We start from the raw sequence: 57,671 nt of genomic DNA on the forward strand, positions 1-57,671 counted from the left end.
ATGGTGTCGCGATCCTCCCGCATCTCGCACAGGGGCGTCAACTGGCCGATGATATACTTCGCGTCGAGGGTGCACTGCCGCGCGACAATGCCCTCCACGTCAAGCCAGTCGCGCGCGCGGCCCGCGAAGGCCTTCATGATGAGCAGGTCTTCCGCGGTGCAGCAGCGCAGCGTGTACTTCGGCGCAAAAGGCGCGGTCACGGCCCGCGCCACCATCGCTTCCTCAAACGGCAACGCGCCAAGGGCGATATCCACCGGGTAGCCCTGCGCCGATCGCAGCAGCAGCACCCGATTCGCCAGCGCAAACGCGTGGGCGTCTTCAATGCGCGATTCGAACGATGCCAGCAGTTCGATTACGTAGGGTTCCTCGTCGCCCCACCCCGTAAGCAGCGCAAAATCCGCGTCCAGCGTGGTTCGGGGTTCGCCCCAGTGCTGCACGGCGAGGCCGCCAATAATGCAAAACGCCCATCCGCGCGCCTCCATGAACGCGCAAACTTCCGCCGCGGCCTCAAGCACGCCGTTCATGGCTTCTCCTTCGGCGCGTAGGGCGCGCGGTAGTGGTAGTACACCTCCAGCAGGCTCGGCGCCCCTTCGAGGCCCAGCGTGTTCCGCACGCGCATTTCGAGCCGGTTCAGCCCCGACGGAAACAACGGCCACGTGAACACCGCGGGGCTCTCGCGCCAGCCGCTCCCGTTGATGTTGATTTCGAACGCCGCCAGGTTCGGCGTCTGCGTGAACATGCGGACGCGCACCTCCCCTTCCGTATCGCCCCACGACGCCGCGTAGTGCGCGCGGTTGATCGCAGGGTAAAAGTCCGCCACGCGATCGCTGTGCAGGGCGTGCTGCAACTTGCGCGGCGTCGCTTCGTCGTACCAGCACAGATAGCCGCTCCACGGCCACCACGTCGACCCGTGCGCCACCGGGCGCGGCGTCGGGCGGGTCAGAAAGTCGTTGCGCGGGATCAGCCGGAAGAAACCGGCAAGGTTGTGCTGCGGCGGGCGCTTCATCGGGTCCGGATCGTTGATCCACGGGGTGAACGTGGAGATCTCCAGCGGCTGCGGCGTCTCGGGTACGGCATTCCCCGCGCGGTTCTCCCACGGCGCCGGGCTCGCCCAGGGAATCGGGTTCTCCGCGGTAAAACCGTAGCGCCGAAGGAAATGCTGGTGCTGCTCCAGCACGCTCAACGGCTCTCCGCTGCCGGTGTGGAATTCGTAGGAGTCGAATACGCTCTCCGGATCGATGACGGCCCATTTCTCGAGTTCGTCGATATACACTTCCGGTATTTCGTGGTTGAACACGTTGACATGCCGCGCCTGGTAGCCCAGCGACTGCAACGCCTGGATGAACACGATGGTGAACTGGATGCACATCCCGCCGTGGCCGTACTGCTGCTTCCGCTTGAGGATATCGAGCGCGTTCCACTCGGGATATTCCGGGTGCGGCAGCGCGTGATACCAGAGTTGGGATACGTAGTGCCGGATCTGGTTGATCTCCGCGAATTGCCCGTGCGTCGCGCGCACAAGCAGTTCCTCCGGAAGCGTCGCCCGCAGCCGCGCCAACTCCGGCGCATCGCCCGACTCGAAATACATCGGATACGACGGGTAGCGCGGCGCGGGATTCACCGCGCGGCGCGTATAGAAGGTGTTCTCCGGCGGCGGCGTGAAATGCAGCGTCCGGGACAGCGCAATCTCCCGCAGCACCGGCGTCGATAGCGGGTCCTCGGTGCGCAGGGTCGCGCGCACCTGCGCGTAGCGGCGCCCGGTGTCCGGCAGCGGCGCATCCAACGCCGCCCCTGTCCCGACCGGCGTAAACGCGTCCCATGACGCATCCGTCGGGTCCGGCGTATCCGAAAAGCGCACGGCCCAATCGATAACCGTGCCCGATGGCGTTTCGCCCAGGCCCGTGAGGCGCAGCTCCGTCGCGCGGCATGCCGGCGCGATGCCGCTGGCCCCCGGCGCCTCCGCCCATAGGTCAATTGGCGGGCTGACCAGCGATCCGCTTGGGTGGTGCTGCTCCAGGCTGATGCGTATCACGTACTCGCCCCGGGTGTCCGCCTCGGGGCCCAGCAACCCTGTCTGATACGTCGCGCCCCCGTCCACCGACCGCGCGGACATCGCGCCGACCTCAAACGGGGTCAGGCCCGGAAGGTTCCCGCTGTCCGGTATCTCCACGAAACCCGAGGTCAACAGCCCCGTGTGCCCGCGGTACGTGTAGGCCCCGCCACCGCGCGCATACTCATCCTCGCGCGCGAACAACACATCATAGCCCCGCTCCGGCGGCCCCTCGCAAACCAGTTCAATGACATTCTCGCCCGTCCGCAGCGCGTCCACCGGCACGGGAACCCACCACCACATCAGCTCATGCCACGACCGCGGAACACCTTCGACGCGGCACCCGTTCACCAGCATATGCCATGGCGCCGGATCCGACGCGTCCCGCGGCGTCATGTACACCAGCACATGCGCCGCGCGCGCCGCCGCCGATTCCAGCCGCAACACCTTGCGGATGCGAACCCCCGCATGCAACGGCTCCGTGTGCGCCCCCTTGTCGCTCCGCCCCGCCCCCGGCGCATCGTTCTCGATCAACACGAGGTCATTCAACATGACCCCCGCCCCGCCCCCGGCCCGCATCACATCATACGCCTGGCCCGCCTCATACAACTCCAGCGCCGGCCATACCGTCCGCACCGGCATCGCCACCGCCTCCGCCCACGCGCCCGGCGCCAGCACGCCAGACACGGCAAGCCAGAGCCAAGACACCCCGCCCAGCACACGAAGCAAACCCATACAATCCACCTCGCCCTCCCAAAAGAAATCACCAAAAATCCACGGCCCCGACGCCGATCAACACCATACGGCAGCGCCCGGTTGAAATCAACGTGAGGCCGGCACATACGACGCATGGCCACTGGGATTCATCGAACTACAAGGGCGCGCGAATTCGCAGGACCAATGCCCCAAACCAGGCCGGCCCAAAAAACAAAACGCCCCGCGCGGTCACTATTGTGACCGTGCGGGGCTGGTGTGGTAAAGATGGTGCCCGAGGCGAGAATCGAACTCGCACGCCATTGCTGGCACAAGATCCTTAGTCTTGCGTGTCTGCCAATTCCACCACCCGGGCGGGGAAGCAGAAGGATACAAAAAAAACGCCGCGCGCTGCAACTTTTGTGCGGGCGCGCGGCGTGATTCCCGGGTTTACTCGCCGCCGAGCCCGTTGGCGATGAAGGCGTCGAGCCGCGCCCGCACCAGGCTCGCGATCTGATCAATGCTGGATTCGGTCTCGGGATTGAGCGCGGCGAGCGCGTTCAGGATGCCTCGGGCCTCCTCGATGCCCTTCGCGATGGCCCCACCGATGAAATCGGCGAATCGCGCGCGCCCTTCTTCGTTGTCGTCGAGGCCGTTGTTCCTGGCGTATGCGGAAAAGAAATTCAGCGCGAAATCCGCGATGCGGTTGGCGGTCGCTTCGGGAGAGGTGTCGACCGCTTCGCCTTCCGGTATGCCGAGGGCTTCGCGCGCCTCGGCCACCACCGCGCGCAGCTTCTCGAAAGCGCGGTTGAGGACGATTTCCTGCGCCTCGGTATTGGAAACGGCATTCGTGCCGAAGGTCACCACGTCAATGCGCGCTTCAAACTGGAAGGAGAAGGACTGGTACGTTGCCTGCCTCGCCGACTGCGGATAGGCGCGGCCTGCGGCAAGCTCTACGGGAGGCGTCTGAACCGTCTGTATCATGAATATCACCCTCGCTGTTGGCCCGTTGGGGCCCCGGGATTCCGTCGCTGAGGGATTTATCGGCGGATGCCGCCGTGGGCTTTAGCCAACCCCGGGGACGGCCTCCGGCTGCCAGCCCGGGGACTGCATCCGGCTGGCCAGCCCGGGGACTGCTTCCGGCTGGCCAGTGCGCTCAATACTGGAACCCAGGCCCCAACCCAACCGGTGGCTGTACCCGCACCAAGCCAACCCCGTCATCCATGCCCCGGGTTGGCGCGGAGGCGCCAAGGGGACTGCATCCGGCTGGCCAGTGCGCTCAATACTGGAACCCAGGCCCCTACCCAGCCGGTGGCTGTACCCGCAAACCACCCCTCCTCATCCATGCCCCGGGTTGGCGCGGAGGCGCCAAGGGGACTGCATCCGGCTGGCCAGTGCGCTCAATACTGGAACCCAGGCCCCTACCCAGCCGGTGGCTGTACCCGCACCAAGCCCAAGGGGACTGCATCCGGCTGGCCAGTGCGCTCAATACTGGAACCCAGGCCCCTACCCAGCCGGTGGCTGTACCCGCACCAAGCCAACCCCGTCATCCATGCCCCGGGTTGGCGCGAAGGGCCCTAAAAACACCAAAACCCACAAGAAGCGCAAAACACACACAAACCCACACCCCGGCCCGAAAACCACGCGGATCGTACCGAAGCTCAACGGTATGTTCGCCCGCTACGATTTCCACCCCCTGCATGGCCCCGTCGACCGGGTACACCAGCGTCTCCTTACCGTCGACCCACGCACGCCACTCGGGATACCAGGCCGTTGTGATGACCAATATGCCCGGCTGGTTGGTTTCCACGCGCAGCCGCACCTGATGCGGGCCGGGCCGATCAAGCACTTCAATCTCGTTGTCGAAGGGGCCTTCGCGCGGAGGCATCGCAAAGCCCTCCACCCGGGGCGCGCTCCCGGCCGTCATGGGCCCCAGGTCCGGCGCATCCGACGGGCGCGTGTCATATGCCATCCGGTATGGCGGCGCGCTCGAAAGATCCCGAAAAAGCACCACACCGGCGTCGAACACCTCCACGATATTCAGATCGGGCCGCACCGGCGCGTAGGGCCCCTGGATGTCCTCCCGCCGCAGCAGCAGCGCGCCCACCCCCGCGCGGCGCTGGAGGAGCGGGTCCGCCTCGATCTGCGCGAGGAAGCGCTCGGTGCGGTTCAAGCTCACGGTCGCCCGGACCTGAAGCCCCGGGATTCGGTTCCCGTGAAGCGGCCACGCGGACAGCCCGGTCGTACCGCCCACGCGCGCATCAACCGCGCGGAGGGCCTGGACGAGCGGGGTCTCGGGATAAACGAGTCTGGCGTCGGTTCGAGGCAGTTCCGGCGCGCGCACGAGGGCAATCAGGATCATGAGCAGGGCCGCCATACCGACCGCCATGATCCGGGGATTCGGCTTGAGGAGCGTCACGCCGAATATTGACACTATGCATATGATAACAAATACAAAAAGATAAAAAAGATTCCATTCCGAGTATGTGCCGCTTCCCGAAAAAAACACATAAACCAGTAACAAACCGCCCCAATACAGGGGCAGGATCAGCGCCATCCGCGCCAGAACCCGCTTGCATTGATCCGCGTTAAGGTGGAGCCACGTCTCCGCCACGGCCGCCGTCATCAACGCGAAGGGCAGCGCCAGCGCGGCCACGTAGCAGGCCGGATGCAGGAGCCGGAGCAGGGGCAACGACACGAGCCGGTCGCCGGTCAACAGCGGCACGGCCGCGAGGAGGAGCGCCGCCAAACCCAGGCATTCGACGCGGTGGCGGAGCGCCTTGTCCACGAAGCGGCGCAACGAGAACCAGACGCCCGCCAGAAGCAGCGGAATATGGCCCACGTAGAAGAGCGCCGCCAGCGGATTGGCCGCACCTGTCGCCGCCTGGTGGTAGGCGCTTCCAAAACCACCCAGAAGAGCCCCGGCTTCCATCGGCCACGGGTAGGCCCCCGGGGCCGTCGCGCCTTCCCGAAGGAGGGTAAAGTACGGGATCAACTGCGGGGCCGCCAGACCGAGTCCCGCCGCGACGCCGAGCGCAAAACCGGGCAGCGCCGCGCCCAGATGGACGTGGTGGCTGTCGCGCGCGCGCCGCAGCACCATGTAAAGCACGAGCGCGCCGATCAGTCCGGCGAGGATCCGCACGTCGCCGCCGAGGGCCATGAGCGCCACGGCGATGGCGGCCTTGGGCCAGGCGCGGAACTGCCCGATGAGCAGGCGGTCCACCGCCAGTAGCAGGAGCGGAAACCAGGGCAGGATATCCCCCATCGGCTCGGCGACCCAGTGGAATACGGGCCCGCTCCATTGGTACACAAGCGCCACGATGAGCGCGAAGCCCGCCGTGAAGCCGTAGCGCCGCGCGCCGTAATACGCGGCCCAGCCCGCGACCGCCAGTTTCAGCCACAGGCTGAGCGCCCAGGCCAGCGGCAAATCGAAAAGGTAAAACGGGATCGTGAAGAACGACAGGCACCGGTTGCGCACATCCGCCAGAAAGGGCTGGCCCAGGCCCGTGTCGGGGTTCCACCAGAGCGCGGCGGGTTGGGTCCGGTTCTCGTTGATGTACTGGTAGGCGGGCCAGGCGGTGGCCAGTTGCCAGGCGGAAAGCGGGTCGTGCTCGGACAATGCCCCGGCCGGCGCCGCGCTCTCCCACGGGGGCAGGGCCAGAATGGAATCGGGCGCAATGGGCGCCGCCCCCTGGAAGAGGCTGGGCGCCAGGGCCAGCACGGGCAACAACAGAAGCAGCACCACGCACCCCGCATGCTCGCGCACGCGATATCCCCAGCTCGGTCTCATGATGCCACGGTCCCTGTTCGCCGGCCCGCCCGGCGGCTCCCGGGCGCCCTGGATTGCCAGGGCGCCCGCGAACCGATCACTATACCAAATGCCGCTACCGTTTTGCCGGGCGGGTGTGGATGCCCAGGCCGTAGTAATCCTCCGCCGCCTCCAGTATCGCCTCCGAAAGCGTCGGATGCGTGTGTATCGTATGCGCGATCTCCTCCACCGTCGCCTCCAGTTGCATCGCCATCGCGCCCGCCGCGATCAGCTCGCCGGCCTCCGCGCCCATGATGTGCATCCCGAGCAACTGGTCCGTCGCGGCGTCGCCCACGATCTTCACCAGCCCCTCCGTCTCGCCCATCGCGTGCGCGCGGCCATTCCCGGCGAACAGGAAGCTCCCGGTCTTCACCGTATATCCCGCCGCCTTCGCCTGGGTTTCCGTCAGCCCCACGCTCGCCACCTCGGGCGACGTGAAATTGCACGACGGCACCACCCGGTAGTCGATGCGCCGGTTCCCGCCCGTGGCGTTGGTCGCGGCCACAATCCCCTCGGTCGACGCGCCGTGCGCCAGCCAGGTCTTGTTGGTCACGTCGCCGATGGCGTAGATCCCGGGAATGTTGCTCTCCATACGATCGTCCACCACGATGCTGCCCCGTGCGCCAATTGCCACCCCGAGATCCGGCGTGCGTGTGACCACCTCGGAATTGCACTGGAGCCCGATCCCCACCAGCACCAGATCCACCTCCAGTTCCCCGGCCCCCTTGCCCTCCAACGTCAGGTGCACGCTGTCCTTCCGGTGCTTGAGCGTCTGGACCTTGGTGTCCGTGCGCACATCCATCCCCTTCCGCTTGAGCCCCGCCGCCAGGCGCTTGCTCAGGTCTTCGTCTTCCCGGGGAAGCACATACGGCATCGCCTCAATCAGGGTCACCTTCGCGCCAAGCGCGTTCCAGATGCACGCAAACTCCGATCCCAGCGCCCCCGCGCCAATCACCGCGATGCGCTCCGGCAGTTCGGTCAACTCCAGTGCGTCCGTGCTGCCAATCACTGTCGTGCCGTTGAATTCCAGCCCGGGCAGCTGCGCGGGGCGACCGCCCGTCGCAATAATGATGCTGCCCGCGCGCACCCGGGTGTCCCCGACCGCGATCTCGCCGGGCGTCACCACCGTGCCCTCGCCCCGGATGACCTCAATGCCGTGCGCCTTGAACAGCGCATCGATTCCGCCGGTGTTGGTTCCGATAACCTTGTTCTTCCGCGCGACCATAGCCTTCATGTCGAAGGCCGCCCCGGAAACCTTCAGCCCGAAGTCCTCGGCATGTTGCATTTTTCGGTAGAGTTCGGCGGTGTATATGAGTGTTTTTGTCGGTATACACCCAACATTCAAACACACGCCACCCAGAGCCTCCCGCTCCACCACCGCCACCGAAGCCCCGCGCTGCGCCACGCGAATCGCCGCCACATAGCCACCAGGCCCCGATCCAACCACCACCACGTCAAATTTTTGCATCTTTTTATCCTGATTGCTGTTGTTTTGTATTGATTATTATTTGTTTTGGTTCGGCAACCCAAAGCGTGCTTATGAGGCCAGTGACGCCTCGACCAACGCCCGTAGGGGTTCTTCCGGCGCCAACTGGCATATCGTGTCGAGCACCGCGCCGACGCCCCGTTCCCGGCGCATCGTCTGGATTTCTACCGCCCCCGGGTCCGACGGCTCGTCAAACTGCAGCGCCGCGGCGATGACCTTGACGTGGGCCACCGGGTCAACATCCTGCTCGAGGCACATCCGGGCCGAGGCGATCAGGCGGTCGTCCGGGCCGAGCTTCCGGACCGGGTCCGCACCCACGCGCGCCACCTGATCGGCGAGGGCCTTGTTCTGATACCGGTGGATGAGGTCCGCCGCGAAGGCCTCAAGAGCGGCCTGATCCATGCCGTGCTTCCGGGCCAGTCCCAGGCAGCTCTCCCGCTGCGCCGCCTCGACCACCGGGCGGATTTCCGGATCCGCAATCACCTCGTATATATAGGTATGGCCCCTGAGGTGGCCCAGATAGGCCGCCGCCGCGTGGCTCATGTTATGCACAAAGAGCTTGCGTTCCACGTAGGCGCCGAAATTGGGATACGGCTTGGCGTGGGCGATCGGCGGAATCGGCCCCACGAAGCCCTCGGCGGCCAGGGGCAGCTCACAATAGGGTTCCACGCAGACCAGCAGCGGATCCTCGGCATGCTGGGTCTCGGTCATCCGCGGCACCATCCGGCCAATGGAAGCCTCCACAAACCCCACCTGCGTATCCAATACCGTGTGCCATTCCGGCGCAAGGCATTCCCGAACCGCTTCGCGCAGGATCCGGTCCCCGCGAAGCACGTTTTCGCAGATAATGACGTTCAACGGCGTGGCGTCCGGCGTGGCGAAGCGCTTCTCAATGCCTCGCGCCAGCGCCGGCGCAATGCGGGGCAGGATCGGCGAGCCGACCGCCGTCGAGGCGATCACACACTCGGCCAGGGCGTCCGCAATGGCCTCGATGTCGCCCCCATGAATTGCGTCCACCCGGGTAATCCGGAGTTTCTCCGTCGTCTCGGACACCAGGTGAAGCGGGTATGCGTTCCGCTCCCGGAGCAGACGGACCACGGTCTCGTTGACGTCCACGAAGGTGGTGTTATAGCCCGACTCCCAGTACAACTGGCCGAGGAAGCCGCGGCCGATGTTGCCCGCGCCAAAATGCACTGTTTTTCCGCCCAAGAACCGGATCCTTCGCTGGTTGTGCTGACGCCCCGCATACGTTCCCGGGATTATAGCAAGTGGGCGGCATGCGGCGCGAGAGCGATCCGGCGTAGCGGCGCGACGTGCTTCTCGCGCTCCCCGCGTGTTCCAGAACAATACCGCGCGGTCATGGGTTAACGTAATGCAGGAAACGGCGTGATTCCGAACCTCGACCACCAGAGGCGCGCGCGATTTCATTGTGTATTTGGTAAAAAATGTGTAATTCAATACCAAAATATGTGAAATTCAATTGCAACAACTCCGATCCGGAAACTTTCTTGTGTACATTCGGCATATATGGTGTATAATCACGCTGTGGAAGGCGAGTTGAAATCGAAGTAGTGTGCAGTCGGTCGGGGTGTTCCGTCAGTTTGAATGGATGAGACCGAAACGCGTCTGGTCAGGTGCGAATGGTCTGATGTTTGATCCATGGGCTTCGGTACGCTCGGGAGGACGACTCAGCCTGGTACCGCCAGTCGTTCATAATAGGAACGCATTGCGGCAGGAGGTTAGTTTATGTGGAATAAAATGACAGGTAAAGGCGAGCAGCTACCCGATCTGCTCGTGGTGCTGGCGATTACGGTGGTCATGGCGGCCATCTTGTTGCCGGCGGTTTCGAATTACAATGGCGGAGCGGTGAACGCGGAGAGCGGCTTGAATTCCGTGGCCCCGATTATGGATGGTCACGTGCGGTCGGCCCCCCGGAGCGCCAGTTCGCGCGAGGCCCGCGATGTGCGTATGACGCCGGTGGATGCGGACGCGGATACGGTGGTGGCGGAACGCGATCTTTCGGTGCTGGAAGACGAGTATACTCCGATGGATATGGTCGTGGAGCGCGACGGGCTGGAGAAGCTTCGTACGACGGACATCAGTTACGTGATTCCCTGACCGCGGTCGGATCGCGTGATCGTTTTAATCACTTAATTCACGGCGGCGCCGGCCCGGTATCCTGCGCCGCCGGTTCTGTTTTTCATGAGGTGCGCCCGCGCCCGATTTCATAGGAGTTCCCGTCTATGCGCCGCCGCCCGACTGCTGTTCTCACGCTTCTGCTTGCCACAATTGCGGGTTGCGCGGCCACGCCGGCGGGTCCCGATCACGGTCCGGGCGCCGGCGCCGCCACGGCAAAGGATGCCTCGGACCCGATGTCTATTCAGGATATTGCGTGGGAACTCGCCGGAATCGGCGAGGCCAGCGCCCCGGAAGCCCCGGTCCCCGACACCTCGGTAACGCTTCTGCTCGATGCGGCGAGCGGCGAGGCGTCGGGCTCGGCCGGCTGCAACCGGTACGTCGGGAAATACACCCTGGATGGCAACGGGCTGACCTTCGGCCCTATCGCCGCAACCAAGCGCTACTGCGGCGCCCCGGAAGGCGTGATGGCGCAAGAGTCGGCTGTGCTGGCCGCCTTGCAGGCCACAAGCCATTTCACGCTGGAAGACGATGTGCTGACACTGCATCAGGACGGGGACCGGGTTTTGCGTTTCGCACGCTCCGGCGCGAAAGGCGGGCCAGACGCATCCCCGCTCGCGGCGCTCAATGATCACGTGGGCGCCTATCCGCGCGAAATCAACCTGTGGGAGCACCCGGCGGTTTCAAAGCGGCTCCAGGCCCTCCTGGGCGGCGCGCTTCCCGCCTTTCTCGAAAACATGGGCGTCCAGGGCCCGCTATCCGCCGAAGATGGTCTGCTCTACGTCACCGGAAACAAGCCCCACGAGGGCGGCATCGAAACGGCGGCATTCGTCGCGGATCCCGCCCGGGACCAGATCCAGGTGTGGTTGATTACCGGCGGCGAGGCGCGCCTGTACGCCGAAAAAGACCCGCCGCTCCCCGATCCGGCCGATGTGCAAACATGGAAGGCCAATCTGGACGCGCGCCCGTAAATAAACGCCCCCGGCCGCGGCCCGCTGTTCTCGCCTGACGCGGCGCGGCACTATTCTCTGTTTTCGCTTGCACCCCCGCCGGGCCGTGGTGCATACTGAGGCCCGAACCAGGATCAGGACGGCGGAGTGACTTGATGCAGTTGAGAACGACGCGATTCGGGGAGTTGGAGGTAGCGGAAACTTCGGTTATCACCTTCACCCAGCCCATTATCGGCTTTCAGGAGTACCGGCGCTTTGTCTTGCTGCCCGGGCCGGCGGACAGCGCCGTCACGTGGCTCCAGTCAACCGAATCGGGCGAGCTCGCCTTCCTGCTCATGAATCCGCGCGATGTGGCTCCCGATTACCGCGTGCCGCTGGGCCAGCACGAGCTCGCGGAATTGGCCGTCAATACCGCCGACGAGCTGAGTATTTTCACCATTCTCGTCGTGTCGGATGACGTGGCGAAAATCCGCACGAATCTGAAGGCCCCCGTCCTGATCAATTCGAAACAACGCCTGGGCAAGCAAACGGTGTTGGAACGCAGCGACTACCCGATCCAGTTTTTCCTGGCGCAGGCGCGGGAGGCGGCAGCCGCGCGGGAGGAAGTGAGCCATGCTCGTACTGACGCGTAAGGAAAACGAGAGCATCATGATCGGGAACGACATCGAGATCAAGGTGCTCGATCTCAAGGACAACCAGGTGAAGCTGGGCATCGTCGCCCCCCGCAGTGTGGCCGTGCACCGCCGGGAAGTCTACCTCGCGATCCAGGCCGAAAACGCCCAGGCCGCGGCGACGGGCTCGCTCGATGGCATCTCCAATCTGATCCCCCGCTAGGAAAGGGAAACACATGGATGTGATCGTGGATGGCGCCGGCAACTACGACCTGAAGGGCGAGCCGGGCGACCTGTTTGCGGCGGTGGGCGCGGTGAGCGAATACCTGCGCGGTCAGGGCCGCTCGATTCTGTCCGTCAAGGTGGACGGCAGCGATGTCGCGCCGGAGGATCTCGCGACCCGCCTCAAGAACCTCTCACCGAACGATGTGGGACGCCTCGAAATCGGCTCGGAATCGACCTCCGCCCTGGTTGAAGAATGCCTCCGCGGCCTCGAGGAAACCCTGCCGGAACTCCCCAACGTCTGCCGCCAGATGGCGCAGGTATTCCAGGGCGAAAAACCGGAAGAAGGCTTCGACCCCTTCGTGGAACTCGCCGGCATCTGGGCCAGCGTCAAATCGCGCGAGGCCCTGGTGGCCAATGCCCTCGATCTCGACCTGGACACCCTGCAAATCGGCGGCAAGTCGCTCCAGACGGCGCACGACGAATTGAACCAGTTCCTGGAGGAGGCCGAACAGGCCCTCAAGGACGGCGATACCATTCTCCTGGGCGATCTCCTGGAATACGAGCTTGCGCCCCGCGCGGAACGGGAAGCCGAGATCGTGGCCCTGTTGCAGGCGCAGCTTCCGGCCACTTCGGGCGGCTGATGGCCACGCCCCGCGTCCTGACCTTCAATTTCCACGAGCCCTACCTGTGCATGATGGCCGCGACCGGCCTGCCCCTGGACGTCGGGCTCTACGAGAGCGGCCCCCTCGCGCGCGTGTGGCACACGCAGTTCCGCCCCATTCCCGACAACCTCACGCTCGTGCCGGAGCGGGTCTGGCGCGCGCGGCTGGACCGGGGCCACTACGATGTGGTCATCGCGCAAAACGAAAGCAACGCCCTCGACGTGGCCCGGGCGGAGGCGTCGCGCATCCTCATCTGCCACAACCGCCGCACCTTCCTCGAAACCACGATCGCCCCGGAAAACGCCGAAGGGCACACTGCCTTCCGCATGCTGTTGGACCAGCTTCCCCACCTCTTCGAATTCGTATTCATCTCGGAATCTAAACGGGACGACTACCGCATACCGGGCCGCGTCATTCCACCGGGCATCGATGTCGAAGCCTGGGGCGGGTACACCGGCGACACCCCCTGCGTCATTCGCGTGGGCAACACCATGCGCCAGCGCGACCGCATGTTCGATGTGGACTTCCAGGAAGCCTGCTGCACCGGCCTGGCCAACCGTGTCGTCGGGGTAAATCCGTTAATCCCGGGAAGCGAGCCAAGCAAGAGCTTCGAGGACCTGCTGCGCACCTACCGCACCTGCCGCGCCATGCTGCACGTCTCCCGTGAGGCCTACGAGGACGGCTACAACCTCGCCATGCTGGAGGCCATGGCCTGCGGCATGCCCGTCTGCGCCCTCGCGAACCCGACCTCGCCCATCACCAACGAGGTGGACGGTTTCGTTTCCTACGACAGCGCGCAACTCCGCGAATACCTGGCGCGCCTCCTCGAAGACCCGGCCCTCGCGCGCGAAATCGGCGCCCGCGGACGCGATACCATCGCGCGGACCTTTCCGCTGGACGTCTTCGCCGATCGCTGGCGCGAAGCCATTTTCGAGGCCGCGGATCGCCGGCCAGCGCGTGGTTCCGCCGCGCGCGCCGAAGCCGCCGCGGGCGTACCCGTCCTCGTGACCTACACCGGATCGCCGCACACCACCGGGCGCTACATCCACGAGGCCCTCCGGCGCGCGTGTCCCACGGTTTCGACGGGCGCCCGCGTGACGGACGAGGCGTTGCTCGGCTGGGGATTCCCCGCGCCCGTGCCGGAGTATCCGCGCCACGATATCGAGACCGATCTGAGCCCATCGCTGAAGGAAATAGAATCCCGCCTCCCGGATGGCTTCCATCCCCGGCTGCTGCTGTGGGTCGATTCCGGCCAGATGTGGCTCGCCCCGGGATACGCGCAGATCGACGCCGTAAAGGCCGCCTGGTTCATCGACACGCACCTCGGCGCGCCCCACCGTCTCGAAATCGCGCGCCATTTCGACTACGTATACCTCGCGCAAAAGGCCCAGGTCGAGGAGTTTCGCGCGGCGGGCGTCCGCCGGGTGAAGTGGCTGCCCCTCGCCGCGTCGGAAGAGTTGCACAGTCTCCCGCCCCGCGAACGCGACCTCGACGTCGCCTTCGTCGGCGGGATGGCCAGCCTCAGCGGCGAGGTCCGCCGGCATTTCATCGACGCCGTCCGCGAACACTTCCCCAACCACTTCATCGGGCAGTGCTGGCCGCACCAGATGGCGGAATACTACGCGCGCGCGAAGATTGTGGTGAACATGTGCGTGAACCGGGACGTCAACATGCGCGTCTTCGAGGCCATGGCTTCGGGCGCGCTCCTGATCACCGATCCCGCGATCGGCCTGGACGATCTCTTCGAAGAAGGAACGGATCTCCTCGTCTACCGCAGCGTCGAGGAGGCCATCGCGCTCATTCAGACCTACCTCGACGACGGCGAAGCCCGCGAACGGATCGCCGCCGCCGGGCGGGAGAAGGTCTGGCGCGAACATACCTACGCCAAACGAATCGCGTGGATGCTCGACGATATCCAGCAGGAAACCGGATCACTGGCGAAGCCCCTCCTCCACCACGACCCGAAGACCGCCGAGGCCTATTACGAACACCCGCGCCGCGAACTGCTCCCCGCCATCCCGCTGCGCGCGCGGCGCATACTCGATGTCGGCTGCGGCGCCGGCGCGCTCGGCAAACTGCTCAAGGAAGAACGCGGCGTCGAAGAGGTCTGCGGCGTCGAGTTTATTGAGGACGCCTTCCTCCGCGCCCGCGACGTGCTCGACCGCGTGCTCCACGGCAACATCGAGGAAATGGCGCTGCCCTGGGACGACGGCCACTTCGACTGCATCGTGTGCGCCGACGTCCTGGAACACCTGGCCGATCCCTCCGCCGTGCTGAAAAAACTCGACCGCGTCCTGGCCCCCCATGGCGTCATCGTGATCTCGGTGCCCAACGCGCGCTACTTCGAGGTCATCCACATGCTCTCGCACGGCGCCTGGACCTACTACGAGCAGGGCATCATGGACGCCACCCACCTCCGCTTCTTCACGCGCACGGACCTGCGCGCCATGATCGAGGCGGGCGGCCTGGAAGCCGCGGACGTCCTGCCGCTGAACCAGCGACCGCCGGAACACCTCCCGAAAAGCCCCGACGGCTCGCTCACCCTCGGTCTGGTCACCATGGAAGACGTGGACGATACCGCCTACGAGGAATTCCTCACCTACCAGTGGCTCGGCATTGCCTGCAAAACCGGCGTGGACCGCCTGGGCCTCGCGCGGCAGGCGCTGGAAGCCGGCGAATACGAGGCCGCGATCGGTTTCGCGATGGACGCCGCCGCCGTGGACGACGTCGCGCGCTATGGCATCGTCGCCCGCGCCCTGGGCCGCCTCGGCCAACTTGAAAAAGCCGCCACAACCTACCGCATGCTCCTCGAGACGGCCGACGCCCCCGAGATCGAGGGCGAGTACGGCATTCTCCTCCTCGCGATGAACGACGCCGAGGCCGCGAAACCCCGGCTCGAACGCGCGCTCGCCGCCCACCCGGATTTCGACCGCGCGGAAGGCGCCCTGGGACTCATCGCCTACCAGCGGGGCGACCTGGAATCGGCTTTTTCGCATCTCCGGCGCGCGCTGGAGGCGAATTACGCGAACCGCGGCCTGATAGAATCCTTCCTGGATGTCGCCGCGCGCCTGGGCCGCCTCCCGGAAGCCCGGCCGCTGATGAAGGCCTACCTGGAGTTCTATCCGGGCAACCTGGACCTCAAAATCACCTATGCGCGCATGCTCTGCGACCTGGGCGATTTCGAAGCGGCCCGCGAGCAGATCGAACTTGTGCAATTGTTCGACGCGGACCACGCGGGCGCGCGGGCCCTGGCGGAAGCGCTCGATCGGGCGCGGGACGACGCGTGACGGAAAACGCCAGTGACATGGATCAACCATTCCTGAAAACACCGGAGACCTGGCGCGAACGCCTCGCCGATCGCGCGCCCTCCCCCGATCTCGCCGTGGAGCCCAGCCGACGCGGCGCGCCGACCTTGCGCGCGGGCCGCCTCCAGCTCCACAGCCGCTACGACCCCGAGGAAGAGGCCCGGCGCCTCGTGGAATCGGCCAACCTGGCGCCCGGCGCGCCCGTGCTCGTGCTCGGATGCGGCCTGGGCTACCACATCCGCGCGCTCCTCGAAGGCGGCCACGAGGTCGCCGCGCTGGAACCCGATCTCGACGTCATCAAGCTCGCCGTCGAGGGCCCGCTGGCCGGCGCGGAGTGCCGCATAGGCGCGGGAACGCCGCCGGAAGGCGCGACCGACCTGGAGGACTTCCTCCGGCGCGATCCGCAGCTGCTGATACACCCGCCCACCGCCCAGCTCCACCGCGAATACGCCAACGCCACCGCGGGCGACCTCTACGCCGCCGCCCTGGCCGGCAAGCACCTGAATATCGCCGTCGTCGGCCCGATGTACGGCGGCTCGCTGCCCATCGCGGGTTATCTGGCGCGCGCCTTCGAGAAACTGGGCCACCACGTGCGCTACGTGGACCATGCGGAGGCCTGGCCGCTCTACGAGAAGATCCAGGCGACCGTGGAAGGTTCCACGCCCGCCGGACAGCTCTCCGCCCTCTACACGCAGTTCCTCTCCGAGTGGACCTATGCGCAGGTGGCGGAATTCAACCCCGAAATCTGTATCGTCCTCGCGCAGGCCCCCGCCGCGCCCACCTTGCCCGACCGGCTCCGGCAATGCGGCATCATCACCGCCTTCTGGTACGTCGAAAACTGGCGCCACCTCCCCTACTGGCGCGACATCGCCCGCCACTACGACTACTTCTTTCATATCCAGCCCGGCGAATTCGAAGCGAAGCTGTCCGAGGCCGGCTGCCGCCATCACGCCTACGTCCAGACCGCGTGCGACCCGGATCTTCACCGCCCCGCCACGCTGGGCGAGGCGGACCGCGCACACTACGGCTGCGACCTCAGCTTCGCGGGCGCGGGCTACTATAACCGCGTCAATCTGTTCAAGGGCCTGGGCGACTACAACTTCAAGATCTGGGGCGTGAACTGGGGCGACCGCTACCTCGCCAAGATGCTGCCGGACGGCGAAGCGCGCTTCGATGCCGATACCTTCATGAAGATCGTCGCCGCAAGCAAGATCAACCTGAATCTGCATTCGAGCAGCAGCAAACCGGGGGTCGACCCGGAGTGCGACGCGATCAACCCGCGCGTATTCGAAATCGCGGCGGCCGGCGGCTTCCAGCTCTGCGACCCCTGCGTCGGGCTGGACCAGCTCTTCGACTTCGAAACCGAGCTGCCCGTCTACCGCGATCTCCGGGAACTGCGCGAACAAATCGATTACTACCTGTCGCGTCCGGAAGAGCGCGCGGAATGCGCGGCCAACGCGCGGCAACGCGTCCTCGCGGATCACACCTACACGCACCGCGCGCAGGAAATGCTGGGTCACCTCTTCCGGGCCCACGGCGCCGCCATACTCCGGCGCGGCGTCCGCGCCCACCACACCTTCGGCGAAATGGCCGCGCGCCTCCAGCCGGAGGACGAACTGCGCCAGTGGCTCGGCCACTTCCCGGAGGACACCCCCTTCACCTTCGACGAAATCGCCAACCGGAGCCTGCCGAAGGGCGCGCCGAACCTCTACCCCGAACAGGTCATCGCGTACATGCGCCAGGTAAAGCAGGACGCGGACGCGGCGATGAAGTTGATGCGGTGATGCGAATCCTCATTATCCAGACCACGCGCCTCGGCGATGTCATCCAGACCACGCCGCTCATCCACATGGTGCGCAAAAAGCACCCGGACGCGCACATCACGCTCATGGTCCGGCGCATGGGCGTGCCGGTCGCCGAGCGCAACAGCGACATCGACGACATCATCGTCTACGACGAAGACGAGCTCTACCGGCGCCTCCACGCCCGCGACTCGAACCAGCTCCTGGAGGCCTACCAGATCGCCGACGAACGCATCCGTTCCCTGCGCGCGGGCAACTTCGACGTCTGCTATAACGTCACGCACAGCGTGAGCTCCGCGATGCTGGTGAAGATGGCGGAAATACCCGAAGTCTACGGCGCGCACCTGGGCGACGACTGGCAGTTCATCCTGCGCGGGAACTGGACCACCTACTTCTTCACGAGCGTCTTCAGCCGCGAATACAATGACCTCAACCTCTGCGACATCATCCGCAACATCGTGGAGGGCGCCCCGCCGTCCCGCGCGCTCCACCTGGCCCTCCAGGACGACGACCGCGCCTTCGCGGCGGACCTCCTGGCGCAGCACGGCGTGCGTGAGGGCGACTTCGTGGCCTGCTTCCAACTCGGCGCCAGCCAGGACGACAAGCGCTGGTCGGCGGAGAACTTCGCGGCGCTCGCGCGCCTGTTGAAGGAGCGCGACAACGCGAAAATATTCCTGCTCGGCGTCGAATCCGAGCAACACCTCGGCGATCGCTTCGAGGCCATCGCCCCCGGAACCGCCGTACACCTCTTCGGGAAAACCTCCGTCGCACAGGTTGCCGCGCTGCTGGAACGCGCCACGGTGCTCGTGACCAACGACACCGGCACCATGCACATCGCGGCGGCGGTCAACTGCCCCATCACGCTGGTCTCCGTCGGCAACGTGCACTACCGCGAAACCGGACCCTACGGCCCCGGCCATTGCGCGATCGAAGCGCGGCGCGCGGACCTGGGCCGTTCGGACTACGTCCCCGAGGGCCTCGAAGAGCGCCAGCGCATCCGCGCGGATCAGGTCCTCGCCGCCATCGACTACACCCTGGCCTGCGCCCGCGGCGATCAGCTCCCCCTCCTGGACGACGGCGGCCCCCTCGAAAGCGTGGATCTTTTCGCCACTCGATTCGCGCCGGACGGCTGCCTGGAGTATTACCCGGCCATCCGCCGCCCCCTGGGCGAACGCGATTTCATGCGGATCGCCTACCGCGCCATGTGGCTCGCCCACCTGGCCCGAGCGGAGGACCCCGAGGCGGAAGCACAAAGCCTCGACGCCATGCTCACGCGCTACGACGGCCCCGGCGCGGACACCGTGTCCGCCTGGGCCGCGGAAATCGGCGCGCACTTCGAGGGTCTCGCGGGGATCGCGGATCGCGGCATGGCGATCACCGAACAGCTGCTCCAGGCCCTCGGCGGCAAACCCGACCTCGAACGCGCCAAGTCGCTCGTCGCGCAGCTCATGGCGATCGACGAGGAAGCGCGCGTCTTCAGCGAGGTCAACCCGCCCTGCCGCCCGCTCATTCTCATGGCCCGCTTCGAGCGCGACAACCTCGACGGCGCCGACCCCCGCGTGCTCGCACAGACCACCCTCGAAATCTACCGCGCCTGCCAGGCCCGCGCACGCCTCATGGTGGAAAAGATCGGGCGCGCAACCCAGCGCTGGGGGGAGAGACCGTAGGCTACCGGGGGAGTCGGAAAGGGAGAAAATGGGATTGAATCCGTTGGACTTTCAGGCGCTGGCGCTCGAATTTCCGGAGACGGTGGAGGCGCCACACTTCGAGAAGACGTCGTTTCGGGTGCGCGGGAAGATTTTTGCGACCATGGCCCCGGAGAGGGCCGAGGCGGTGGTCAAGCTTACTCCGATCGATCAGTCCGTGTTTGTGGGCCATGGCGGCGGTACGGTGTATCCCGTGAAGGGAAAGTGGGGCGAGCAGGGCTGGACCGCGATCGATCTCGATTCGGCCGATCGCGCACTCGTGCGGGACATGCTCGCGTGCGCGTATCGCACGGTGGCGCCGAAGTCCCTCGCGGCCCGATTGCCGCGGGAGTAGGACGGTCCACCGCGGTAACGCAACACCCCCACACTCGACCGTCCTCCCCGTCCACTACGTCCACGGGCCTGCCCGCCGAAGGCGGGTCCACCCTGTCCACTCTGACCAGCCAGAAGCCCGAAAAACCCGCCAATTGACACGTTCCCTCCTTCGGGGTAGACTGAACCTGTAAAGGAACCAACGCGCATGACACCTGTTGATATCCACGACCTCGCTGCACACCTGGCGCAATGGCTGGAACGCGCGGAACACGGTGAGGAACTCCTCATCGCGCGTGCGGGCGCCCCCATCGCCAGAATTGTTCCACCAAGCGCGTCTCACGAGCCGCGAACGCCCGGCTACTGGCGGGGCCAGGTATGGATGGCCGACGACTTCGACGAATTGCCGGACGACATCGCCGCCGCGTTCGATGGCGAGACCCCGTGAGGCTGTTGCTCGATTCCCACGCACTGCTCTGGTGGCTCAATGACGACACGCGCCTTTCCCACGAAGCTCGCCGGGCAATAGCGGATCCGGAATCCTCGGTTTTCGTCAGCGCCGCAACGGTCTGGGAAATCGCTATCAAGATCAACGCTGGAAAACTGCGCACCCCCGGCCCGTTTGACGAAGCCCTCGAAGCAAGCAGGTTCCAAACCCTGCCCATTACCGCCAGACATGCGCTGGTCGCGGGCCAACTTCCCAAAGTGCACGGCGATCCCTTCGACCGCATGCTGATCGCGCAGGCGCAAACGGAATCATTGACCTTGGTCACACGGGACCGCGCGATCCAGGAATACGGGATCACCTTCCTTCCAGCCTGAGAGCGCCGCGTCCACGCCCTGCGGCCCACAACCTGGCCCCCGCTCCCCCTCGAATCCGGCGCGATCTTTACATCGCTCCGGGAGAAGGGTACGATAAAGGTTACGGCAAACTTGGAGTAGCGCCATGGAGTCTATATCGCTTTCGACGTTCCGCAGGGATCTGTCCCAGGTCCTGGACAAAGTCAACGATGACCATACTCCCATGCTTATCACCCGCCCGAATGGCAGACCGGTCGTGATCATGTCGGCCGACGATTTCCATTCCTACGAGGAGACAGCGTACTTGATGGCGAGCCCCCGAAACGCGGAGCGCCTCGATCGCGCCGTGTCGGACATTGCCGAGGGACGCTTCGTTGCACGGGAACTCCGCGAGGAATGACGCTGTGCTGGTCCGAGCAAGCCTGGGAGGATTACTTGTTCTGGCAGGCCTCCGACAAGGCCATGCTCAAGCGCATCAACCACCTGATCCGGGACATTGAGCGCGATCCCTTTCGCGGCGCCGGAGCGTCCGAACCACTGAAGCACCGCTGGTCCGGCTACTGGTCCCGGCGCATCAACCGTGAACACCGGCTCGTCTATCGGGTTGAGTCCGGCAAACTCTATATCGCCCAGTGCCGCTATCACTACTGATCCACGCGCCCCCCGCCGACTTCCACCCCGTCCACCCCGTCCACCCTGTCCACTCCGTCCACCCTGTCCACTCTGTCCACTCTGTCCACTCTGTCCAACTCCCTCCAGCCTAAAGCCTAAAGCCTAAAGCCTAAAACTCAAACGTAAACAACGCCGCGTCCCGCACTTCAAACCGAAGCCGCACCTCCTGCCCCGCCAGCGCGCCGAGTCCCTCGCCGCCCCACGTCACCGGCGCCTCGAAACCGTTCGCCTCCACCGCGCCGCACTGATCCAGCGCAAAACCTTCCACCGTCTTGTTCCCGTCCGTCCGGATTTCCGCCCGCACCGACCCGCCCGCGTTCACCGTGGCGTTCACCCGCAGCGCCGCGCCTTCCGGCACGATAAACGGGCGCGTGAGCACATAGCCCGGCTCCGCGCCCGCCGGTCGCAGGCCAACAAGCCGGTCCCGCTCCGCCGTGGCCAGGCCGATGGCGCAGGGGTTCTCCGGCGCGTTGTGATTCAGCGCGAAGCCCCCATAATAAAAGCGCAGCTCGTCCCCCACCAGCACCGGGCTCTCCGCGGCCAGGATCATCCCCGCGTCCCACGCGCCCTCCGGGCCCAGCGGCAGCGCGGGCGGATGCGTGCCGATCGCGTCCCAGTGCTCGCCGTCGCCGCTCCACACGATCTCGGGATACAGCAGCGCGTCCGCGCGATCATAGCTCTGGCGCAGGCCGAAGAAGAGGTCATGCACGCGGAACACGGTCATCCCGTAGTACTCCGGCCGCTCCCCCTCCCCGGGCACAAGGATCACGCGCTCGTGCGACCACGTCTTCAGGTCCGCGCTGTGCTGCACCGAAACCCGCCGCTTGTGATCCCCGGCGTACGCGCGCGGGCGGCAGAACAGCAGCCAGTTTTCCCTGACCTCGTCGAAAACAAAGTTGTTGTGCGTGTCGCTGTGGTAGGGGATCGCCGGCGCATCGTGCAGGAACGTGAACGTCTTGCCATCCTCCGAAGACGATACGAACACCCCGCCCTTCTGATTGTGAATCGCCAGAAAGCGCCCCGGATAGGCGTCCGGCCTGGGGTTCAGCATGACGTCGATGTTCTGCGTCTTGTCCTCGCCGAGGCGGATGCAGTTGTTCGCCGGGTCCGCGCCGTGATCGAAGACGCCAAGCGCCGGCTTCCGCCACGCGATGCCATCCTCCGACTCCGCGTAGCACACGTTGTACGAAAACGGGAGCCGGTTGTCGTAGTTGTGCCGGTTAAACACCGTGTACCAGATCTTGAACAGCCCGTCCGCCGGATCGAAGAGGGCCGATCCGCCCATGTGCGGGCCGCTGCCCTCCCATTCCCCCGTCTTCGTGATCAGCGGATTCTCCGGGTGCTTCACCAGCGGCGGCATGAAACGCTCCAGCAGCCAGCGGTCTTCCGCGACGCGGCTGTCGCAGAGAAAGTACGGACCGCCCGCCGCGGCGATGTGATAATCGCGCGACGCCGCCGGCGACGCCGCGACCGGCCCCAGCGCCAGCGTGAGCAAAAGCAACAATCGAATTACAGCCATGGTGACTCCTCCCGGGCGGCCTCCGCGATTGGGGAACGGATACGCAGTGCAGCCGAGCATAGCGCCTCCGCAAGACGGAAACAAGCCCGCCCGCAACGCTCGGATACAACCGTTATTACGATTTCAGAAAGACAGGAATCCAGAAGACAATTCAGAATTCATATCATTCGTATATTAACCTCTTCAAAAAACACGTTGACAGCAAGAACAAAAACCGCTAGAATACGTTCTTAAGGCAAGAGGACGCCCCACCCAATCGGCTGGGGAGGGCGCAGCAGCAGAGTTGAATTCAATTTGGATGAAGCTCGCCGCTGGTACGGGCGCTACGGCGCCAGGGGGTCGGCCAGCGCGGCGCTTCGCGCGCTCTATCGCCAACCGGCGCTATTTCAAGTGGTCAGCGCGGGAACTCCAGCACGCCTGGAACCAACCCGCACGCCGGTCCCCATGGTTTTGGCCTTCGCGCGCCGATGCCGGTACGTTTTGTGCACCCCGGCGCGGCGCGATGTATAGGTGCGGTAAACGAGGCAGACCTGGAACGATACGGAAAGGAGGAAGTTAACGTCCAGCAAGTCGGTTCTGTCGAGACAACGTACATGTGCACAGATTTATTTGAAATCAATCACAAAGGAAAGAGCGTTATGACATACCTCAGACGTCCTAACAAGAAGGGTTTCACCCTGATCGAGCTGCTCGTGGTTATCGCCATCATCGGTATCCTGGCAGCCATTCTTCTTCCGGCCCTGGCCCGCGCCCGCGAAGCGGCCCGCCGCGCCAGCTGCCAGAACAACCTCAAGCAAATCGGCCTGTCCTGCAAAATGTATGCAAACGAGGCCTCCGGCGAAAACTGGCCCCCGCGCTTCATCGACTTCCGCCGTGCTGCGGACGATGCGGGTTCCCCCAATGACTACCGCCGTTTCTGGTCCGAAATCAGCACCACGGCGCTGTACCCGGATTATGTCACGGACCTGCTGATCTTCGCCTGCCCGTCCGACCCCGACGCGTCCGGCATGCAGAAAACCACCATGCGCGTTCACCCGGATTGGGCTGATCCCACGGCGCTGGGCGTAGCCTCGTGGAAGATTCCGCCGTCCGTACAGGGCGCGGCCGCGCAGGCCGCGACCGGCTATGGCTGCGACAACTGGCGCACGCCGGAGCAGAACGAGCAGAACTACCCCGGCATCGGCGGTAAGGGCTGCATCACCCACATCAGCTCGAGCAGCTACCCCTACTGGGGCTACGCCATCCAGGCCAAGGATGTTGACACCCCCGGCGCCATGCGCGCCTTCGGCGCCGTAATGGACGCGTGGCCGGAAGTCGCGGCTGAGTGCGGCAATGAGAACCAGTACCTCACGATCGGTCGCCTCGGCGGTAGCTTCACCGTCAACCTGGCCTGCATCGGCCGCCCGGCGGTCAGCCTGCCCTCGCTTCGCGAAGGCATCGAGCGCTTCATGATCACCGACATCAACAACCCGGGCGCCAGCGCAAAGGCGCAGTCCGAAGTTGCGGTGATGTGGGATGCCCTGCGCGGCGGTGAAGACATCGAGACCGGCTGGGATCCGTCCACGACGGTTGCCTCCCTTACGGGCGGCGACTACAACCACGTGCCCGGCGGCGCCAACGTGCTGTTCATGGACGGCCACGTTGAATTCGGCAAGTACCCGCAGCCGAACGGCTCCAAGGTCTACACGGCCACCCCGGCGGCCCTGTTGGACGGTTCCTTCTGGTTCCCGTGATCCGCTGCTGATTGTTGAACAGTACGCTACGGCGTAACCCATACGAGGGCCGGGTGATCCACCCGGCCCTCGGCTTTTTTTAGGCTTTAGGCTTCAGGCTTCAGGCTTCAGGCTTCAGGCTTCAGGCTTCAGGCTTCAGGCTTCAGGCTTCAGGCTTCAGGCTTCAGGCTTCAGGCTTCAGGCTTCAGGCTGTAGGCTTCGGGCTTCGCGCGTTGGGCATTGGGCGTCAGACGCCCCTGCCGCCAACTGTCAACTGTCAACTGTCAACTGTCAACTGTCAACTGTCAACTGTCAACTGTCAACTGTCAACTGTCAACTGTCAACTGTCAGCTGTCAACTGTCAACTGTCAACTGCTGCACCGCCGCGGCGGAAATCTCCACGATTCTTACCACGAATCCTGATCGCGGCCAGCCGCTGCCTGCCCCCGGTACATTCGTGTGTATTGGTGTTGATTCGTGGCTCATTTGATCCAAGGACACATCGTGTGCCCGCGCCTTCGCGCCTACGCGTGGATATCATTCCCTCTCCAACTTCTTTCCTTCGTGGCCTTCGTGGTGATCAATTCCCTGGTTGCGGCCAGAGCCTCCCCCCCGTTCTTTGTGTTCCTTGTGCTCTTTGTGGCTCCAAATCCAATCTCCCGCCCGCCCTGACCGCGCGTCGCGCCCTCGATCAGCTCCCTTGCGCCTTCGCGTGGATATCAGACCTTCTCCAATTTCTTTCCATCGTGGCCTTTGTACTACTATCCATCATTTTCTTGTTTTTTTTTGCAAGTTTATTGGAGAGTCAACCGGTAATCCATTCATAAAAAACAGGTTACGTAGCCGAAGCGCGAGTTCGAGATTCGGCCCCATCTATCGGCAAAGCCTTGAGAAAGCGCCCCGAAGGGGCACGGCAGCTTAGAGCCCCGGGCAACGCCCGGGGTTAACGGAATAGGTTTCCTGTAAGCCCTGAAAGGGCGGCGGAGTTCTTGCTCGTACGCTGAACTGCGCTGCCCTTTCAGGGCGAATCAAAACTACACCACGCTTTCTCCCTGGGCGTTGCCCAGGGCTCGAAGCTGCATTGGCCCTTCGGGCCGGAAGAGCGGGAATCCCGAGTTCATTACATTCATCATCGAGGCGCCCTGAACCACCATACAATTCGCGTTCATTCGTGTTCATTCGTGGTTGAAAATCTTCTTTGCTTCAGACGGCTGAAGAACCACCGAATACCTGGGGGCCTCGTCAGAATATGTGGGCGCCCTGTCGGGTGCTTGAAAGAGGCCGGGCTTCGATGCGGTCACGCACCTTGAAGGAGTGCACTTAGTACTACTGTAGTACACAGCATTATCCGCTATACCGTACAACCGATGAAGCGCGGCGGCGACCCCAAAGTTCACTCGCCGAAACGGTGCGCGAATCCCCATTGCCCAACCTCTTCGTAGATTACAGACTCGGAAATGGACTCTTACGGTGAGGACAACAGTTTCTAAAGAAGAGGCATCAACACCAATTATATAAGGTGAAATCTAAAAAATTCCATTGACAGCCAATTTAAAACGCGCTACAATGCGACCAGTTTCCAGAGTATTACGCTCGAACAACAATTGAGTCTAAACCTGCTGGTAGGGCCTTGGAGCCAGGAGAGTCGCTGGCCGACAGGGCGTTGCATCCGTCCCGCAACTGTTCGTTAGTTTTTGTGAGTGTTCCATGCGCGGGATTCCCGGCGCCTCTGAGATCCATCCGTAAGACGCCGCTGAACCTTTGGCCTTCGCGCGCTCTCGCCGTATTCATTCCGTGTACGATGGCGAAGCGCGATGTGTAGGTGTTGCAATCAATATCGGCTTCAAACATCACGAAAGGAACCGTATCACATCAAACTAATTAATTCTTGCATTATTACCAGGTGAATGTATTCAATAGTAATCAAACATCAAGGGAAAGAGTCTATGTCATACCTCAGACGTCCTAACAAGAAGGGTTTCACCCTGATCGAGCTGCTCGTGGTTATCGCCATCATCGGTATCCTCGCAGCCATTCTTCTTCCGGCCCTGGCCCGCGCCCGCGAAGCGGCCCGCCGCGCCAGCTGCCAGAACAACCTCAAGCAGATCGGCCTGTCCTGCAAAATGTACGCAAACGAGGCCTCCGGTGAAAACTGGCCCCCGCGCTTCATCGACTTCCGCCGTGCAGCGAACGATGCGGGTTCCCCCAATGACTACCGCCGTTTCTGGTCCGAAATCAGCACCACGGCGCTGTACCCGGATTATGTCACGGACCTGCTCATCTTCGCCTGCCCGTCCGACCCCGACGCGTCCGGCATGACGAAAACCACCATGCGCGTTCACCCGGATTGGGCTGATCCCACGGCGCTGGGCGTAGCCTCGTGGAAGATTCCCCCGTCCGTGCAGGGCGCGGCCGCGCAGGCCGCGACCGGCTATGGCTGCGACAACTGGCGCACGCCGGAGCAGAACGAGCAGAACTACCCCGGCATCGGCGGCAAGGGCTGCATCACCCACATCAGCTCGAGCAGCTACCCCTACTGGGGCTATGCCATCCAGGCCAAGGATGTTGACACCCCCGGCGCCATGCGCGCCTTCGGCGCTGTGATGGACGCGTGGCCGGAAGTTGCGGCTGAGTGCGGCAACCAGAATCAGTATCTCACGATCGGTCGCCTCGGCGGCAGCTTCACCGTCAACCTGGCCTGCATCGGCCGCCCGGCGGTCAGCCTGCCCTCGCTTCGCGAAGGCATCGAGCGCTTCATGATCACCGACATCAACAACCCGGGCGCCAGCGCGAAGGCGCAGTCCGAAGTTGCGGTGATGTGGGACTCCCTGCGCGGCGGTGAAGACATCGAGACCGGCTGGGATCCGGCGACCACCGTTGCCTCCCTTGAGGGCGGTGACTTCAACCACGTGCCCGGCGGCGCCAACGTGCTGTTCATGGACGGCCACGTTGAATTCGCCAAGTACCCGCAGCCGAACGGCTCCAAGGCTTACACGGCCACCCAGGCGGCCCTGTTCGACGGTTCCTTCTGGTTCCCGTGAGCCGCTGCTGATTGTTGAACAGAACGCTACGGCGTAACCCATACGAGGGCCGGGTGATTCACCCGGCCCTCGGCTTTTTTTAGGCTTTAGGCTTTAGGCTTTAGGCTTTAGGCTTTAGGCTTTAGGCTTTAGGCTTTAGGCTTTAGGCTTTAGGCTTTAGGCTTTAGGCTGTAGGCTTTAGGCTTTAGGCTGTAGGCTGTAGGCTGTGGGCTCTAGGCTTCAGGCTTCAGGCTTCGGGCTTCGCGCGTTGGGCATTGGGCGTCAGACGCCCCTGCCGCCAACTGCCAACTGCCAACTGTCAACTGTCAACTGTCAACTGTCAACTGTCAACTGTCAACTGCTGCCCCCTCCCAGTGTGCCACGGCCAAGCGGCCCTGTCCGCCGCAGGCGGATTGACCGTGCCCTATAGCCTCCAGCCTAAAGCCTAACATCTCACGAAAGCTTCATCGTCACGTACCGGGAGTAGCCATCCTTTTCGACATTCAAGAGGGCCGTGTTCTTGCGGCTTCCCTGCTGCAGGGCCTCCCGAAACTCCCGCACATTCGATACCGCCCGGCGATTTACTTCCGTAATCAGCGCGCCCGGAACAATACCGGCCCGCTGCGCCTGCGATCCCGGCTCCACCTGCGCCACAACCACCCCCCGCCGGCCGGCATAGCCCAGTTGGGCCGCCGTCTGCGCGTCGAGTTCCTGCAGCCGCAGGCCGAGGCGCTCCGCAACCGGCGCCGGCGCGGCGCCCGGCGCGCGGGCCGCCGCCTTCTCTTCCGGCGCCCCAAGCTGGCCGATGCGCACCGTCCGCTCGACCGGCGCCCCATCGCGCAACAGCTCGATAACAACGTCCGTCTCCGGCGCGGTCGTCGCCACACGGCTGCGGAGCCCCGCCGCGTCGCGGATTTCCTGGCCGCCGTAGCGCAGGACGATATCGTCACGCCGCAACCCCGCGCGCGCGGCCGGCGAATCCTCCACCACATCGCCCACAATCGCCCCGCGGTCGCCGGAAACGCCAAACCACTCCGCAATATCCGGGGTGAGGTTCTGTATCGAGACCCCCAGGTACCCGCGGACGACCTGGCCGTCCTCCTTGAGGTCCTCCACAATACTCCGGGCCATGTTAATCGGGATGGCGAAGCCGATGCCGTTGTTGCCGCCGCTGCTGCTGAGAATCGCCGTATTCACGCCGATCACTTCACCCCGCAGGTTGATCAGCGGCCCGCCCGAATTCCCCGGGTTGATCGCCGCGTCCGTCTGGATGAAATTCGCGTAGTCCACAATGCCCACCTCGCTGCGGCCCTGCGCGCTGATGATGCCCGCCGTAACCGTGTGGCTCAGGCCAAACGGGCTGCCCACCGCAAGCACCCACTCGCCCACCTTCGCCGCGTCCGAATCGCCAAGCGCCACTATCGGCAGCCCGGACGCCTCAATTTTCAACAGCGCGATCTCGGTCTGCGGGTCCGTCCCCACCAGCGACGCATCAAACCGGCGCCCATCCTCCAGCGTCACCGAAAGCGCGTCGGCCTCGCCCGCAACGTGGTGGTTCGTCACGATGTAACCGTCCGAGCTGATTATGAACCCCGAGCCGCTCCCCATGGGCACGGGCGCCCCCCCGCGCGGGCCCTCGGGACCCTGCCCGCGAAACCCCCGCGGATCCAGGAACGGCGGAAACGGGAACCCCTCGCCGAAAGGCCCGCGGCGGAGCGACGCGGGCGACGGCAGGTTCTTTCGGACCTCAATGAAAACCACCGCGCGGGAAGTCTCCTCCGCCACGCGCACATAGGTGTCGCTCATCTGCTGCAGCGCCGAAATCGCGCCATCCGCGCCCGGCCCCTGCGCCTGTGCGGGCCGAAAGGCCAGAACGCCCGCGGCCAGCGCGGCGGTCGCGCCCGCCACGGCCGTCACCCGCACTATTTTTGGAATAGCATACATGACTATCCTCCTTCTCCGGTAAGGCAATACGCGCCGGAACGGCGCGCCGCCCGGAAGGAAGCATAGTCCGTGCCAATATTTATTGGGACGCCGGTAACGCTTTCGTTTCAAGCACTTAGAACCGCGACACCCCGCCCCGATCCCCCGCCCCGATCGATCCGCGCCACCCGAAATGAAGCATACAACGAGCCCGACGCCGCCTCAGCTGGAACCCGCCTGCCAACGTTTCCCCGCCACATGCGCCGCAACCGCCACCCCGCCCACCACGATGCCCGCCGCCACGTGAAGCGCGCGCCGCACCTGCCCGCTGTGCCGCCGCCCCGTCTTGCACCACGTCGCGAAATGCTCGCAATTGTTGCGGAATACGCAATACTCCCCGGCCGAGAGCGCCTCCAGCGCGCGCGCTATGGTGATATCCGGCGGCGACACCGCGCCGCGGCGCCGCACGACTATCGCCCGCCCGCCGCGCAGGAAATCCTCCAGCGGCGTCCGGCATATGCGGGCCCCGCGCCACCGGAGAGGCTCCCCCGAAAAATGAACCACCGTTCCATCGCCCATGTCGATGCCATGGTGCGCGTAAAGAAAGCCGCACCGCCGCACCTTGATGTGATCGCCACGCGCCATCCCTATGCTCCTGTCCACGCCGGCAACCCGCGCCAGCCTCCCCTGATTCTACCGCATCCCAACCCCCGCGCCAAACACCCCCTTCCCCCTGCCGCGGACGTGCCGCACCTTTCCGCCTGCGGCGGACGTGCCGCACCTTTCCGCCTGCGGCGGACGTGCCGCACATTTTCCCACCGAACTCGTTCCCACGGTCCTCCGTGGGAATGCATACCGTTCCGCTCCGCGGAACAACGCCCACAACACCCCCCTTTCCGCCTGCGGCGGACGTGCCGCACCTTTCCGCCTGCGGCGGACGTGCCGCACCTTTCCGCCTGCGGCGGACGTGCCGCACCTTTCCGCCTGCGGCGGACGTGCCGCACCTTTCCGCCTGCGGCGGACGTGCCGCACATTCACCCTGCACCCTTCACCCTTCACCCTTACACCACGCCCCACCCGTGCGGTATACTCTATCCGCACGGCCCAGTCCCCCCGGCGGCCCGGCGGACCAACCAGAGGAGTTCCTTGTGAGCGGCCATTCCGACCTCGAAGCCTGCACCAACACCGAATTGTGCTTGCGCCCCCTGATGCGGCGCGCCTTCGGCCTGTTCTGGGACCATCGCGCCCTGTTGCTGTCGGCGCAGGTAACGCTGCTCCTGATCCTCGTGCTCGGCAATCAATTGCTGACGGTCGGCGGAAACCTGCTGCTCGGCCCCTTCGTCCTGGGGTTTTACAAGATTTCCCTGCGGATCGCGCGTAACGAGCAGACCGATCTCTCCGACCTGCTCTCCGGCTTCGAGTTCTTCCTCCCGGCCTTCGTCGCAAACATCCTCATACACCTGATCGCATTCGTCGCAAGCTTCTTCCTCGTGATCCCCGGCCTGCTCGTGCTTCTGACCTACTGCACGACGTACTTCTTCATTCTCGAGAAAAACCTGGGCTTCTGGGACGCCATGGAAGCCAGCCGCGCCATGGTCTGGGGAAATTTCAAGCGCTGGCTGGCCGTCGGCCTCATGTTCGGAATCGTCAATCTGGCGGGGCTGCTCTGCCTCGGCGTTGGCCTTCTATTCACGTTGCCGATCACGCATCTCCTCATTACCCTCGCCTATGAAGAGGAGATCAAGGCCCGGAATTCGATCGCGGAATAAAGCGCCCGGGCGCGCCTCCATCGCAACGCCCGGCCGGGCGGCGCACAACCGGAATCCTCAGCGCGGGCCGATCGTCACCACCCCGCCGGTCTCCGCCGCGCGGTGCAGGGCGTCCAGCACCGCCGTGGCGCGCATGCCGTCGCGCGCGGTCACGAAGGGCTCCCGATCCTCGTCGATGGCGTCGATGAAGCTGGTGATACACGCGGGGAAGGCGCCGGCCCAGCGGTCGTAGACCTGGTAGTTGAGGAGGGAGCGCGGCCAGGAAAAACCCGCTTCGCTGTTCATCTCCACGGCCTCGTCCTTCCGGTCGATCTGGAGGTGGCCGCGCTCGCCCACGATCGACATGAACGAATCGGGCATGGCGGGGTGCCCTTCCGGATAGATCCAGGCGGCCTCGAAGGTCGCCACGCCGCCCTGGCGGAAGCGCACCTGCCCCTGGAGCGCGTCCCAGGTGTCCCAGCCGAACTTCTCCCTGAGCACGGACTTCACGCCCGTGCAGGTGGCTTCGACCGGATCGTCGCCGAACCACCACAGCATGAGGTCGATGTCGTGGGAGGACTGGAACCACATGGGGGAGCTGTCCTTTGCCCAACTCGCCAGCATTTTCGTCGGAACGGTGATGGGGTTGTTCTTGCGGGCGTAGCCCACGAGCGGGCGCCCGATTTCACCGTCCGCGATCTTGCGGTGGGCGAGGTGGTAGGGGGCGAGCCAGCGGTGGTTGTAGGATACCTGGAGCTTCAGGCCGGTTTCCGCGACCCGGCCGGCGATCGCGCGGGCCTCGGCAACGTCGGTGGTGAGCGGCTTCTCGACAAAGACGTGGATCCCGCGGTCGAGGCAGGCCATCACGGGCTCAAAGTGCGCCCAGTCCGGCGTGGCGATGAAGACGGCGTCGGGCCGCTCCGCATCAAGCATCGCGGTGTAGTCGGCGTAGGTCGAAACGCCGTATTGCGCCGCGAGCTTCCCGATGGGCTCCGGGTTGCGGTCGCAGACGGCGGTAAGGCGGACGCGGGGCTCGCGCGCCAGGACATGCGCCACCGCGCTGCCCATGATGCCGGCGCCGATGATGTTGATGGTGTGGGGCATGGTGTTGGGGCTCCGTGGAAGGTCTTTCTGACGATCAGTAGGCTTCGTTTCGGGTACAGCCACGCCGTGTCGCGGGCTGATGTTCGGTTTTGGATGAATCACACGGTTGCGTTTCTTGTGCCAATTTCCGTCGTCTGCTTGTTCTTCCAGCAAGTCTTTCCGACCAGGTAACCCATGACCTTATGTCGTAAAAGGATGCATGAAGCGAAAACCCCAGGGAGAATACCCGGGCTGTTCCGTGAAATTCGAGATCGGAAGAATTTCTTTGACCACGGATTGCACCGATGACACGGATTTCAGCGACGCTCGAACCAGATGAGACAAACCAGCTCGCCGCCCGCACAACCCCGCTACGATGCTGATGATGAAAACCTCCTCGAAAATCACACGCGGGCGCCGGCATGCCTCGACGACCAGAATCATCTCCTATCCGTGTCATCAGTGTAATCCGTGGTCAAATACCCTCATTGCGGCCAGCGGCTGCTGCTCTACGTGGTTCGTGGTTGAGTCTTCGAACCGGGTCAATAGTCTCTCTTATTCGTGTGAATTCGTGTTCATTCGTGGTTGAAAATCTTCTTTGCTTCAGACGGCTAAACTGTTACCCGGAGGGAAATTGCGCAACTGCTTGGGTCATCACGTTCCTATTTTCCCTTTTTCGGAGAAGGCGGGCGGAAGCCCAGCGGCCGTCGTTCCGTTACAGGTGGAGTCATCAGTTCGCGTACAGCGTCAAATACGGCCTTGAATTGCGCGTCGTATTTGCGTTCAAGTGTATCCAATCTGCGCGAGAGGTCCTTGTGCGAGGCAAGCATTTCGCGGAACTGCACAAAGGCCCGAACCACCTGAATGCTGGCTCGCACAGCCGTTGGGCTATTGAGAACATTAGCGGCCATCACCGTTCCGTGTTCCGTGAAGGCCCGCGGCGGATAGCGGCGCCCGCCACGTCCGGTTTTTGAGGTCGCATTTTGCGACCTCAAAGATTCCCATTCGTCCCAGGTGAGCCGGATCATGAAATCGTCTGGAAACCGGTCCTCATTTCGGGAAACCTGCTCATTCAGCCGCTTCGTAGTAACGCCATATAGCGTTGCCAACGTATCGTCAAGCAGTACGCGCTGTCCACGGACTTCCACGATAAGCCTTTGAATCCGCACTGCCGAAATAGGCGTTTCGTCTGACTTCTCCGACGACATGGTCACTTATCCCCTCCTCATGATTCGTTTGACGCTGTCCCTAAGTCCCATTCAGGTAATTAATCAGCCGATACATCCTCGCAATATATCCGCCAATCACGTAGGCCTCCATGGTGTCGGGCGGCTCGGTGAAGGGGGAAAAGGGATTCAGCTGGGTGACCGTGTCGCGCCAGCCGTTGTGTTCGTCCAACCCATTCACAATCGAGGCGACGCCTTCCGCCGTCTGTGGGATACGCGCGAGCGCCACGGCCAGGTGGCCGCCCTTTACGTGCGCCGGCAGCGGCTGGTTTGCCCGGGCGGCGCGGTGTTCGGCCATCGCTGCGCCGGGCGGCGTCGCCGCGAGACGGGCGTGCTCGCGGCGGAGGTAATCGACATTGATGCTCACCTCGTGATCGTAGGGGTAGCACCCTTCTTTCTCATAGGTGACCGTGTAGGCGACGTCGTCGATGGTGGTTCCGGTCTGCTTGATGTACAGGGGGCGGTTCGTGCCCATTTCGTAGAAGCCGGTGTGGGTGTAGCCCTCCGCGTCCGGGATGCGCGCGGAATACAGCCAGTCGAGCGCGGCCGGGACGGGCGCCAGGTATTTCGGGTCGCCGGTTAACCCGTAGAACGAGAAGAGATGCAGGATGTTCGTGTGGGTCTGCGAGGCGCTCACCGTGCCGATCTCGAAGGGCCGCCCCCAGACCGGCTTGAGGTCCGCGCCGTGCTGCTGGCACCACCCGGCCTGCGGCGGGGGCTGCTGCGCGCGCAGGTAGAATTCCATGCCCGCGCGCGCGGCGGCGAGGTAGCGATCATCCCCCAGCGTCTCGTGGGCTTCGAGCAGGACCTCGATGCAGTCGTGGATGACGTCGTCGTTGAACGTGCGCGCCGCCGTGTAGTCGTCCCCTTCCAGCGGGAAGCGCTGCGGCCAGCCGCCATCCGGATACTGCCCGCGGAGGATGTGGTCCAGCGCGCGATCGAGCACGGCCTTGTGCGCGGGGTCGTTCGTGATCGCGTGTAGCCGCAGAAAGAACCGCGTTGGCTCCGTGGTGGAGAAGTCGTCGAAGGTGCAGTTGTCGCGCTGCTTGAGGTACTCCTGCCAGCCCCAGCATTTGGAGAAGAACGAGGCGTAGTAGTCGGGCAGGCCCTCGGGATCAAAGTCGATGAAGTAATTCCAGCCGCCCGAGGGGTGTTGTCCCGCCGCGAGCGCACCGGCGACCTCGCGCGCACGATCGAGGTAATAGCGGTCGCCGGTCGCCCGGAACGCGTCCAGCAGCACCAGGCCTACCGACGGCGTGCCGGGCGGCTCCACCCAGATCATGCTCGGGCGGGCCTTCAACTCGCCGTACGGTTCCAGATCCAGGGTGTAAAACCACACGAAACCGCCCCGGTTCGCCAGGCGCTCGAACAGGAAGTCGGTGGCCGCGCGCATGACGCCGGTTACCGCGTCGCGCGGCGGGCCCTGCGCGGGCGTAAGGGCGCAGCCGGCGAGTGCAATAGCGGTCAGAATAAGTCGTGAAACCATGCGGGCATGATAGCGGCGCGCCGGGGCCGGATCAATGCGCGCGCGGGAGATGGAAGCCGCGCCAGATCCCGGCGTATACTCCCCGGACAGCCAACCCGAACCCCCACATGCGAGGAAGCGCCCATGCGTATTGCACTGTCCGCCGTTATTGCCGCTGTTCTTTTGTTTGTCCCGTCGGGCGGCGCGGAAGAGGTCATCCACGAGCGCATCGAATGGAGTGATGTCTGGATCACCAACGCGGACCGTGACCCGGACAAACCGCGGGTGCTGCTGATCGGCGATTCGATCGTACGCGGCTACTACAACGGCGTGGAAAAGGAACTGGGCGACCGGGCGAACTGCGCGCGCTTCACAACCTCCAAGTTTGCCGGCCACCCCGACTTTCTGGACGAGCTTGGACTGATCTTGCGCCGCTTTTCGTTTGGCGTGATCCACGTGAACAACGGCCTGCACGGCTGGGACTACACGGAAGAGCAGTATCGCGAGGCGATCCGGGATCTGCTCGCCATGCTCAAGCGCGAGGCGCCCGACGCGAAGCTGATCTGGTGCATGAGCACGCCGTGGCGGGACAGCCAGGACCTCAGCCGCTTCGACGAGGAAAAGAACACCCGGGTCCAGGCGCGCAACGCCATCGCGGCGGAACTCGCGGCGGAAGCGGGCATTCCGATCACGGACCTCTACGCGCTTTCCGCCGACCGCCAGGACCACTTCGCATCCGATGGCGTTCATTACAACGAGGAAGGCCGCGCCGCCCAGGCCACACTGGTGGCCGAGGCCATCACGAAGCAACTGGAACGGGTGCAGTTCTGATATTACCGCGCCCGGACTATGGGGAAGTAAGAATAGTCCCGTTTTTTGCAGTTCGCCGGAAACCCACTATGATACGGGCTTTCAGCCCTGGCCGAATTCGTCGTCATTCTTCCTGGGCCTGCGGCCCAGGCTGATATGATCGGGCGCCTTCGGCGCTGAAGTAACGATATTCAGGGCCGAAGGCCTGTTTCAAACCAGCCTGGGCCATCGGCCCAGGCAAAGGGATCTAATAATCTATGAGGGCTGAAGGCCCGCTCCATAGCGCTCGTAATTCATCGGTAATATCAGAATTGCACCCACTGAAACCCTAACGAGGAGGGCGCCATGAGCAACCCGAGCATCCTGATCCGCCACGAGGGCGACGCCCCGCGCGAACGCAGCGCCTGCGGCTGGCGCGACCGCCTTATCAGCCACGAAGACGCCCCGCTGCATCCGGCGGCCTGGGCGCACGCCGTGGATATCGACGGCGCGAAACGCCACTACCACAAAGTGGCGACGGAACTGTATTACGTGCTGTCCGGCGAGGGCACGGTGCACCTGGACGGGGAAGATCACCCCGTGCGCGCGGGCTCGATTGTGCACATCCCGCCCGGCGTCGTCCATGGCGCCGCCGGGCGGATGCGCGTGCTGGTCATCGGCATTCCGGATATTGCCGATGGCGATTACTTTGCAGCCGAGAGCGGCAGCGAGACCAGCCCGTAGTAGCCCAGCGGGAAGTAGGCCCGCGCCGATCCGAAGCGCACTGCGGAGGGATAACCCGAGACCGGCGTCAGGCTGGCCAGTTCACCCGCGTTTCCGCTGAACGTGTAGTGGGCGAGGGCGTTGTATCCCAGGCTCGCGAACACGTGATCGCCGCGCGCGCCAATGATGCTCCCGTACGCGCCTTCCGCGGCGACCGGCTCCGCGGGCGTGAGTGCGCCCGTACTGGACACGGCGACCGCGTGGATCGCGTACGCCGGATCATGGCTGTCGTAGTAGACGCGGGCGCCCGCCCCCACCACGCGCGAGGTGTACGAGGCAATCGGCGCGCTGCCGATCGGGGTCACCGATCCGCCGCCGCTCCAGCGCACCGTCTCCAGCGAGCTCTCCAACCGTCCGCTGCCGTCCCACTGGTAATCGTGCAGCACCAGCAGGTCCGTATCGGGATCGTATTGCACGAACGCGCCGGGAACGTTGGCTGCGGTCCCCTCTATCCCGTTCACCACGTCCAGCGTGCGGAGGTAATACGCCGCAAGCGGCGGCCCGAAGATGCCCGAGGCGACCGGCTCCTTCGTGCCGGCGTACAGCAGGCCATCCACGGCGTTCAGCGATACCAGCGCGCCGTAGCCCAGGCCGGCCGTGGCGGTCCAGCGCCCCGTGCGGATGTTCACGAGCGCGAGGCCCTGATCCGGCGTCTGGCGGCCGTACACGCGGTCGTAGCGGTCCGCGGAGCAGCGCAGGGCCAGCGTTTCGCCCAGCAGGAAGCCTTTCTCGCCCGCGTCGAAGTAGTAGTAGGGCAGCCCGATGGCGATATCGCCGGCCACCGCGCCGCCGCCGGGTTCAACCGCCGGCTCCGGGCGCGCAAAGCCGTAATCGTAGTAGAAGTAGTTGTAAAACCAGGGGTACACGTCTACCGGGACCTCGTGCAGCAGCGCCGGCGACGCGGGATCGGCCAGATCCACCACGGCAACGGTATACCCCGGCTTCTCGTCCCACGTGATCCCCGCCACGACCAGCGTTTCGCCGGACTGCCAGGCATCGAAGTACTGTCCGATGGGCAGTTCCAGTTCGCCCAGGACATCGCCCGCTGCATTCACCGCCCGCGCGATCACCGTGCCCTCGTCGTAGCGCGCGACCAGTTCCGCGCCGAGGTCCGGGCCAATCTCCAGGAAGTCCACCAGGTTCTCCGCGATGGTCACCGACGCGACCGCCACCGGATTGTCCAGGTTTGACGCGTCGATCCGCGTGACCTGCTCCGTGGTGACGCCAAAGTAGAACGCGTCGTACTCGAATGAGCGCAGAATGTTCCCGCTGAGATCCACCGCCCCGTGAAGCTGAAGATCATCGCGCGTGTAGGACAGGAACTGGAGGCGTTCAAAGCCGCCGCCGTGGCCGCCCCACCCCGCAAAGGGCACAATGATGACGTCGTCCAGGATCGTCAGCGCTTTTACGTCGGAAAACGCGTTCGACCACGCCCAATCCTCGCCGAAGCTCTCGCGGTCGACAAGCGAGGGCGCCCCATTGCCGGAAACGTCAAAGAGGCTCACGCTCACCCGGCGTCCGACGGTGTCGTCCACGCCCAGCGCCACCAGGCGATCGCCCTGCGGCTGGATATAGGTCGAGTACCCGGGCACTTCCAGCGCGCCGAGCAGTTGCGGCGCGGCGGGATCGGCCACATCGATCACGAACAGCGGATCGACAATCAGAAACGTCACCACGTACGCGCGCGGGCCATCGAATCGCGTGGCGAACAGGGTCTCGCCTTCCGCGCCCTCGATGCGGAGTTCGGCGAGGCGGGGAATATCCGGCTGCGTCAGGTCGAAAGTGCTCAGGTAGACCTGCCGCTCGGCCTCCCACGCGCTGGAGACCACCCGCAGCGCGCCGTTCCAGGCGTCCATCTTGAAGCGATCATCGAGGTACCCCCGCACGCGGACCGAACCCGCGTTGCGGATCGCGCCGCCCGGATCCCGGATGTCCAGGCACGTAATCACCGTGCTGTCGCCCGCCCAGTCCGGCGCGGCGATAAACGCGAATTCCGGCGTCACGTGCACCACCGTTCCGGACCCGGTGAATTCGATCTGATCGGCCTGGGCCAGCGCGTCGGGGTCCGCCACGGATATGCTCGTGACGGTCGTGGCCGCGGCGCTGCCGGTCGATACCACATCCTCGTAGTAGCCGTAGTCGTACGCGGCGGTGACCGCGTACAAAACGTCGCCCACCAGGCGGCTGTCGACGAGATCCCCGGGCAGGTCGATGTGGGATCGGATCGCCGCATCGGCCGGCGTGGAGACGTCCACCGCGTAAAGGCGCGACTGGCTCGTCATGGCGACAACACCGGCGTCAATGGAGACGTCACTCGCGTAGCCCACGAGGACATAGGCCATGCCGCCGGCGAAGTACAGGTCGCGGGGATACCCGGTGGCCGGGACCTGGGCCAGGAGCGTATCGGTATCCAGGTCCACAATGCTCAGCCCGCGGTACTGGTTGAGCACGTACAGGAGGTTGTCCTGCCGCCGGATGACATCCGGCTCCACAACCTCGCGCGGGAGCCCGCCGCCGCCCTCCGCGTCCGGAGCGCCGCCCTCCGCGCCGGCCCCAATGGCGTCAAAAACCGGGCCCCGGCCCGTGTCGGCGCTGGTAAACGCGCGATTCCCCGGCGTAAACCACGGACAGCCGGAGACCAGAACAGCAATGAGAAAAAGGAACGGGAGGCGCGGCAGGGCACGCATGACAGTCACCTTTCTATTCCGGCTCCGCGGACGGGAGCGTACAACCCCATTGTAGCACGTTCACAGTACCGGCCCGGCTTGGAAAGTGTTACGAGGCGTGTACGCATGTGCCATCGGGTTCCCGGCTGTGTTAGCTTCAAGGGAAGAAGCTTCAATTAAACACAGCCGGGGGCGGGCCGGCCTGGCGGCGCGCCCGAACCCCCGATACAGGAATGTACGCCATGACGGACATACGCTATCTCTCGGCCCGCGAGATGCGCGAGGCCGATCGCCGCTGTATCGAGGACATCGGTATTCCCGGCGCCGTGCTGATGAATAATGCCGGCCGCGCCGTGTTTGAACAGATCGAGGGCGGCCCCGTGGGGATCGTCTGCGGCAAAGGGAACAACGGAGGGGACGGCTACGTGGCCGCCCGCTACGCGCTGCTGGCCGGCCAGTCGCCCCGCGTGGTGGTGCTCGCGAACCGCGTCGAAATCCACGGGGACGCCGCCGTCTTCCTCCGCGCCTACGAAAACCTCGGCGGCGAGGTCGCCTGGGCGCCCGACGAGGGCTCCGCCGCGCGGGCTGTGGCCGAACTCGCGGACTGTGCGGTGCTGGTGGACGCGGTCCTGGGCACCGGGATCCGCGGCGAAGTCAGCGGAGTCGCCCGGGCAGCCATTGAGGCGTGGCCCGATCGCCCCACCATCGCCGTGGACCTGCCCTCCGGCATGAACGCGGATACCGGAGAGCCCTGCGGGGCCTGTATTCGGGCGGACACCACGGTAACCTTTCAGTTCGCCAAGCGCGGATTCCAGCTTCCCGCCGCAAAGCCGTGGCTGGGGCGCCTGGTTGTCGCCGATATCGGCATTCCGCCCGTCTGCGCGGACGAAGACTACTGGAATATCCATTGAATCCGGAGCGGATGCGCTGTTTTCTCGGCCTGGACCTGCCGGATAGCGTCCGCGCCCAGACTGCGGCCCTCTACGCCGCCTGGCGGGGCGCCGGCCTGAAGGCGTCCTGGGTGCGCCCGGAAAACCTCCACGTAACCGTGCGGTTCCTCGGTGATATCACTCCCGAACAGATGGAAGCCCTGGATGGCGCGATGGCGCGTGAATTGGAGGCCTGCGGGCCGCTCTCCCTGCGGCTGGCGGGCGCGGGCGCCTTCCCGAATGTGCGCCGGCCGAGCGTGATCTGGGCCGGTGTCCGCGTCGAGGCCGGGGATCTGCCCGCCGTGTTTTCGGGGGGGGAGGCGGGCGCCCGGGCCCTCGGGCTGCCGCCGGAAGGGCGCGATCCGCACCCCCATGTCACGCTCGCGCGGCTCCGCGTTCCACCGCCGCCCGGGCGCGTGGAAGCCCTCCTGGAAACGGCCCGCGCATGGGAATCGGATGCATTCGCGGCCGCCGGTGTGGCATTATGGAAGAGCACCCTGCGACCCGGGGGCGCGGTGTACGACAAACTCCGGGAGTATCCCTTCGCATGATGATCGCCTCGATACTGTACAGCGGCCTGACCCTCTACATGATGGCCCTGTTGCTGCGCTGGCTCGGGCCGTGGCTCGAACTCGAGTTTCGCGGTCTGCTGCTCGGCCGCATACCCGCCATCACCGACCCGTGCATCCAGTTTATGCGGCGCATGCTGCCGCCCATGGGCCCCCTGGATTTCGCGCCGCTGGCCGCCGTGATGGGGGTTTTTATTGTCCGCCTGGTCCTGGTGGGCGTATAGCCCCCGGGGGGCCGTGCCATGCTCGATAACGCCGAACTTCGCGACCGGATGGTCGAAGACCAGATTCGCGCGCGGTCGATAGTAAACGAACGCGTGCTCAATGCCCTCCGCCGCGTGCCGCGCCATTGTTTCGTCCCACGTGAATACGCGGATATGGCCTACGACGACCGCCCGCTGCCCATCGGTCACGGGCAGACCATTTCACAGCCCTACATGGTCGCCTGCATGACCGAATTGCTGGCGCCGGGCCCCGACGAACGAATTCTTGAAATCGGCACGGGCTCCGGCTACCAGACCGCGATCCTGGCCTCGCTCGGGCGGACGGTGGTGACGGTGGAGCGCGATCCCGATTTGCTCGCCCGCGCGCGCGCCTGCCTGGGGCGGCTGGGCTACGAGAACATCCAGTTTGTCTGCGGCGACGGGACCCTCGGCGTTCCCGCTCACGCGCCGTTCGACGCGATTATGGTCACCGCGGGCGGGCCGGCGGCGCCCCGGGCGCTCATCGAGCAGCTGGCCGATGGCGGGCGCCTGCTGTGCCCCGTCGGCGGTCGCGGACACCAGCGCCTGCACCGCATAGAAAAGCGGGGAAACGCCCTCCAGACAACCCTCCACACCGACTGCGTCTTCGTACCCCTTACAGGACAAGACGGCTGGCCGGAGCAGACGGGTTGAAGGAGGTCGCTTCCCCGCGTGTCACGCTGAGATGCGGGCCCGATCAGGGCTCGTAGGGCATTACGCCTTCGTCGATCGCGCTCTTCACGAACTTGCGGACATCCGCCGCGGAAATGCCGCTGGCGATGCACTCGCCCACCGCATCGCGCAGGTGGTGCTGGGCCATCTTGCGGACCTTGTCGCGGCAGAGGTTTGGCGCCTTCTCCGCAATCGTCACGCCCACGCCGCGGCGCGTGTGCACCAGGCCCATCAGTTCCAGGTCGCGGTACGCCTTGGTCACCGTGTTCGGGTTGATTTCAAGCATACTGGACATGTCGCGCACCGACGGGAGGGTGTCCCCGGGCAGGAGCTTGCCGGACGCGATGGCGAATTGCACCATATTCTCAATTTGCACGTAGACCGCGATGGGGCAGGTATCCTGGTTAATGCTGAACTTCAGATCTTTCTTGGCCATTTTACAACTCCTTTGTGCGGCTTGGCTCGCATATCGCGATAGTGGATCACCATGATCCGTTGCGCTGGAGCCCCCGGAAGCGGGGGCGCCGAATCTACAGTGCCCCCTTCAAGTTGTTATACTTCCGGCCCGGGGCCGAAAAATTTACTTCTGGTTGCGCACAATACTACATCACAACGCCCTATTGCAAGCTTTTTCTGCCCCCGGATCCGCCCTATTCCGCCTGCACAAACTTGGGATTGGACCCCGCGATTACAACACATATCTCGCCTTTTACCTTCTTCCCCGCGTAGGCGGCCGCGAGATCCCCGAGCGCGCCGCGCTCCACGCGCTCGAATTTCTTCGTCAGCTCGAAGCAGACCGCCGCCATCCGGTTGCCCAGCGCCGCGTGCGCGTCGGCCAGCAACGCCCCCAGCCGGAATGGAGACTCGTAGATCACCAGCGTATGGGGCGCTTCGCCGTCGGCCGCGAGCCACCGCTGCCGCGCGCCGGACTTCCGCGGCGGGAAGCCCTTGAACACGAAGCTGGACGCGGGCAGCCCCGACGCAAGCAGCGCCGTGGTCACGGCCGTGGGGCCCGGCAGGATCTCCACCGTGTGGCCAGCCTCCTGGGCGTCCCGGATAATCCGGTAGCCCGGATCGCTCACGCCGGGGCAGCCGCCATCGCTGCATAGCCCCACCGTCAGCCCCTCGCCGAGCAGCCCGAGTATGCGCTTGCCCGCCATTTCCTCGTTATGTTCGTGGTAGCTGAACATCGTCCTGGGGCGCTCGATGCCGTACCGCTCCAGCAGGCGCGGCGTAATGCGGGTGTCCTCGCAGGCCAGGGCGTCCAGCTCCCCAAGCACGCGGACCGCGCGGTAGGTGATATCCTCCAGGTTGCCGATTGGCGTCGCAATGACATACAGGGTACCCATTAACGTATTCCCGCGCGGCGCGCTTTGGAGTCACGAAGCCCGGTTTTTCTCAGGCCTCGATGGTGGGCCGGAAAACCGCGATATTCCCCGCCCGCATCGTTTCGACAAGCCGCTCGTACATCGTCTCATCCTCGAAAACGCCCACAATCGCCCCGCCGGACCCCGAGAATTTGGCGTGCGCCCCCACCGACCGCGCGCGTTCAACCATGTCGATATTGCGCGGGTCCAGGGTGTACAGCGAGCGGCGGCGGTCGAAATTCTTGTCGAGCAAGGGCCCGATCTCCTTCCCGCGCCCGGCGGCAATCAGATCGCGCGCGTCCTGTGCGTACGAGGCGAAATCCAGCATCGCCTGCCGCACCTCGGGGTCGCCCCCGCGCCAGCGTTCCTTGATGTTGTTGTGGAACGTCTCGGATCCCTCCCCGAGATCCAGCCGGTACGCGATAAACAGGTTCGGCAGGCTGCGCGGGTCGAGCTCCTCGTATAGCCCATACCCGTGCTGGTCCATGTGCTGCTTGTCGAAGTCCATGAAAACCGCGCCCTCGTACACCTGGATCACCCGGTCTTGCAATCCAGCGGAAATGCCGAGTTTGTCGGTCTCCACCTGCAAGATCAGATTGGGCTGAAGGTGTTTCGGTATCTCCACATCGTAGAAATCCATGAGGCAGCGTAGGGTGGCCGTAATCAGGGCGCTGGAACCCGCCAGCCCCAGACGCCGCGGGATGGTGGAACGGTACCGGATCGAAAAATTCTTGCCCTCGATATCGATTCGCTCCTCCCGGCAGTACTCGATAAACCGGCAGATCGTCGCTTTCATCAGGCGGATTCCGCCATAGTACCCGTTGTTGGCGACGTCATCGTATAAATCTTTTGTAGATTTATACTTAGAGCGATCCTGGAGGCTCGGGACAATCTCGATCTCCGGGCTCTCATACAAGCTCACCTTCGCGGCGAAATCCCGGATCACAAAGCTGATCGTCTTCCCGAAGTAGCCGTCGGACGGGTTGCCAATGAGCCCCGCGCGGGCATAGGCCGTGGCTTCACACGCCATGTGCGCTCCTTTGCATCGGTTGGTGGTGCGGTGGGGAGCATACGCAAACCGCGGCGGGCCGCGCAAGGCGGGGGGCGCTCCATCGCCATTCCAGCCCCGGCCATAAATGTGTTACCATTAGACAAGTCGCGGGCGCCGGGATCGCGCCGCGCGAGAACAGGCTGGCCACGCCTTTCGGGCCGGGCGCAGTGGTGTAGTGCGGTGGCGCCCCGTTCGTGGATTCGCGCGGGCCGCCAGGTGGCCGGGGAGACGGCCCCTTTTTCATGCAGCCGGGCGGTGGTCCAAGCACACCGGCCTGAAGCGCGGGGTTCCGGCCGCGCGCGTGAACGAATACAGGGATTGAGGAAATGATTCAGCTTCTATCGTCCGGGCGCATGGCGCGCCTGTTGCTGGCCGCGGGCGCCCTGGCGCTCTCCATTGCGGGCGCCGCCCAGAACATCGTCGTCACCACAGAATCGCTGGATTACAGTGATGGCACGTCCTTCGACGGCGCCGATCTCAGTTCAGTGGCGGCGCTCATCGCCAACCCCGGAACGAACGGGCTGGGGCTGGATGAGGCGCTCGCCGCCATTGACCAGGTGGCGTCGGGTGACGGGCCTTTCTCCATTACGTTTGCACCCGGGGTCACGAACATATCCCTAAGTGAAGACCTGCCCACCATCACGAAAACCGTGAACATCGATGGCGGCGGCAACGTGACGATCGACTGCAATGCGGACAATTCCATGCCCGCGCTCTACTTCACGGGCGGCGAGTTCGGAAGCGTCGAGGGGCTCACGATTATCGATTCGGGCAATGCCGGGATCGGCTTTTCGGGCACGGCGAACGGCTACAGTGTCTATAACTGCAACATTTATACGTCCAACAGCCACGGGATCTGGATCCAGGGGCCGGACAGTTGGTCGCACAGCATTTCCGGCTGCAAGATCGGAACCGACGGCGTTGCGGACCTGGGCAATGATGGGGACGGGATCCGGATCGACAATTCCTCGTCCAATTTCATTGGCGGCCTCTCGTTGGAAAACCGGAACATCGTTTCCGGAAACGCGGGGGCCGGTATACGCGTCGCCGTCACCGGCTCCACCGAATCCGCACACTCCACGCAGATACTCAATAACTACATCGGTGTATCCGCCGACGGCCAGACCAAAATCAGCAACTTCGCCGGCGGCGTCTATATCGATGGCTCCCTCGGCGGGCCCGCCTCCATTACCAACACAAAAATCGGCGACACCTCGGAAGGCGACGGCGGAAACGTAATTTCCGGCAATGGGCCCGCGAATATCGACCTGAACGGCTCGGCGGTGGACACCACGTTCATACGCGCCAACGTCGTCGGCCCGAACAGCGACGGCGACACCGCCATCGTGGTCGATACCGGTATCGGCATCCGCATTCGCAATGGCGTCACGAATACGAGCATTACCAACAACAACATCGTGTCCGGCAACAACGCGACCGGTATCCAGATCATATCCTCCAGCGACAACACGATCGCGGACAACCTCATCGGGGTCGCACGCAATGGCGTAGACCCCCTCGGCAACGGTGGCAACGGCGTTCACGTTCTGGCGTCCTCCTTTAACGCCCAGGACAACGTTATCGGCGGAAGCGAGAGCGGCTCGAACACCATCGCACACAACGGCGGGTACGGCGTCTTCCTCGCGCGGCAGACGGGGAATGTCGTCGGGACCACAATAACCTACAACTCAATCTTCGACAACACGCAGGGCGGTATCGAATTCTCGATCGGCAGCGAAAACGGCGGTATCGCGGCCCCCCTCGCGCCATCCGCGCCAACGGGATACCCCTATTCAACGACCGTGGCGGGCGTGGGCCCCGGGGACCTGGTCCAGGTATTCGCGGACCTGGGAGCCCAGGGCAAAGCCTTCCTCGGCGAGGCGACAGCCTCGAACAGCACCGTGAATGTACCCGTTAACCTGGCCCCGTGGGACAACCACAACCTCACCGCCACGCGCACGGATTCGAGTGGAAACTCGTCCAAATTCAGCGGGGAGTTTGACAACATCGGACCCATTCCGCCAACCCTGGTTGTCGAAGTGCGGTCGGGCCAGACGGACCCGACGAACATGCTGCCGATCGAGTTCGACGTGAGCGCCGACGAACCGATCGGGACAAGCCTTCAGATCGCGGACTTTGCGAACCTCGGCACGGCGACGGGACTGACCTACAACCTGCTCAATCCCGGCGGGGACCAGCAGTACTTCATCTTGCAGGTGACCGGGGTCACCGGCGACGGTACGATCATGCCCTCGGTTGGCGCCGGTCTCGTGCAGGATGCCCTCGGAAATGTAAGCGAACAGGATTCGCTCAACGAAACCACCGACGGCCAGGTGCTCTACGACAGCACGCCGCCCGCAATCACCGTCAACTCGCTGCTGACAAACGTGGCGTCGCCCGGCCTCTCGGGCGCGATCGACGATCCAAGCGCGACGATCGCGATTACCGTGAACGGGAGCGGCCCGCATTCCGCCACGAACGAAGGCGCAACGTGGTCGCTGGCCCCGGGCGTTATCGCCGCCCTTCCCGAAGGCTTCTACGACGTGGAAGCCACCGCGACCGATCCCGTGGGCAACGTCGGAACCGACAATACATCCTTGGAGTTGACGATCGACCTCACCGCGCCAACGGCGGGCGTGACGCCCCTGATCACCAACGTGAACTCCCCCGCGCTGTCGGGCCTGAACAGCGACTCCACGGCCACGATTTACGTGAGCGTGGATACGCAGACGCTCCTGATGGCCCAGAACAACGGCGCCATGTGGGATCTGCCCGCAAATTCCCTCAGTCCGCTGGCGGATGGCGTATACGACGTGACGCTCAATCTCGAAGATCCGGCGGGCAACACCAATATGCAGCTGTTCGAAAACAGCCTCACGATCGACACCGTTCCGCCGGCGATCACCATCGACGCCATAGTCAGCAACAGCGCCACCCCGCTCCTGACCGGAACCGTGGCCGACGCCACCGCGGTCACCCTCGACATCACGGTCGACACACAGACCTTCGCCGCGACGGTGTCCGGTGGCGCCTGGAGCGCGACGCCGCCGTCGGGGCTTCCCGATGGCGACTTCACCATCCGCGCGGACGCCACCGACGCCGCCGGAAATACCGCGACGGAAAGCCGGGTGAAAGGCGCCGTTATCGATACGGAGGCGCCGGTACTGACCGTGAATTCCAAGGTCACCAACGACACCACCCCCCCCCTCTCCGGCACGGTGGACGACGGCCCCATCGCCGGGCGCACGGACGGCGTCAGCATCTCCGTGACCGTCCAGGGCATGACCTACCCCGCCACGAACAACGGCGACGGCACATGGGCCCTGGCGGACAACACCATTACGCCCCCCCTCGCCGACGGGACCTACAACGTGGCCGTCAGCGGCGAGGATGCGGCGGGTAACGTGGGGTCCAGCCCGGGAACCGGCGCGCTCACCATCGATACCGCAGCGCCCGATGTCACGGTGAACCGCCTGGTAACGAATGACACGACGCCAACGGTAACGGGCACGGCCACCGGCGCCAGCGCCGTCACCCTGGACATTGCCTCGGAGACCTACAACGCCTCGCTCTCGGGCGATGCCTGGAGCGCGGACGTCACAACGGCGCTGGCGGAGGGCCGCTATACGGCAACCGCCACCGCGGCGGACAGCGCCGGAAACAGCGCAAACGGATCCGGCGAGGTCGTTATCGACACGACACCCCCCGTGGTGACCGTAAACACGCTGACCACGCGCGACACGACCCCGCAGCTGAGCGGGACGGTGAGCGACGAGACCGCGGTTACCGTGGAGGTGTGGGTGGATGGCGCAAGCTATCCGGCCACCATCAGCGGCGAAACCTGGACCGCGGATGTCACCTCGCCGCTTGGAGACGGCACGTATGACGTGCTCGCGATCGCAACCGACGAAGCGGGCAATTCCGGTTCCGACGAGTCGGTCGCCGAGCTGACGGTGAATTCGGGCGCGCCGGCCATTACGTTTTCGCGGGTCGTAACCGCCGTTCAAACCCCAACGCTCAGCGGTACGGCCACGAGCGAATTGGAACTGGCGTACGTCGATGTCATCATTGACGATACCACCTACAACGCCAGCCTGTCCGGCGACACGTGGACCATCGACGTCTACGAGACGCTCGAAGAGGGCGCATACGACGTCCACGTCACTGCCGTCACAGTCCAGGAGGTTTCCGCCCAGGAGACCTTCCCCGGCGCCCTGGTCATTGACATCACGCCGCCCGAGGTAACGGTTACGCCGCTATTGACCAACAATCCCACACCCGTAATTCAGGGGACCGTGAGCGACGCGACCGCAACATCGGTTGAGATAATCGTCGGCGGCCAGCTCTACGCCGCCGAAACGGGCGGCGGTGTGTGGTCCGCGACCGTCACAAATCCGCTCCCCGATGGCGTGTACGGCGTCGACGCCACCGCCACCGACGCCGCCGGCAACATCGGCACGGACGGAACCGACGACGAGCTCACCATCGATACGGCCGCGCCGGCGCTCGTTTCCATTTCGCGCGCGGATGCGTCGCCGACCAACAGCCAAACCGTGGACTTTACGCTCCTCTTCACCGAGGACGTGGGGGGCGTGGACGCGTCCTCCCTGGATGTGATTGTGGACGGCGAGGTTCAGAGCCCGCCCGGAAAGGCGATTGGCGGCCTCCCGCTCCCCTACAGCGTCGGCGGCGGCGGCAATCAATTCACCGTTACCGTGGGAACAGGCACGGGCGACGGGACCATCGCCCTGCAACTCCGGGACGGAGCCCACATTGCGGACGCCGCCGGTAATGCGATGGAGGACTTCGGGGCCGCGTCGGATCCCTATACCATCGACCGCACCCCGCCCACGATCGCCATCAGCACCAGCGAGAGCAATCCCACCAGCGCCTTCCCCATTCCCGTGACCATCACCTTCAGCGAAGATGTGCTGCCGTTAGACCCCGAGCAAGTGTTCTTGAGCAACGCCATCGTGCAGGACTTCTCCGGGGAGGGCGCGCTATACCAAGTCTTGCTGGCGCCGCTCTCCGAAGGCGTGCTGACGGCCGACATAGGCGCGAACGCGGTGCGGGATATCGCCGGGAATGAAAACGTGCAAGGGGCGACCTTCTCGATCCGTTACCAACTGCCCGCCGAGGGCGAGGGCGAGGGCGAGGGTGAAGGTGAAGGTGAAGGTGAAGGTGAAGGTGAAGGCGAAGGCGAAGGCGAGGGCGAGGGTGAAGGCGAGGGCGAGGGCGAAGGTGAAGGCGAAGGCGAAGGCGAAATTGAGGACTGTCTGGCGCTCTGCGTCGGAGAGTTCATCGACAGAGATGGCGACGGGCTGAACTCCTGCGTGGAAAACTGCCTCGGCACCAGCGACAACCTGACCGACACCGATGGCGATGGCATGCCGGACAACTTCGAGTACCAGTTCGGGCTGGATCCGCTGTCGCCGCACGACGCCCATCTGGATTTGGACATGGATGACCTCACCAACCTGGAGGAATTCCTGGAAAACTCCGATCCCACCGATCCAAACAGCCCCAACTCCCCGTTTGTCGTCGCGGTGGACGGTATCGACTCGCCGGAAGCCCAGCCATGGCGCACGATCAACTACGCGCTCTCCCAGGTGACGCCGAACGCCGAACGCCGCCCGAGGATTATCGTCCGGGGCGGTGTGTATGACGAGGATGTCGTCTTGCGCGACAATGTTATCGTGGCGGGCCAGCGCGAGGAAGACGTGATCATCCTCGGCCAGGTGACCGGCGCCGAGAACAGCGCGCTGCGCCGCGTGACCATCATGCCGGCCGCGGACGAGGCCTACCTCTTCGACATGAACGACGTCGCCATGCAACTGCTCGAAGTCAGCTTCATAGGAACCCCCGAGCGCGGCCGGACGGGCATGCTCGTGGACGGCGATCGACCCGCAAATTCGGTCATCGACCGCTGCGTCTTTATGAGCCTCGGCGTGGGGATCGATATCGCCGGCGAGATCCCCACCATCCGCCGATGCATCTTCGGGGATATCCCCGCGGAGTTCGGCGATCCGCCCGTGCCGGGCGCCGGCATCATCATCCGCGCCCTTCCGGGCAAGTCCGCGGGATTCCAGACCAAATCCCTGGGCGATGAAACGAGCCCGGAGGACGGGTGGAACGATTTCCTGCTCACGATCGAAGGGTATGCCGTCATCAACGAGCGCGACGAGCAAATCCTGATGCAGTCCAACTACTGGGGCACCACGGATCCCGAGGAGTATGACGAGCGCGTCGACGGCCCCGCCGTGCTGGAGCCCGTGCTCGCCAAAAGCTCCGCAATTCTCGCGTCCTCGGTGTTCTGCACCGTCTGGGACAATGTCGATCAGAAACGCCTGACGGATGCCTCCGTGCAGCTGAAGGTAAGCGCCTTCAACCCGGTCACCAACAATACCGAGGGCATCTACGCGTTCCCGGCCATTGCCGAGGGCCAGTACAGCGTCCTCGTGAACGCGCCCGGCTACCTGCGCGGCTCGATGAACCTCAATGTCGCCGGCGGCGAGCTCAAGTCCGTCACCATCGCCATGCGGAGGGAAATCCCGGCCGAGCCGGGCGGCCTGTGCCCGATGCCCGCCGAAGCCACCGCCAGAAGGCTCGGAGAAATGCGGGGCGACCTGTTCCTCGCCGGACTCACCCTGTTCGCGATGGCGGCGGGCGGGAGGATCTTCCGGCGCAAGGACCTTTGATACGGATCAGGAGTCGCGGGCGGCGCTTCCGGTATTCCGGAGCGCCCCCGCGACGGACTGAAGCAACTCGGATACCCCGTAGGGCTTGCGCAACACGGGCGCCGTAATCGCGCCGTTGTCCCCCGTGTACTTGCTGAGGTCCGCATACCCCGTGGTCAGTATCGCGCGCCCCCCCGGAAAGCGCGCCGCGAAGCGCGCCGAAAGTTCCGTTCCCAGGACGCCGCCGGGCAACACCACGTCACTGAAGAGCAGGTCGATGTGCGGCGATTCGGCGATGATTTGCTCCGCGATGCGCCCGTCCTCCGCGGATTTCACCGTGTAGCCGTGCGACCGCAGCACCTTCACCGCAAACTCCCGTAAGGCCGCTTGATCCTCCACCACCAGAATGATCTCGCCCTGCCCGCTCGGGTACGCGCCCGCGCGTTCCGCGTCGAATGCCAGCGCGGCCTCCGCGCCCGGCTTCACCAGCGGCGCGTAGATGGATACCGCCGTCCCCGCGCCCGGTTCGCTCGCGATCTGCATGTATCCGCCCGACTGCCGCACAAAACCGTCAACCATGCTCAGGCCGAGCCCCGTGCCCTTGCCCGGCTCCTTGGTGGTGAAAAACGGCTCGCGTACGCGCGCCAGCTTGTCCCGCGCGATGCCCTCGCCCGTATCCTCAACCGCGATTTCAACGTATTCCCCCGCCGCCACGGATTCCGCCTCCGCCTGCTCCGGAGTGACCGTCGCGCGCCGGGTGCGAATCCGAAGAACGCCGCCCCGCGGCATCGCGTCCCGCGCGTTTACGGCCAGATTCAGCAGCGCGCTTTCCAGTTGCACCTTGTCCAGGCGCGCGTACAGGGGGGCGTCGAGCAGATCGAGCTCGACGGCGATCGTCTCGCCGATGCTCCGCGAAATCAATTTACGGATGCCCGCCACCGCCGCGTTAACATCGACATCGGTGACAACAAGCACCTGGTTGCGAGAAAACGCGAGCAGGCGCGCGACGAGCTCGGCGGCCTGGTTGGCGGCGTAGCGCGCATCCCGAACACAATCCGGATCCGGCGTCTGACCCTCGCCATCCGACGCCATCAGCTCCAGGTTGCCGCGGATTACCGAGAGGTGGTTGTTGAAGTCGTGCGCGATCCCGCCCGTGAGGCGCCCGAGTGCGTGCAGGCGTTCGTTCTGCTCGACGCGCTGCTCCAGCAGCTCGCGCTCCGTAATGTCCGACGATATCCCGCAGACCGCCGCGATCCCGCCCGCCGCGTCGCGCACGGGAAACTTCACGGAAATATAGCTCCGTTCCTTCCCCTCGAAATCGGGGACCACCTCCCGGTAGTCCCGGGTCTCCCCCGTTTCCGCCACCTGGCGGTCATTCTCGCGAAGGGCGGCGGCCACCTCCTCCGGAAAGATCTCTCCGTCGGTCCTGCCCTCCAGCCCGGGCCACTTCGTCCCGGTAACGCGGAGGAAATGCTCGTTGGCGAACAGGTAGCGCCCCTCGGGATCCTTCATGTAGAGAAGGGCCGGCGAATTCTCCAGCATCGCGTTCAGAAGGCTCCGGCTTTCATCAAGATCGGCCTGGGCCTTCAACAGCTTGACGAGATCCCGGTACACGAGGATGAAGATCAGTATGGCGCTCAGGATGACAAAGGCCCAGCCCTTGTAGCTCTGCACCCGCGTCAGAAGCACGGGATCATCGTGGAGCAGGAGGGCCGCCTGGTCCGAAAACAAAATCCAGAGGACGGACAACACGCCGTAGATAAGGCCGAGCCGAAGCGCCATGCGCAAAGCGGAACTCTTTGTACTCACGCGCCTGCTCCCCTTTTCGTTCGGGCCCCATCGCCCGGCTTATCGATGCGTCCCATTCATTGGATTCGGTCACCTCTCGGCGTGCATGCGTTACTGTCCCAGCGCCCGGCGCTGCTCCGCGATCTCGCGGCGGTAGCGGGCCACCGCGGCCTCGTGTTCCGCCAGGGTCGTGCTGAAGGTATGCGTCTTGCCGTCCGCGTTCGACACGAAGTACAGGTAGTCGGCGTCGGCCGGTGCGAGCGCGGCGCGGATGCTGGCCGCGCCCGGGCTCGATATGGGCCCCGGCGGAAGACCCGCGTTCCGGTACGTATTATAGGGGGAGTCCACCTCCTTGTCCGAGTTCAACATGCGCTGGCCGTACTTGCCCAGCGCGTATTGCAGCGTGGAATCCATCTGCAGAGGCATGCCCAGCCGGAGCCGGTTATACAGGACCGCCGCCACCAGCGGGCGCTCCTCGTCGGTGCGCGCCTCCTCCTCCACGAGCGAGGCAATGGTGATAATCGTGTTTCGATCGTGGTTCTCGCTGCCCGGGATCTCCGACAGCAGCGATGCGTACACGGCCTCGAAATGCTCCACCTGCCGCGTCACCAGCGTGTCGGCGTCCGGAGCCTCGTCGAAGAAATACGTGTCGGGCATCAGAAAGCCCTCCAGCGACTCCCCGGGCGCCCCCACACGCTCGCGAAGGGCCGGGTCCGCGGCCGCGCGAACATAGTCCTCGCCCTGGGAAAGCAATGTCGCGGCCTGCGCAATCGCGAGTCCCTCGGGAATGGTGACCTTGACCCGATCAACCTCAAGCGGGCGCTTCGGCCCGGCCTGTAGCTGCCGCAGCAACCCGGTCGCCGAGAGCCCCTGGTTCAACTCATAAAGGCCATGCCGGATTACCGCCTCGGATCCGTCCAGTTGCAGCGCGAGCCGGAAGAAACCCTCGTATTCGATCAGGCCCGCATCCGCCAGGAGCCGGCCGACATCGCGCCCCGTGGATCCCCGCGGCACGGCGAACTCAACCGCCGGCCCGCTGGCGCCTTCGTACGTGACGTGATCGTACAGGATATAGCCCACCGCGCCCGCCGCCGCCACGAGAATCACCGACGCCGCGATTCCCCAAAGCACCAGCGCCGTAATCCAGCGCCAGAAGCGAAACTTCCGACGCTCGTGGGCCCGGGCATCCTCTAATAAATCTTCACTGGACATGATCGCTCACTGCGCTCCCGGCGATGGCGCCGAATGGGCGTTGCGCCGGTCAAGATACGACTGCTCCGATACACAAAAGGGCGCCACGGGTGCCACCCTCAAGCTCCGCGGCTCCGCCGCGAAGGCTTGTGGGTGTGGGCCTTTAGTTGAGCGCCAATAGTCCGCAACAGCATTTCATCCTCTTCATGGGTGAAGCAGCACGTCATCAGCGGCTGCTCACTGCGCTCCCGGCGATGGCGCCGAATGGGCGTTGCGCCGGTCAAGATACGACTGCAATATCTGTGCCGCGGCAATCTTATCAATCACGTCTTTACGTTTTCGACCTTTCCGGCCGCTCGCCCGGTAGATGTCGTCCGCCGCGTGGGTGGAGTAACGCTCGTCTTCAAACACCACGGGCACGGGGATGCGCGCGGCGAGCAAATCCGCGAATACGCGCACCTTGCGGGCCTGCGGGCCTTCATCGCCATTCTCCAGCAGCGGAAGACCCGCGACCACCAGCACGGGACGGAGCAACTCCACCGTCGCGGCGATCGCGGCCAGGGCCTTCTCTCGCGAGGGAGCGCGAACGACCTCGTGGGGCGTCACGATCGTCTGGCTCGGATCCGTAACCGCGACGCCCGTACGCGCGTCGCCAATATCCAGCGCGAGAATGCGCCCGGGCAACGCCGCCTCGCCCGTCACGCGCAATCGCTCCCGGCCCGCGCCCGCCGCTTCCGCCAACGCCGGGCCACCCCGGCGCCGCACAGCAGCATAAGCAGGGCGGTCGGAGCCGGCGCCGCCATCCACGCGGCGGCCAGCAGAATGACCGGCACCAGCAGCGCGCGGACGAGCGCCGCGAGCGCCGGGCTGCGGGCTATCACATCCGCCACCGGCGGGCTGACCGTGTAGTACGCGTCCACAAACATGGTTCCCGGCGCGTTCGTCAGCAGCCATTCATCCCGAAAGTCCCGCAGGATGTCGATATTCGCGGCCAGCGGCGTTCCACTTGCCGCCGTCGCCACGAAACACGGGTCAATTATCCCGCTTTCACCGTCCTGTAGCAGGAGGATGCCGAGAAGGCCGAAGAAACCGCGGTAACGGCGGAAATTCGGGTCCGGCGGCGTGAAAACGCCCACCACAAACGAGGCCGTGCTGCCGCTCTCGTTCGCCGTAACCGTAATCCGCGCCTGGCCCGGCGATGCCGCCAGAAGCGCGCCCCGCCGGTCCACCGAAACAATGGCCGGAGCCGAGCTGGAAAATGTGAACGTCGAATCCCTCGGATCCGGCGAAACCGGCTGGAGCAGGCGCCGGTACCCCACGGGTACAATGAGCTGCCTCGGCAGGTTTTCCAGCGCCACCCCGGCGGTTGCGAAAGTCCCGGATTCACTCAGGCTGCTGTTCTGGTTCTGATCCGTCGCCCGGACCGTAAAGGAATAGACCGTCCCCTCCGCGAGATTGGTGATGCGCACCGCGTGGCGGGTGTCGAGGCCCGGCGTCGCCTGGATCTGCTCATACTCGCCCGCCGCAAATCCAATCGCGATATCGCCACTGCTGAGCTCGTCCGTTTCCCACACCAGGAGCACGGAGTTCGCATCCACCTCCTCCACCATCGGCTCAACCGTGAATTCCGGCCCGGTAAGGTCGGGCGCCGCGGAGGTGATGGCGGCAAACGGATCGGACATCGCGGGCCCGTTAAGCGCCAGATCCGCCGAGCTCGCCGTCGCCTCGTACGCGGTGTTCGGCGTCAGCCCGCGCACCGTAACCCGGTGCGCGATCGCAAGCGCGCCGTCTTGATACCCTATCGGGTCGCCGTCCCCGGCAAGGCCATAGGCCAGGTAAGTATCGGCGGGCTCGTCCGTGTTCCAGCGCACGGTGAAACCGTCATCCGTCACCGCGAACACTTCCGGCCCCGCCGTGATCTCGGGCGCGGTCGTATCCGGGCCCACGTCCGTCGTGAAGACGAGCGGGTTTCCGCCCGCCCCCGACGTGACTTCCACGGACTCACCCGTGAATGCGGCGGATTCACAAACAAAGCTATACGAGGCGCCGGGGACCAGCCCGCCCAGCGTCACCCGGTGGCGCAGCCCGGCCTCACCGGCGGAAACCACTTCCGTATGGGTTGCGCCAAGACCGTAGCGCACCGTGCTCTCGGCGGGCGTGTCCGTCTCCCAATAGATCGTCGCCGTGGTGTCGGTAACGCCCAGAACCGTTGGCGGAGCCGTCACAACCGGCGGAAGCCCGTCATAAACCGGCAGCGTCGAGAGCGAAAGCGTCCCCTCGGCCAGGGCATCGCCCCCGCGCCACGCCGCCGACGCCACCTGGAAACTGTAGGCGGTATCGGGAAGAAGATCAACCAGCGTAAGCCGGTGCTGGCGGCGCAGGCCCGACCGGGTCTGGACGCGCGGCGCCTGCCCCGACGCCGCAAAGCGAACGGACGTCGTCGCGGGCTCGCTGGTTTCCCAGCGCAGGTGAATCTCGTTCGCCGTGACGCGCTCTATCAGCATCCCCTCCACAATGCGCAACGGCGGGGCGTCCGCCTCCGAAGCCGTGGCCGCTTCGAGCGTCGTCTCGACCAGATTCCCGGCCGCGTCCGTCGCGCGGATTTCCACGCTATAAACGGTGTCCGGCTGCAACCCCGAAAGCAGGGCCGTATGCGCGTTGCCGTAGGCCGTCATGGCTTCCGCCGCGACAACACCCTCCGGTTCCACCGCGAACGCCTCGCCCTGGGTAAACTCATTGGTGGTCCACGCCAGCAGAAGCGCACTGTCCGACGTCCCCGCCACGGACGGCAGCGCCACAAAGACCGGCGGGTTTGCGTCCGGGGTGTTGCGGGTCGCCGCCGATACCACGCGGCTGCGCTCCGCGGGCGCGCCCTCCGCGTCCAGTGTTTCCACCTGCAAGAAATAGGTCGTGCCGGGCGCGAGGCTCGGCAGCGTTACCTGATGCGCGAGCGCCGCGGCGCCCGTTTCCACCGACTGATCCAATGCCGTTTCGGATAGGCCGTACAGCACGCGGCCCCGCGCCGCCACCTGGGTCTTCCACGTCACCACGGCGCTGGACTCGGAAAATCCGCCCGGGATCGGCCCTTCCACCACCACGGGCGTCTGTGACGGATCAACGCCCTCGCCCTCGCCCTCGCCCTCGCCCTCGCCCTCACCTTCTCCTTCTCCTTCTCCTTCTCCTTCTCCTTCTCCTTCTCCCTCTCCTTCTCCTTCTCCTTCTCCTTCTCCTTCTCCTTCTCCTTCTCCTTCGCCTTCGCCTTCTCCTTCACCTTCGCCTTCTCCCTCGCCTTCTCCTTCACCTTCCGCAGGGCTACTGGCCGCGAAGAGTTCGCTGACCGAGAGAAATCCGTCGCTGTTCGCGTCGATGGCGGCGAAATCTTGAGCGGTCAAAGCGGGAACGGCCACCTGGGCTTCCGCATCGGACAATCGCCCGTCCGTGTCAACGTCCGCCGTGTCAAAGGACGCCAGCAACTCCTGCGCAATCGCGCTGAGGCTCGTATCCTGCTTATTCGCCGCGCCGGCCCGCGAATTCACGCAAAAAACAACCAGGAGAAGGATGGCGCCAGCCGCCAGGCGAACCAGGCGCGACGCATTGGAACCGTATGCATCCCGATTGCGGTCCCTGCCCGCACTGCAGCCCTTGGGAATCATTGTCTATCCTTCTCGGTTATGGCGGCCAATACAGCCCGTTCCCTGGCCCGCCCAATTCCCTGCGCGGGCCCCGATCACGGCCCTCCCCGCCGGCGTGGCGCACGGCAACTGCCCGGTCGGCGCGCCTGAACATCAATCCTACGCGCATCAATGTACCACGAAGCCCCCGAAACTTAAAAGCGCCACACACGTGTCCGCGCCATTGTGGTATCCTTCCCGGCGTGCGTATCAAACTATTCAAAGCGACGCAGTGGACCGGCGCCGAAACCCGCTCCGTCGAGGACCGCCTGCCGGTGGAGGCCGTGCTCCAGATCAAGGTGAACGGCGTCCCCTACACCACCACCGTGCGTACCCCGGGGGCGGACCACGCCCTCGCGCG

44 protein-coding genes, 1 tRNA gene and 2 pseudogenes (2 of these 47 cut by a window edge) are annotated in these 57,671 nt (G+C 64.8%); 26 read left to right on the forward strand and 21 right to left on the reverse strand.

The window, feature by feature from the left end:
• From KF886_14490 to KF886_14520, 7 genes are all read right to left on the reverse strand, one after another.
• Positions 1-524: the 5' portion of a hypothetical protein gene (locus KF886_14490; GenBank protein ID MBX3178567.1), read on the reverse strand. The gene continues 37 nt to the left of window position 1, outside the view; 524 of the gene's 561 nt are visible here — the first part of the coding sequence; it begins with the start codon at positions 522-524; the stop codon falls past the left edge of the window.
• The gene (locus tag KF886_14495; GenBank protein MBX3178568.1) at positions 521-2,785 is read right to left on the reverse strand and encodes a transglutaminase domain-containing protein; all 2,265 of its coding nucleotides are present in this window, start codon (positions 2,783-2,785) and stop codon (positions 521-523) included. The genes KF886_14490 and KF886_14495 overlap by 4 nt, the downstream gene beginning before the upstream one ends.
• Positions 2,786-3,032: 247 nt before the next feature.
• A tRNA-Leu gene (locus tag KF886_14500) sits at positions 3,033-3,119 on the reverse strand.
• A gap of 74 nt (positions 3,120-3,193) precedes the next feature.
• Positions 3,194-3,727, reverse strand: a complete 534-nt coding sequence (locus tag KF886_14505) for a DUF5610 domain-containing protein (GenBank protein ID MBX3178569.1) — start codon at positions 3,725-3,727, stop codon at positions 3,194-3,196.
• 562 nt (positions 3,728-4,289) lie between these two features.
• Positions 4,290-6,533 carry a YfhO family protein gene (locus KF886_14510; GenBank protein ID MBX3178570.1) on the reverse strand — a complete coding sequence of 748 codons (2,244 nt, stop codon included), beginning with the start codon at positions 6,531-6,533 and terminating at the stop codon, positions 4,290-4,292.
• A 94-nt stretch (positions 6,534-6,627) separates the two neighbouring features.
• Positions 6,628-8,019, reverse strand: a complete 1,392-nt coding sequence (lpdA, locus tag KF886_14515; protein MBX3178571.1) for a dihydrolipoyl dehydrogenase — start codon at positions 8,017-8,019, stop codon at positions 6,628-6,630.
• A 69-nt stretch (positions 8,020-8,088) separates the two neighbouring features.
• Entirely contained in the window at positions 8,089-9,246 is a 1,158-nt protein-coding gene (locus KF886_14520; protein MBX3178572.1) for a mannitol-1-phosphate 5-dehydrogenase, read from the reverse strand.
• 549 nt (positions 9,247-9,795) lie between these two features.
• Between KF886_14520 and KF886_14525 the strand changes: the two genes are divergently transcribed.
• The 13 genes from KF886_14525 to KF886_14585 all read left to right on the forward strand — a co-directional run bounded on the left by KF886_14525 (position 9,796) and on the right by KF886_14585 (position 21,198).
• Positions 9,796-10,155, forward strand: a complete 360-nt coding sequence (locus KF886_14525; GenBank protein ID MBX3178573.1) for a hypothetical protein — start codon at positions 9,796-9,798, stop codon at positions 10,153-10,155.
• Positions 10,156-10,280: 125 nt separating this feature from the next.
• Positions 10,281-11,144: an META domain-containing protein gene (locus tag KF886_14530; GenBank protein ID MBX3178574.1), complete on the forward strand. Its 864-nt coding sequence runs from the start codon at positions 10,281-10,283 to the stop codon at positions 11,142-11,144.
• Positions 11,145-11,278: 134 nt separating this feature from the next.
• Positions 11,279-11,755, forward strand: coding sequence for a flagellar assembly protein FliW (locus KF886_14535; GenBank protein ID MBX3178575.1), 477 nt, complete (start codon positions 11,279-11,281; stop codon positions 11,753-11,755).
• On the forward strand, positions 11,736-11,957 hold the full coding sequence (gene csrA / locus KF886_14540; GenBank protein MBX3178576.1) for a carbon storage regulator CsrA: 222 nt from the start codon (positions 11,736-11,738) through the stop codon (positions 11,955-11,957). Before KF886_14535 ends, csrA begins: the two co-directional genes overlap by 20 nt.
• Before the next feature lie 13 nt (positions 11,958-11,970).
• Entirely contained in the window at positions 11,971-12,600 is a 630-nt protein-coding gene (locus KF886_14545) for a hypothetical protein (GenBank protein ID MBX3178577.1), read from the forward strand.
• Complete coding sequence (locus KF886_14550; GenBank protein ID MBX3178578.1) at positions 12,600-15,908, forward strand: glycosyltransferase; 3,309 nt, start codon at positions 12,600-12,602, stop codon at positions 15,906-15,908. The genes KF886_14545 and KF886_14550 overlap by 1 nt, the downstream gene beginning before the upstream one ends.
• 17 nt (positions 15,909-15,925) lie before the next feature.
• Positions 15,926-17,710 carry a glycosyltransferase gene (locus KF886_14555; protein MBX3178579.1) on the forward strand — a complete coding sequence of 595 codons (1,785 nt, stop codon included), beginning with the start codon at positions 15,926-15,928 and terminating at the stop codon, positions 17,708-17,710.
• Positions 17,710-19,395, forward strand: a complete 1,686-nt coding sequence (locus KF886_14560; GenBank protein ID MBX3178580.1) for a glycosyltransferase family 9 protein — start codon at positions 17,710-17,712, stop codon at positions 19,393-19,395. The genes KF886_14555 and KF886_14560 overlap by 1 nt, the downstream gene beginning before the upstream one ends.
• A gap of 34 nt (positions 19,396-19,429) precedes the next feature.
• Positions 19,430-19,768 (forward strand): MmcQ/YjbR family DNA-binding protein, encoded by a 339-nt coding sequence (locus KF886_14565; GenBank protein MBX3178581.1) that lies wholly within the window; start codon positions 19,430-19,432, stop codon positions 19,766-19,768.
• A gap of 186 nt (positions 19,769-19,954) precedes the next feature.
• Entirely contained in the window at positions 19,955-20,194 is a 240-nt protein-coding gene (locus KF886_14570; GenBank protein ID MBX3178582.1) for a type II toxin-antitoxin system prevent-host-death family antitoxin, read from the forward strand.
• Positions 20,125-20,568, forward strand: coding sequence for a type II toxin-antitoxin system VapC family toxin (locus KF886_14575; GenBank protein ID MBX3178583.1), 444 nt, complete (start codon positions 20,125-20,127; stop codon positions 20,566-20,568). Before KF886_14570 ends, KF886_14575 begins: the two co-directional genes overlap by 70 nt.
• Positions 20,569-20,692: 124 nt before the next feature.
• Positions 20,693-20,947, forward strand: coding sequence for a type II toxin-antitoxin system prevent-host-death family antitoxin (locus tag KF886_14580; GenBank protein ID MBX3178584.1), 255 nt, complete (start codon positions 20,693-20,695; stop codon positions 20,945-20,947).
• Complete coding sequence (locus KF886_14585) at positions 20,944-21,198, forward strand: Txe/YoeB family addiction module toxin (GenBank protein ID MBX3178585.1); 255 nt, start codon at positions 20,944-20,946, stop codon at positions 21,196-21,198. Before KF886_14580 ends, KF886_14585 begins: the two co-directional genes overlap by 4 nt.
• A 130-nt stretch (positions 21,199-21,328) precedes the next feature.
• On the opposite strand, the gene KF886_14590 is transcribed toward KF886_14585, so the two are convergent.
• Positions 21,329-22,738 carry a hypothetical protein gene (locus tag KF886_14590; protein MBX3178586.1) on the reverse strand — a complete coding sequence of 470 codons (1,410 nt, stop codon included), beginning with the start codon at positions 22,736-22,738 and terminating at the stop codon, positions 21,329-21,331.
• Positions 22,739-23,376: 638 nt separating this feature from the next.
• On the opposite strand from KF886_14590, the pseudogene KF886_14595 reads away from it, so the two are divergent.
• From KF886_14595 to KF886_14610, 4 genes and pseudogenes are all read left to right on the forward strand, one after another.
• Positions 23,377-23,478, forward strand: a pseudogene (locus KF886_14595) (type II secretion system protein).
• Positions 23,479-23,745: 267 nt separating this feature from the next.
• On the forward strand, positions 23,746-24,471 hold the full coding sequence (locus tag KF886_14600) for a hypothetical protein (GenBank protein MBX3178587.1): 726 nt from the start codon (positions 23,746-23,748) through the stop codon (positions 24,469-24,471).
• A gap of 1,925 nt (positions 24,472-26,396) precedes the next feature.
• Positions 26,397-26,570 (forward strand): annotated as a pseudogene (locus KF886_14605) (prepilin-type N-terminal cleavage/methylation domain-containing protein).
• Positions 26,571-26,765: 195 nt separating this feature from the next.
• A complete protein-coding gene (locus tag KF886_14610; GenBank protein MBX3178588.1) occupies positions 26,766-27,491 on the forward strand; it encodes a hypothetical protein in 726 nt (241 codons plus the stop codon).
• A 432-nt stretch (positions 27,492-27,923) separates the two neighbouring features.
• Here the strand turns inward: KF886_14610 and KF886_14615 are convergent, their stop codons facing one another.
• Both KF886_14615 and KF886_14620 read right to left on the reverse strand, forming a co-directional pair.
• Positions 27,924-29,414, reverse strand: coding sequence for a DegQ family serine endoprotease (locus KF886_14615; protein MBX3178589.1), 1,491 nt, complete (start codon positions 29,412-29,414; stop codon positions 27,924-27,926).
• Positions 29,415-29,615: 201 nt separating this feature from the next.
• Positions 29,616-30,038, reverse strand: coding sequence for a lecithin retinol acyltransferase family protein (locus KF886_14620; protein ID MBX3178590.1), 423 nt, complete (start codon positions 30,036-30,038; stop codon positions 29,616-29,618).
• Positions 30,039-30,541: 503 nt separating this feature from the next.
• Between KF886_14620 and KF886_14625 the strand changes: the two genes are divergently transcribed.
• A complete protein-coding gene (locus tag KF886_14625; GenBank protein MBX3178591.1) occupies positions 30,542-31,162 on the forward strand; it encodes a hypothetical protein in 621 nt (206 codons plus the stop codon).
• Between the two features lie 57 nt (positions 31,163-31,219).
• Here KF886_14625 and KF886_14630 read toward each other — a convergent pair whose 3' ends face one another.
• The 3 genes from KF886_14630 to KF886_14640 all read right to left on the reverse strand — a co-directional run bounded on the left by KF886_14630 (position 31,220) and on the right by KF886_14640 (position 34,936).
• Complete coding sequence (locus KF886_14630; protein ID MBX3178592.1) at positions 31,220-32,245, reverse strand: Gfo/Idh/MocA family oxidoreductase; 1,026 nt, start codon at positions 32,243-32,245, stop codon at positions 31,220-31,222.
• A 641-nt stretch (positions 32,246-32,886) separates the two neighbouring features.
• Positions 32,887-33,432: an ORF6N domain-containing protein gene (locus KF886_14635; GenBank protein MBX3178593.1), complete on the reverse strand. Its 546-nt coding sequence runs from the start codon at positions 33,430-33,432 to the stop codon at positions 32,887-32,889.
• A 40-nt stretch (positions 33,433-33,472) separates the two neighbouring features.
• Positions 33,473-34,936, reverse strand: a complete 1,464-nt coding sequence (locus KF886_14640) for a pectate lyase (protein ID MBX3178594.1) — start codon at positions 34,934-34,936, stop codon at positions 33,473-33,475.
• Between the two features lie 123 nt (positions 34,937-35,059).
• Between KF886_14640 and KF886_14645 the strand changes: the two genes are divergently transcribed.
• Positions 35,060-35,746: an SGNH/GDSL hydrolase family protein gene (locus tag KF886_14645; GenBank protein ID MBX3178595.1), complete on the forward strand. Its 687-nt coding sequence runs from the start codon at positions 35,060-35,062 to the stop codon at positions 35,744-35,746.
• A 324-nt stretch (positions 35,747-36,070) separates the two neighbouring features.
• Positions 36,071-36,448, forward strand: a complete 378-nt coding sequence (locus tag KF886_14650) for a cupin domain-containing protein (GenBank protein ID MBX3178596.1) — start codon at positions 36,071-36,073, stop codon at positions 36,446-36,448.
• On the opposite strand, the gene KF886_14655 is transcribed toward KF886_14650, so the two are convergent.
• Positions 36,409-39,174 carry a beta-propeller domain-containing protein gene (locus KF886_14655; protein ID MBX3178597.1) on the reverse strand — a complete coding sequence of 922 codons (2,766 nt, stop codon included), beginning with the start codon at positions 39,172-39,174 and terminating at the stop codon, positions 36,409-36,411. The genes KF886_14650 and KF886_14655 overlap by 40 nt on opposite strands.
• A 221-nt stretch (positions 39,175-39,395) precedes the next feature.
• On the opposite strand from KF886_14655, the gene KF886_14660 reads away from it, so the two are divergent.
• From KF886_14660 to KF886_14675, 4 genes are read left to right on the forward strand one after another with little or no spacing between them, the layout of a single operon-like run.
• Positions 39,396-40,064 (forward strand): NAD(P)H-hydrate epimerase, encoded by a 669-nt coding sequence (locus tag KF886_14660; GenBank protein ID MBX3178598.1) that lies wholly within the window; start codon positions 39,396-39,398, stop codon positions 40,062-40,064.
• An 11-nt stretch (positions 40,065-40,075) separates the two neighbouring features.
• Positions 40,076-40,633, forward strand: a complete 558-nt coding sequence (thpR, locus tag KF886_14665; GenBank protein MBX3178599.1) for an RNA 2',3'-cyclic phosphodiesterase — start codon at positions 40,076-40,078, stop codon at positions 40,631-40,633.
• Positions 40,630-40,875: a YggT family protein gene (locus KF886_14670; GenBank protein MBX3178600.1), complete on the forward strand. Its 246-nt coding sequence runs from the start codon at positions 40,630-40,632 to the stop codon at positions 40,873-40,875. The genes thpR and KF886_14670 overlap by 4 nt, the downstream gene beginning before the upstream one ends.
• 48 nt (positions 40,876-40,923) lie before the next feature.
• The gene (locus KF886_14675; GenBank protein ID MBX3178601.1) at positions 40,924-41,547 is read left to right on the forward strand and encodes a protein-L-isoaspartate(D-aspartate) O-methyltransferase; all 624 of its coding nucleotides are present in this window, start codon (positions 40,924-40,926) and stop codon (positions 41,545-41,547) included.
• Positions 41,548-41,590: 43 nt separating this feature from the next.
• On the opposite strand, the gene KF886_14680 is transcribed toward KF886_14675, so the two are convergent.
• From KF886_14680 to KF886_14690, 3 genes are all read right to left on the reverse strand, one after another.
• Complete coding sequence (locus tag KF886_14680) at positions 41,591-42,001, reverse strand: GntR family transcriptional regulator (protein ID MBX3178602.1); 411 nt, start codon at positions 41,999-42,001, stop codon at positions 41,591-41,593.
• Between the two features lie 214 nt (positions 42,002-42,215).
• Positions 42,216-42,914 carry a 16S rRNA (cytidine(1402)-2'-O)-methyltransferase gene (gene rsmI / locus KF886_14685; GenBank protein MBX3178603.1) on the reverse strand — a complete coding sequence of 233 codons (699 nt, stop codon included), beginning with the start codon at positions 42,912-42,914 and terminating at the stop codon, positions 42,216-42,218.
• A 49-nt stretch (positions 42,915-42,963) separates the two neighbouring features.
• Positions 42,964-43,962 (reverse strand): GHMP kinase, encoded by a 999-nt coding sequence (locus KF886_14690; GenBank protein MBX3178604.1) that lies wholly within the window; start codon positions 43,960-43,962, stop codon positions 42,964-42,966.
• Between the two features lie 347 nt (positions 43,963-44,309).
• Here KF886_14690 and KF886_14695 point away from each other — a divergent pair, with 347 nt between their 5' ends.
• Positions 44,310-50,681 carry a hypothetical protein gene (locus KF886_14695; protein ID MBX3178605.1) on the forward strand — a complete coding sequence of 2,124 codons (6,372 nt, stop codon included), beginning with the start codon at positions 44,310-44,312 and terminating at the stop codon, positions 50,679-50,681.
• Positions 50,682-50,687: 6 nt separating this feature from the next.
• Here KF886_14695 and KF886_14700 read toward each other — a convergent pair whose 3' ends face one another.
• From KF886_14700 to KF886_14715, 4 genes are all read right to left on the reverse strand, one after another.
• Positions 50,688-52,469, reverse strand: coding sequence for a PAS domain-containing protein (locus KF886_14700; GenBank protein ID MBX3178606.1), 1,782 nt, complete (start codon positions 52,467-52,469; stop codon positions 50,688-50,690).
• Between the two features lie 90 nt (positions 52,470-52,559).
• Complete coding sequence (mltG, locus tag KF886_14705) at positions 52,560-53,660, reverse strand: endolytic transglycosylase MltG (protein MBX3178607.1); 1,101 nt, start codon at positions 53,658-53,660, stop codon at positions 52,560-52,562.
• A gap of 216 nt (positions 53,661-53,876) precedes the next feature.
• Entirely contained in the window at positions 53,877-54,341 is a 465-nt protein-coding gene (gene ruvX / locus KF886_14710; GenBank protein ID MBX3178608.1) for a Holliday junction resolvase RuvX, read from the reverse strand.
• Positions 54,338-57,292, reverse strand: coding sequence for an Ig-like domain-containing protein (locus KF886_14715; GenBank protein MBX3178609.1), 2,955 nt, complete (start codon positions 57,290-57,292; stop codon positions 54,338-54,340). The genes ruvX and KF886_14715 overlap by 4 nt, the downstream gene beginning before the upstream one ends.
• A gap of 221 nt (positions 57,293-57,513) precedes the next feature.
• On the opposite strand from KF886_14715, the gene KF886_14720 reads away from it, so the two are divergent.
• Positions 57,514-57,671: the 5' portion of a formate dehydrogenase accessory sulfurtransferase FdhD gene (locus KF886_14720; GenBank protein MBX3178610.1), read on the forward strand. The gene runs 649 nt beyond the window's last position; 158 of the gene's 807 nt are visible here — the first part of the coding sequence; the start codon lies at positions 57,514-57,516; the stop codon falls past the right edge of the window.

Source organism: Candidatus Hydrogenedentota bacterium (genome assembly GCA_019637335.1).
Lineage (GTDB): Bacteria > Hydrogenedentota > Hydrogenedentia > Hydrogenedentales > JAEUWI01 > JAEUWI01.

Coding starts and splice junctions, on each gene's coding strand:
- KF886_14495 (MBX3178568.1), bottom strand. CDS start 2,785: ATGGGTTTGCTTCGTGTGCTGGGCGGGGTGTCTTGGCTCTGGCTTGCC.
- KF886_14505 (MBX3178569.1), bottom strand. CDS start 3,727: ATGATACAGACGGTTCAGACGCCTCCCGTAGAGCTTGCCGCAGGCCGC.
- KF886_14510 (MBX3178570.1), bottom strand. CDS start 6,533: ATGAGACCGAGCTGGGGATATCGCGTGCGCGAGCATGCGGGGTGCGTG.
- lpdA (MBX3178571.1), bottom strand. CDS start 8,019: ATGCAAAAATTTGACGTGGTGGTGGTTGGATCGGGGCCTGGTGGCTAT.
- KF886_14525 (MBX3178573.1), top strand. CDS start 9,796: ATGACAGGTAAAGGCGAGCAGCTACCCGATCTGCTCGTGGTGCTGGCG.
- KF886_14530 (MBX3178574.1), top strand. CDS start 10,281: ATGCGCCGCCGCCCGACTGCTGTTCTCACGCTTCTGCTTGCCACAATT.
- KF886_14535 (MBX3178575.1), top strand. CDS start 11,279: ATGCAGTTGAGAACGACGCGATTCGGGGAGTTGGAGGTAGCGGAAACT.
- csrA (MBX3178576.1), top strand. CDS start 11,736: ATGCTCGTACTGACGCGTAAGGAAAACGAGAGCATCATGATCGGGAAC.
- KF886_14545 (MBX3178577.1), top strand. CDS start 11,971: ATGGATGTGATCGTGGATGGCGCCGGCAACTACGACCTGAAGGGCGAG.
- KF886_14550 (MBX3178578.1), top strand. CDS start 12,600: ATGGCCACGCCCCGCGTCCTGACCTTCAATTTCCACGAGCCCTACCTG.
- KF886_14555 (MBX3178579.1), top strand. CDS start 15,926: ATGGATCAACCATTCCTGAAAACACCGGAGACCTGGCGCGAACGCCTC.
- KF886_14560 (MBX3178580.1), top strand. CDS start 17,710: ATGCGAATCCTCATTATCCAGACCACGCGCCTCGGCGATGTCATCCAG.
- KF886_14570 (MBX3178582.1), top strand. CDS start 19,955: ATGACACCTGTTGATATCCACGACCTCGCTGCACACCTGGCGCAATGG.
- KF886_14575 (MBX3178583.1), top strand. CDS start 20,125: ATGGATGGCCGACGACTTCGACGAATTGCCGGACGACATCGCCGCCGC.
- KF886_14580 (MBX3178584.1), top strand. CDS start 20,693: ATGGAGTCTATATCGCTTTCGACGTTCCGCAGGGATCTGTCCCAGGTC.
- KF886_14585 (MBX3178585.1), top strand. CDS start 20,944: ATGACGCTGTGCTGGTCCGAGCAAGCCTGGGAGGATTACTTGTTCTGG.
- KF886_14590 (MBX3178586.1), bottom strand. CDS start 22,738: ATGGCTGTAATTCGATTGTTGCTTTTGCTCACGCTGGCGCTGGGGCCG.
- KF886_14600 (MBX3178587.1), top strand. CDS start 23,746: ATGCAGAAAACCACCATGCGCGTTCACCCGGATTGGGCTGATCCCACG.
- KF886_14610 (MBX3178588.1), top strand. CDS start 26,766: ATGACGAAAACCACCATGCGCGTTCACCCGGATTGGGCTGATCCCACG.
- KF886_14615 (MBX3178589.1), bottom strand. CDS start 29,414: ATGTATGCTATTCCAAAAATAGTGCGGGTGACGGCCGTGGCGGGCGCG.
- KF886_14620 (MBX3178590.1), bottom strand. CDS start 30,038: ATGGCGCGTGGCGATCACATCAAGGTGCGGCGGTGCGGCTTTCTTTAC.
- KF886_14630 (MBX3178592.1), bottom strand. CDS start 32,245: ATGCCCCACACCATCAACATCATCGGCGCCGGCATCATGGGCAGCGCG.
- KF886_14635 (MBX3178593.1), bottom strand. CDS start 33,432: ATGTCGTCGGAGAAGTCAGACGAAACGCCTATTTCGGCAGTGCGGATT.
- KF886_14640 (MBX3178594.1), bottom strand. CDS start 34,936: ATGGTTTCACGACTTATTCTGACCGCTATTGCACTCGCCGGCTGCGCC.
- KF886_14645 (MBX3178595.1), top strand. CDS start 35,060: ATGCGTATTGCACTGTCCGCCGTTATTGCCGCTGTTCTTTTGTTTGTC.
- KF886_14650 (MBX3178596.1), top strand. CDS start 36,071: ATGAGCAACCCGAGCATCCTGATCCGCCACGAGGGCGACGCCCCGCGC.
- KF886_14655 (MBX3178597.1), bottom strand. CDS start 39,174: ATGCGTGCCCTGCCGCGCCTCCCGTTCCTTTTTCTCATTGCTGTTCTG.
- KF886_14660 (MBX3178598.1), top strand. CDS start 39,396: ATGACGGACATACGCTATCTCTCGGCCCGCGAGATGCGCGAGGCCGAT.
- thpR (MBX3178599.1), top strand. CDS start 40,076: ATGCGCTGTTTTCTCGGCCTGGACCTGCCGGATAGCGTCCGCGCCCAG.
- KF886_14670 (MBX3178600.1), top strand. CDS start 40,630: ATGATGATCGCCTCGATACTGTACAGCGGCCTGACCCTCTACATGATG.
- KF886_14675 (MBX3178601.1), top strand. CDS start 40,924: ATGGTCGAAGACCAGATTCGCGCGCGGTCGATAGTAAACGAACGCGTG.
- KF886_14680 (MBX3178602.1), bottom strand. CDS start 42,001: ATGGCCAAGAAAGATCTGAAGTTCAGCATTAACCAGGATACCTGCCCC.
- rsmI (MBX3178603.1), bottom strand. CDS start 42,914: ATGGGTACCCTGTATGTCATTGCGACGCCAATCGGCAACCTGGAGGAT.
- KF886_14690 (MBX3178604.1), bottom strand. CDS start 43,962: ATGGCGTGTGAAGCCACGGCCTATGCCCGCGCGGGGCTCATTGGCAAC.
- KF886_14695 (MBX3178605.1), top strand. CDS start 44,310: ATGATTCAGCTTCTATCGTCCGGGCGCATGGCGCGCCTGTTGCTGGCC.
- mltG (MBX3178607.1), bottom strand. CDS start 53,660: ATGTCCAGTGAAGATTTATTAGAGGATGCCCGGGCCCACGAGCGTCGG.
- KF886_14715 (MBX3178609.1), bottom strand. CDS start 57,292: ATGATTCCCAAGGGCTGCAGTGCGGGCAGGGACCGCAATCGGGATGCA.